Origin of the sequence: Burkholderia sp. IT-111MI5, assembly GCF_949752865.1 — a bacterium.
In the GTDB taxonomy this organism is placed as follows: domain Bacteria; phylum Pseudomonadota; class Gammaproteobacteria; order Burkholderiales; family Burkholderiaceae; genus Burkholderia; species Burkholderia pyrrocinia_C.
In genome coordinates, this window is the sequence record NZ_CATKIF010000055.1 from 390,575 (window position 1) to 443,964 (window position 53,390).

Here is a 53,390-nt window from a genome sequence, read left to right on the forward strand (position 1 = left end):
AACACGACCGTGCTGGTCTGCCTGAATCTCGGCGCCACGAGCCCGCGCGCGATGACGAACGGGGCCAACCAGATGCAGTACGACCTGTACCAGGACAACGGCTATACGCAGGTCTGGGGCGCGGTCGCCAGCGGCACGACGCCGATGTCGGTCACGCTGGCGAAACCGGGGATCGGCACGAGCGCGAACGCGACCCTGACCGTTTACGGCCGCATCGCGCCGAACCAGCCGACCGTGCCGAGCGTGAACAACAGCAGCACGCTCTATTCGCAGACGTTCGCCGGGAACCAGGCGTCGTACAGCTACAACTTCGCACTGCTCGGCATCCAGCTGGTGCCATGCACGTCGCAGGCGTCGGCGGGCACGTTCGCGTATTCGACGAACGCGACCATCGTGAACAATTGCTTCATCAGTGCGACGAATGTTGCGTTTCCCGCAACGGGCGTGCTCGCGTCGGCGCTGACGGCGAGCGGCTCGATCAGCGCGCAATGCACGAACGGCGATGCGTTCCAGATCGCGCTGAACGGCGGCAGCAGCGGCAACGTCGCGGCCCGCACGATGCAGCGCTCGGGCGGCGGCGGCTCGGTAGGCTATCAGCTCTACCAGGACAGCGGCTTGACGACGCCATGGGGCGACGGCACCGGCGGCACGTCGATGGCGACCGGCACCGGCAGCGGGTTCGCGCAGGCGCTCACCGTCTACGGTCGCGTGCCCGCGCAGGCGACGCCCGCGCCGGGCAACTACAGCGACACGATCACCGCGACGATCAGTTTTTGAGCCGGCTCAGTCGCGCACCAGTACGACCAGCTTCAGGTCCTCGCGGTGCGCGGGCTTCAGCGTGATCTGCTGGTACACGAGGCGGCCGTCGGCCGGATGGTCGAATTCGCGCAGGCCGCCTTCGCGCTCGAACACGTCCTGCGACGCCCAGTACTGCGCGAACGCGTCGCTGCCGGCAGTCAGCGCGTCGATCAGCGCGCGGGTCGGCGCGTCGGCCAGGTGGCGGATCGAATCGGCGCGGAATTCGGCCGCGAGCCGCCGCGCGCGGGTTTCCCAGTCGACGATCAGCGTGCGCGCGGCCGGCGACATGAACGTGAAGCGCAGCAGGTTGCGGTCGTGCTCGCCGTCGAGCCAGCCGGAAAACAGCGCGGCGGCCGGCGCGTTCCACGCGAGCGCGTTCCATTGCCGGTCGAGCACGTACGCGGGTGTCGCGATCGCCGCGACGGTCGCGGCGAGCGTCGGCGGCAGGTCGCCGCCAGCGACGTCGGGCTCGGCCGGATCGCGCTGCGCGGCCAGTTCGAACAGGTACGCGCGCTCGGCCTTCGACAGCTGCAGCGCGACGGCGATCCGCGCGAGCGCGTCGGCCGACGCCGACACCGGGCGACCCTGTTCGATCCACGTGTACCAGGTCGGGCTGACGCCGCACAGTTGCGCAACTTCCTCGCGCCGCAGCCCCGGCGTGCGGCGGCGCGGGCCGGGCGGCAGGCCGACGGCCTGCGGAGACAGCCGCTCGCGGTGGGCGCGGATGAATTCGCCGAGCGCGCGGGCGGGCGTGGCGTCGAGCGGCGGGACAGGGGCAGAGGACGGCTGGTTCATGCGGAAACGGCGAAGTGGAAGCGAGGATGCGGCAACGATCAGACAGGTGTATCGAATACCAGAATAACTGCTTAACTTGTACTGGTACAAACGCAAGCCTATTGTAGCGGCTCGCGCGCTGGCAGGCAGCGGGCGTCCCACAAAACGCGTTGCAGGGGCCGGATGCGAAGCATGGGGCTGGAGTAAGTGCTGAAGCACTTACTCCAGCCGACACAAGTGCCGAAGCGCCCACTCCGGTCGACAGCACAGAGGAGCGAACGATGAAACACCACGACCAGGTCGCCGACGCATTCGGCACGACGGCCGCCGCCTATCTGACCAGCACGGTCCACGCGACGGGCGCCGATCTGCAGACGCTCGCCGACGCGGTGCGCGCGACGCCCGATGCCGCCGTGCTCGATCTCGGCTGCGGTGCCGGCCACGCGAGCTTCGCGGTCGCGCCGCACGTGCGCGACGTGGTCGCATACGATCTCGCCGCGCCGATGCTCGCGACCGTCGATGCGGCCGCGCGCGAGCGCGGGCTCGCGAACATCCGCACGCAGCAGGGCCCGGCGGAACGGCTGCCGTTCGACACGGCGACGTTCGACTGGGTCGTGAGCCGGATGAGCGCGCACCACTGGCACGACATGCGCGCGGCGCTCGCCGAGGTGCGCCGCGTGCTGAAACCGGGCGGCCGCGTGCTGATGATCGACATTGCGGGCAACGACCATCCGCTGCTCGACACGTACCTGCAGGCCGCCGAAGTGCTGCGCGACGCGTCGCACGTGCGCGACTACCGCGCGGACGAATGGCTCGCGATGTTCCGCGATGCCGGTTTCGACGCGCACGTGCATAGCCGCTGGCGGCTGCCGATCGATTTCGACACGTGGGTCGCGCGCATCCGTACGCCGGCCGACAGCGTCGCCGGCATTCGCGCGCTGTGGGCACATGCACCCGACGAGGTGCGCGGCTATTACGCGGTGCGGCCCGACGGTTCGTTCGAACACGACGCGCTGCTGATCGACGCGCATTGACCGGGCCGGCCGGCGCGGCACGCCGGTGCCGTGCGGCCTCCCGATGAAAAAAGCCGCGCTACGCACCGTGGGTACGGTGGCGTAGCGCGGCTTTTGCGATGCCGGCCGGCGCGGAACGGGCCCGCGCCGCATGCGGATCAGCCCGTGTTGCGCAGGCCGGCCGCGATCCCGTTGATCGTCAGGTGAATCCCGCGGCGCAGCCGCGCGTTCGTGTCGCCCGCGCGGTGACGCTTGATCAGCTCGACCTGCAGGTGGTTCAGCGGATCGAGATACGGGAAGCGGTTCTTGATCGAGCGCGCGAGCAGCGGGTTGGTCGCGAGGCGGCCTTCTTGCCCGGTGATTTCCGCCAGCGCGTTCGACGTGCGTTCCCATTCCGCGACGATCCGCTCGAACACGTGCTTGCGCAGCTTGCGGTCGGAGACGAGCTGCGCGTAGCGCGACGCGACCGCGAGGTCGGTCTTCGCCAGCACCATGTCCATGTTCGACATCAGGTTCGAGAAGAACGGCCAGGTCTTGTTCATCTTCTTCAGCAGTGCGACGCGCTTCGTGCGCTCGGCTTCATCCTGCGCGCCGTCGAGATACGCGCTCACCGCGCTGCCGAAGCCGTACCAGCCCGTCAGCAGCAGCCGGCACTGGCCCCACGAGAAGCCCCACGGAATCGCGCGCAGATCCTCGATCTTGCGCTGCTTCGGATCCTGCAGCTTGCGCGAAGCCGGGCGGCTGCCGATGTTCAGCTCGGCGATCTCGGTGATCGGCGTCGACGAGAAGAAGTAGTCGGTGAAGCCCGGCGTTTCATAGACGAGCGCGCGGTACGCGGCCATCGCCGAGTCGGACAGCGTCTGCATCGCAGCCTCGAACGCGGGCAGTTGCGCAGGGGCGTTCGACTGCGGCAGCAGCGACGCCTCGAGCGTCGCGGCGACGACCGTCTCGAGGTTGCGCCGGCCGATCTCGGGGTTCGCGAACTTGCTCGCGATCACCTCGCCCTGTTCGGTCAGGCGGATCTGGCCGTTCACGGTGCCCGGCGGCTGCGACAGGATCGCCTGGTAGGTCGGGCCGCCGCCGCGGCCGACCGTGCCGCCGCGGCCGTGGAACAGCCGCAGCGTGATCTTGCGGTCGCGGAACAGGTCGACGAGCGCGAGTTCCGCGCGATACAGCTCCCAGTTCGACGTGAGGAAGCCGCCGTCCTTGTTGCTGTCCGAGTAGCCGAGCATCACTTCCTGCTCGGCGCCCTGGTGCGCGATCAGCGCGTCGACGCCCGGCAGTGCGAAGTATTCGCGCATGATGCGCGACGCGTCGCGCAGGTCGGGGATCGTCTCGAACAGCGGAATCACCATCAGGCTGTTCCTCGCATGGCCGCCGGGCACGCCGAGCGCGCCTTCGAGCAGCCCCGTCTCCTTCTGCAGCAGCAGCACCTCGACGAGGTCGCTGACGGTTTCCGTATGCGAAATGATGTAGTTGCGCACCGCGCGCGCGCCGAATTGCGCGCGCACCTCGCGCGCCTTCTCGAACACGCCGAGCTCGCTCTGCGCGAGCGCCGAGTATTCGAAGTACGGCGAGCGCAGCGGGCGCGGATCGGCGAGCGCGGCGAGCAGCACGCGGAGTTTGTCTTCCTCGGCGAGCGCCGCGTAGTCGGCCTCGACGCCCGCGCGCGCGAACAGCTCGGCGACCACCGCTTCATGGATGTCGGAGCTCTGGCGCAGGTCGATGCTCGCGAGATGGAAGCCGAACACTTCGGCCGCGCGCACGAGCGGCGCGAGGCGCGGCGCGGCGAGCGACGTGCCGTGGTGTTCGTCGAGCGACGCGGTCAGCACCTTCAGGTCGGCGACGAACGCTTCGGAATCCTCATACGGGATCGCGCGCACGGGCGGCGCGCCGCGGCCCGCGCTGCGCACGGGCACCGTGCCTTCGCCCAGGCGCACGCGTGCGCTCGCGGCAAGGCGCGTGTAGATGCCGATCAGCGCGCGGCGATACGGTTCGTCGACGCGGTGCGGCGACTGGTCGGGCGAGGCGGCCGCGAGCGCCTTCACGCCATCGCTCGCGCCGACCAGCAGGTTCGACACCGACAGCTCGGCGCCGAGCTTGTGCACCTGTTCCAGATAGTGCTCGAGGATCACCGCGGCCTGGCGGTTGATCGCCTCGTCGAGCGTCGGCGCCGTCACGTTCGGGTTGCCGTCGCGATCGCCGCCGATCCAGCTGCCCATCTGGAAGAACGCGGGCACGCGCGCGGACAGGCCGTGCTCGGCGAGCGCGGCCTCGATGTCGCCGTACAGCGCGGGCAGCTCGTCGAGGAAGGTCGCGCGGTAGTACGACAGCGCGTTCTCGATCTCGTCGCCCACCGTCAGGCGCGCGTCGCGCAGCATGCGCGTCTGCCACAGCGCGGTCACGCGCGCACGCAGCATCGATTCGTTGTGCTGGCGCTCGCGCGCGGTCAGCTCCTGGTCGCGCTCGGCGAGCAGGCGCGCGATGTCGTGCTGCGCGTCGAGGATGCTCTTGCGCTGCACCTCGGTCGGGTGCGCGGTCAGCACCGGCACGATCAGCGCATCGTCGAAGAAGCGCTGCAGCAGGCGCTTCGACGCGTTGCCGGTCGTCTTCAGCTGATCGAGCGCGTACGCGACCGTGCCGGGCTGCGGCGCGGAGCCGGCCAGCGCGTGGATGCGGCGGCGGCGGTTGTGATGGCGGTCTTCCGCGATGTTCGCGAGATGCGAGAAATAGCTGAACGCGCGCACGACGCTCACCGTCTGCTCCGGCGTCAGCTTGCGCAGCTTCTTCTCGAGCGTCTGCGCGGCTTCGCTGTCGTCCTCGCGGCGGAACTTGACCGCGGTCTGGCGGATCGTCTCGACGACGTCGAACACGGTGTCGCCTTCCTGCTCGCGCACGACGTCGCCGAGCAGGCGGCCGAGGAATCGGATGTCCTCGAACAGCGGGCCGTCCTTGTCCTCGCGCGTGCGCGTGCCGGACTTCGGCGCGCCGGCCTTGCGGGCAGCGGGGCCGGCGGCTTTCGTCGTGCGTTTTGTCTGACGTATCGGGTCTTTCGGTTTCGTTGCCGTTTTCGCACGGCCGTTCGCGGCGGTGGCGACGGTGTCCGTCGGGGCGTCGGAGGAGGACAGGGCAGCATTGCGGCGCGCCGTACGCGCCGATCCGGAAGACTTCACGATGGGTTTCCTTGGGAAAGCTCGAGTCAAAAGGAACTGCGAAACTGCGGGAACTGCGGTCAAGCAACCAGCTACGTGCGGCACATCCGCGCATCGGCGCCGCGACCCGCTCGGCGGCCGGCCGGGCGCAGGCTCCGGGCCCGGGCGGGCCGGGGCGTGCGTGCTACCATTGTTCGGTCTTCAATCCCGTCCTTCGATGTTCCAGCAATGAATTCCGAGACCCTTGCGGCCGGGCCGCAACAGGCACAGCCGCCCGCGACGTTGACGATTGCTTCGCGCGAGAGCCGCCTGGCGATGTGGCAAGCCGAACATGTGCGTGATGCGCTGCGCAAATTATATCCAGCTTGTGACGTGAAAATCCTCGGGATGACGACTCGCGGCGACCAGATTCTCGATCGCACGCTGTCGAAGGTCGGCGGCAAGGGCCTGTTCGTGAAGGAACTGGAGAGCGCGCTGGCCGACGGCCGCGCCGATCTCGCCGTGCATTCGCTGAAGGACGTGCCGATGGCGCTGCCCGACGGCTTCTCGCTTGCCGCGATCATGGAGCGCGAGGACCCGCGCGACGCGTTCGTGTCGAACGACTACGCGTCGCTCGACGCGCTGCCGGCCGGCGCGGTCGTCGGCACGTCGAGCCTGCGCCGCGAAGCGATGCTGCGCGCGCGCTATCCGCACCTCGACGTGCTGCCGCTGCGCGGCAATCTCGATACGCGCCTCGCGAAGCTCGACCGCGGCGACTACGCGGCGATCATTCTCGCGGCCGCCGGCCTGAAGCGCCTCGGCCTCGAAGCGCGGATCCGCACACTGCTCGACGTCGAGACCAGCCCGCCCGCGGCCGGGCAGGGTGCGCTCGGCATCGAGATCGCCGCGCACCGCGACGACGTCGCCGCATGGCTCGCGCCGCTGCACGACCCGCGGACCGCGCTCGCGGTCGAGGCCGAGCGGATGGTGTCGCGCGCGCTCGGCGGCAGCTGTGAGGTGCCGCTTGCCGCGCACGCGGTGTGGCGCGCGGGCGAACTGTATCTGACGGGCCGCGTGTCGACGACCGACGGCAAGCGTGTGCTGACGGCCGAGGAGTGCGGAGCCGTCATGACCGTCGCCGATGCGCTCGCGCTCGGCCGCGCGGTGTCCGACGAGCTCGAGGCGCAAGGCGCGCTCGACATCGTCAAGGCGCTGCTCGCCGGCTCGCAGGCCGGCAAGGGCGACGCCTGATGGCGGGCGGCGCGCGCGCGTTCACCGCTGTCCTGACGCGCCCGGACGGCCAGTCGGACGCGCTTGCGTCGCAACTGGCCGATGCCGGCTGCGACGTGCTCGAATTCCCGCTGATCGACATCGCGCCGGTCGACGATCCGGCGCCGCTCGACGCCGCGTTCGCGGCGCTTGCCGACTACGCGCTCGTGATTTTCGTGTCGCCGAACGCGATCGACCGCGCGCTCGCGCAGTACGGCGCGATCTGGCCGAACGCGCTGCCGGTCGGCGTGGTCGGGCCCGGCAGCGTCGCGGCGCTGGAGCGGCACGGCATCGCCGCGCCCGCGCATCGCGTGATCGCGCCGCACGCGCCGGCCGACGGCGGCGTGCCCCGTTACGATTCGGAAAGCCTGTTCGCGTGCATCGAGGCCGCGTTCGGCGGCGCGCAGGCGCTGGCGGGCAAGCGCGTGCTGATCGTGCGCGGCGACGGCGGGCGCGAATGGCTTGCAGACCGGCTGCGCGAGGCCGGCGCGGACGTCACGCTCGTCGCCGCGTACCGGCGCGTCGTGCCCGAGCCGCGCGTCGGCGCATGGGAGCGCGTGCATGCGCTGCTCGACGGCGCACCGCATGCGTGGCTCGTCACGAGCTCGGAAGGCGTGCGCAACCTGCACGAACTCGCGCGGGCGCACCTGAACGATGCCGAAATCGACGCGCTGAAGCATGCGCCGCTCGTGACGCCGCACCCGCGGATCGAGCAGACCGCGCGCGCATTGGGTTTTGATAGGATTACGCTGACCGGCGCGGGCGATGAGCGCATCGTCCGCGCGTTTCGAACGATGGCCGACGAGGCCGTCCAACCGGCGACAGCCGCACCGGTGACTAAACGCATGACAGATACCAACGATTCCAAAAGCGTCGCTTCCCAGCCGGCCGCTGCATCCGCACCGCCGTCCAGTCCTCCTTATCTTGCGCCCGAGCCGCGCGCGCGCCGCGGCGGCAGTGCGCTGCTGTGGTTCGTCGTCGTCGTGGTCGGCTGCGCGGCGGGCGTCGGCGGCTATGCGCTGAACCGCAAGATCGACCGGCTCGACGGCACGTTCGTCGCGCGCCAGAAGGCGCTCGACGCGCAGACGGCCGAGACGCGCATGAAGACCGAGCAGGCGCTCGCGAGCACGCACCAGGTGGACACGCAGCTCGCGCAGCTCGACGGCAAGCTCGCCGACGCGCAGAGCGCGCAGCAGGCATTGCAGCAGCAATATCAGGACCTGTCGCGCAACCGCGATGCGTGGATGCTCGAGGAAGTCGACCAGATGCTGTCGAGCGCGAGCCAGCAGCTTCAGCTGACGGGCAACACGCAGCTCGCGCTGATCGCGCTGCAGAACGCCGACGCGCGTCTCGCGACGTCGCAGAGCGCGCAGGCCGTCACGGTGCGCAAGGCGCTCGCGCTGGACATCGAGAAGCTGAAGGCCGCGCCGGCGGCCGATCTCACGGGCCTCGCGATCAAGCTCGACGACGCGATCGCCAAGATCGACGCGCTGCCGCTGTCCGGCGAGGCGATCGTGCCGCATGCGGCGCCGAAGGCCGCGCCGGCCGACGCCGCATCGACGGCCGTGGCCGGCGCGCCGCGCTGGAAGGTCTGGTGGCACGACTTCTCGGCCGGCCTCGGTCAGCAGTTGAAGGGCCTCGTGCAGGTGCGCCGGATCGACAACGCGGACGCGATGCTCGCGTCGCCCGACCAGGGCTACTTCGTGCGCGAGAACGTGAAGCTGCGCCTGCTCACCGCACGGCTGTCGCTGCTCGCGCGCAACGACAGTGCGATGAAGGCCGACCTGCACGCCGCGCAGGCGTCGCTCGGGAAGTATTTCGATCAGGCGTCGAAGGACACGCAGACCGTCGAGGATCTGCTCAAGCAGGTTGACGGCGCATCGCTGACGGTCGCGGTGCCGAACCTGAACACCAGCCTGAACGCCGTTCAGCAGTTCAAGAGCCGGGGGTAACGATGACGCTTCGAGGAATCGTCTGGCTCGCGGTCCTGTTCGCGATCGCCGCGGCGCTCGCCACCTTCGGCCGTTTCGACGCGGGGCAGGTGCTGCTCGTCTATCCGCCGTACCGGATCGACGTGTCGCTGAACCTGTTCGTGATCGCCATCGTCGTGCTTTTCATCGTCGTGTATGCGCTGCTGCGCATCGTGCGCAACATCTGGCGCATGCCGCAGCGGGTCGCCGCGTATCGTGCGCGTTCGCGCAACGAGAAGGCACAGGCGTCGCTGCGCGATGCCATCTCGAACCTGTACGCGGGCCGGTTCTCGCGCGCGGAGAAGGCCGCGCGCGACGCGCTGTCGGTCGACGCGAACCTGGGTGCCGCGAGTCTCGTCGCGGCCACTGCCGCGCACCGGATGCACGAGTACACGCGCCGCGACGACTGGCTGTCGAAGGTCGACGCGCCCGAATGGCAGGACGCACGGCTGCTCGCCGCGGCCGACATGCGCGCGGACGCGCGCGATGCCGACGGCGCGCTTGCCGCGCTGGCCGACATGCAGGCGGGCGGCAAGCGCATCCATGCGCAGCAGGTTGCGCTGCGCGCGCAGCAGCAGTTGAAGAACTGGGCCGAGGTGCTGAAGCTCGCGAAGGCGCTCGAGAAGCGCGAGGCGCTGCATCCGGCCGCGGCCGTGCGGCTGCGCCAGCAGGCCGCGGAAAACCTGCTGCGCGAACGCCGGCACGATCCGGACGCGCTGCTCGAGGTGTGGCAGTCGCTGTCGCCGGTCGAGCGCCAGTCGCCGCGTCTTGCCGATCTCGCGGCCGACCTGCTCGTGCCGCTCGAGCGTCGCAACGAAGCGCGCCGCATCGTCGAGGAAGCGCTCGCGCACAACTGGGATGCACGTCTGCTGCGCCGTTACCCGGACACGGCCGGCGCCGATGCGCTGCCGCTGATCCAGAAGGCGGAAGGGTGGAAGAAGGATCACCCGGAGGATGCCGACCTGCTGTTCGCGCTCGGCCGTCTCTGCCAGCAGCAGCAACTGTGGGGCAAGGCGCAAGCGTTCCTCGAAGCGGCGCTGAAGCTGGCCGACAACGAGGCGCTGAAGGTGCGTGCGCATCGCGCGCTCGCGCGTCTGTTCGAGCAGCTCGGCGAAACCGACAAGGCCGCGAAGCACTACCGCGAAAGCGCGCTCGCGATTACCGTGGTCTGACGCAAGCCGCGGCCGCCTGCTGCCGGCGGCCCGCTGCGCTGCGCAACATGCCCCGAACGCCGGATGGCCTTCGGGGCATTTTCTTGTCCGCTGCGCGCCGGCGCCGGACGCGTTATCCGCTACGCGCCGAACCTGCGCAGCAGGTCGTCCTCGTTCGCGACGAACCACACCGATTTCCCGCGATTGGACTCGCGAACGAGCGCGCGTAGCGCTTCGCTGCGCGCGAGCCAGCGGTCGATGTCGCCGACCACGCCGAGCCGCACGCCGTAGTTGACGAGTTTCTGCAGCACCGCGCCGGCCAGTCCGCTGTCGAGCCGGTAGAAGTCGTCGTGCAGTGCGTCGGCGGGGACTGCGACCCAGTCGGCTTCATGCTCGTGCGCGAGCGCGACGAGGTCGAGCGCATCGCTTTCCCGCTGCACGAGGCCGGCGGCAGGATCCAGGACCAGTACGCGGCTGTCGGCCGCCTGAACGATGCGGTGGGGCATGAGGGTTGGCTCCGTCGACATGATCGTCATGCCCCGCGCATCACTTGTCGACCAGCCGCTTCGGCACCGACAGTGCGAGCAGCCCGCCGAGCACGAGGAACCCCGCAAGCATGTACATGCCCGCGTCGTTGGCGCCCGTCGCCTGCTTGAGCCAGCCCATCAGGTAGGGGCTCAGGAAGCCTGCGAGATTGCCGATCGAGTTGATCATCGCGATGCCGGCCGCGGCGGCCGCACCGCCGAGGAACGCGGTCGGCAGGCTCCAGAACAGCGGCAGCGTCGTCAGGATGCCGATCGTCGCGAGCGTGAGGCCGAGCATCGCGAGCGCGGTCTGGTGCGCCCAGATCACCGACAGCACGAGCCCCAGCGCGCCGATCGCGGCCGGAATCGCGAGGTGCCAGCGGCGTTCGCGGTGCTTGTCCGCGCTGCGCGCGATCAGGATCATCGCGACCACCGCGGCCGCATACGGAATCGCCGACAGCAGGCCGATCGCGAACGTGTCGGTGACGCCCGTCGCCTTGATGATCGTCGGCAGCCAGAAGCCGACGCCGTAGAGCCCCATCACGAACGAGAAGTAGATGAGCGCCATCAGCAACACGCGCGGGCTTGCCAGCACGGCGCCGAGCGGTGGATCTTCCTTGGTCGCTTCCTCCGCGTCGACGTTGCGCGTGAGCAGCGCCTTTTCGTCGTCGGTCAGCCAGTTCGCCTTCGCGATCCGGTCGTCGAGCTTGAAGAACACGAGCACGCCGACCAGCACCGACGGGATGCCTTCGAGCAGGAACAGCCATTGCCAGCCGTGCCACCCGCTGATGCCGTCGAACGCCTTCAGGATGAAGCCCGAGAGCGGCCCGCCGATCACGCCGGACAAGGCGACTGCCGTCATGAAGAACGTTGTCATCCGGCCGCGCCGGTGCGCGGGATACCAGTAGGTGAGGTAGAGGATCACGCCGGGGAAGAAGCCCGCTTCGGCGACGCCGAGCAGGAAGCGCATCACGTAGAACATCGCGGGCGTCGTGACGAACATCGTCAGGATCGAGATCACGCCCCAGGTCGCCATGATGCGTGCGATCCACACGCGCGCGCCGACCTTGTGCAGGATGATGTTGCTCGGCACCTCGAACAGGAAATAGCCGAAGAAGAAGATCCCGGCGCCGAGCCCGTAGACGGTGTCGCTCAGGTTCAGGTCGCTCGCCATCTGCAGCTTCGCGAACCCGACGTTCACGCGGTCGAGATACGCGACCACGTAGCACAGCAGCAGGAGCGGCGTGAGCCGCCACGACACCTTGCGGTAGGTTGCTTCCTCGAATGCGCCGGACGAACCCGGCAGCGACTGCGTCGATGTTGCCATTTTGTCTCCTGTCGACCCAAGTTGGCGCTTTAGCGCTTACTTGGGTCCCATGCTATGCGGTCGACCCAAGTCGGCGCTTCAGCGCCTGCCTGGATCCCGTGCTTTGCGGTTTTTATGGTTGACCGGAGCCGATACATCGGCACCCGATCCGGTGTCGTGCGAAGCAATACATGAATGCCGTGCCGGCCGGTGAATCCCGACGCGGCACGCGAACAGCCAGGTGCGGCTAGATGCAGCGTCCGCCGTCGACTTCGAGACAGACGCCCGTGATGAATTCGGCCTCGTCGGACGCGAGGTAAAGCGCCGCGTTCGCGATGTCCTGCGGTGTCGAGAAGCGGCCGAGCGGGATCGTCGCGAGGAAGCGGCTGCGGTTGTCGGGCGTGTCCTCGCAGCCCATGAATTCGGTCATCAGGGCCGTCTCGCCGAGCACGGGATTGATGCAGTTCACGCGGATGCGGTCGGCGCCGAGTTCGGCCGCGAGCGACTTGCTCGCGGTGATCATCGCGCCCTTCGTGCTGTTGTACCAGACGAGGCCCGGGCGCGGCCGCACGCCGGCCGTCGACGCGACGTTCACGAACACGCCGCCGCCCCGTTCGCGGAAGTACGGAACGAAGGTCTGCACGCACCAGAACAGGCTCTTCATGTTGACCGCGTACACGCGGTCGAACTCGGCTTCCGTCACGTCGAGCACCGGCTTGTTGCGGTGCGTGGTGCCTGCGTTGTTCACGACGATCTGCACCGAATGGAAATCGTCGAGCGCGGCCTGCAGCAGCGCGTGCCAGTCGTCCTGCTTCGACACGTCGCCCGCCACCGCGATCGCCTTGCCGCCCGCGAGCGCGATCTCGCTCGCGACGCGCTCGGCCGCCGCGCCGTTCAGGTCGTTGACGACGACGTTCGCGCCTTCGCGCGCATACGTCTTCGCGATGCCTTCGCCGAACCCCGAGCCGCCGCCCGTGACGATGGCCGTCTTGCCGCTCAACCGCATGGTGTGTCTCCTGTGCTGGTTATGAGAGTCGTCTTGCTGCGCAATGCGGCCGGCCGCTGCCGGCCGCGTTTCGCGTGCCGCGCGTTCAGCCGTGCCGGATCGCGATCGTCTTCAGTGCGGTAAAGCCGTACAGCGCCTCGAAGCCTTTTTCGCGGCCGTGACCCGAGTGGCCGACGCCGCCGAACGGCAGTTCGACGCCGCCGCCCGCGCCATAGTTGTTGATGAACACCTGGCCCGCACGCAGGCGCCGCGCGACGCGCATCTGGCGCGCGCCGTCGCGCGTCCAGATGCCCGCGACGAGGCCGTACGGCGTGCCGTTCGCGAGCGCGACGGCTTCGTCTTCGTCGACGAAGCGCATCGCGGCGAGCACGGGGCCGAACACTTCCTCCTGCGCAAGCCGGTGCGACGGCGGCACGTCGCGCAACAGCGCGGGTGCCTGGTAGAAGCCGCTTTCGGGCGCGTCGGCGACGACCTGCCCGTGCGCGGCCATCGGAATGCCGTCGTGCTGCGCGTCGGACAGGAAATCCCACACGCGCTGCTGCTGCTTCGCGTTGATCAGCGGGCCGCAGTCGAGGTCGGCGCGGCTCGGGCCGACGCGCAGCCCGTTGAACGCGGTAGCGAGGCGCTCGAGGAGCGGCTCGTAGACCGCGCGCTCGATCAGCACGCGGCTGCCGGCCGAGCAGGTCTGGCCGCCGTTCTGCACGATCGCCGACACGAGCACGGGCAGCGCCGCTTCGAGATCGGCATCGGCGAACACGATCTGCGGCGACTTGCCGCCGAGTTCGAGCGTGACCGGCACGTGGTTCTCGGCCGCCATCTGCGTGACCAGCTTGCCGGTGGCCGGCGAACCCGTAAACGAGATGTGGTCGATGCCCGGATGGCGCGCGAGCGCGGCGCCGGCTTCATGGCCGTAGCCGGTGACGATGTTGAGCGCACCGGCCGGCAGCCCGGCCTCGGCGGCCAGTTCGGCGACGCGCAGCACCGACAGGCACGCATCCTCGGCCGGCTTGACGACGCACGCGTTGCCGGCCGCGAGCGCCGCGCCGACGCTGCGCCCGAAGATCTGCATCGGGTAGTTCCACGGCACGATGTGGCCCGTGACGCCGTGCGGTTCGCGCACCGTCAGCACCGTATAGCCGGCCTGATAGGGGAGGGTTTCGCCGTGCAGCTTGTCGGCGGCGCCTGCATAGAACTCGAAGTAGCGCGCGAGCGCGGCCGCATCGGCGCGCGCCTGCTTCAGCGGCTTGCCGGTGTCGCGCGCCTCGATCGCCGCGAGTTCCTCGATGGAATCGGCCACGCGCGCCGACAGCCGCATCAGCACGCGGCCGCGCTCGGCGGCGCTCGCGGCGCCCCATGCGCCTGCGAACGCATCGCGGGCCGCGGCGACCGCGCGCTCGATGTCGGGCGCGGTGCCGCGCGCGATCGTCGCGAACGGCTGGCCGTCGGATGGGTCGATGACCGCGATCGTTTCCAGTTGCGCGGGCAACGTCCATTCACCCGCGATGAAGTGCTTCGCCTCTTCCATGCCTGCTCCTGTCGAACAGCGTTAGCGCTTCAGCGCTTACTCTGGTCCCATGCTTCGCGGTCGACCGGCGCCGGCGCTTCAGCGCCGACGTCGATCCCGTCCAACGCCGCTTGTGGTTCGACGGCCGGACATCCGGAACGATTATCGCGCCGATCGTCATCCGGACGCCACCGGTCGATTGGCTATAATGGCGCATTCCGTTGAGGGACGCCTGCGGCGGTGCATCGGCCGCGGCGCCCTGTCCCGAATTCCCATCGACCTACAGAGAGCGCTCATGAGCTTCAATCATGTTCCGGCCGGCAAGGACCTGCCGCAAGATTTCAACGTGATCATCGAGATTCCCGCGCAAAGCGATCCGGTGAAGTACGAGGCGGACAAGGAGCTGGGCCTCCTCGTCGTCGACCGCTTCATCGGCACGGGCATGCGCTATCCGGTGAACTACGGCTACATCCCGCAGACGCTGTCGGGCGACGGCGATCCGGTCGACGTGCTGGTGATCACGCCGTTCCCGCTGCTGGCCGGCTCGATCGTGCGTTCGCGCGTGCTCGGCATGCTGCAGATGACCGACGAGTCGGGCGTCGACGCGAAGCTGGTCGCGGTGCCGCACGACAAGATCTGCCCGATGACGGCGAACCTGAAGTCGATCGACGACGTGCCCGAGTACCTGAAGGACCAGATCAAGCACTTCTTCGAGCAATACAAGGCGCTCGAGAAGGGCAAGTGGGTGAAGGTCGAAGGCTGGGCCGGCATCGAAGCCGCGCACAAGGAAATCACCGACGGCGCCGCGAACTACAAGAAGTAAGCGGCGCGCCGGCCGACGGCCGGTTCGTGTGAAACGCAAAACCGCGCGTGTCTCCTCAGGAGGCCGCGCGGTTTTGTTTTGCGCGCGCGGTTTTCTTGCGTGCGGAAGGCGATGCGGGCGCGGGCGGGGTGGTGGTATTCGGTGTGTCCTTCGCGCGTTTGGTGCGGCGACGGACAACGGAGATTTCGGTGGCTTCGGCGGATTTCGTGGCCGACGGACGGCGGCGAACCGGTGCGGGGCCGGTGGTGTCGCGTCCGTTCGTGACGGGCTTGCCGTTGGTTGCCGGAGCTTTTCTTTTCGACGATGAGGACGCGGCCTGTTGGCCTTTTTTCGACGGCGTGCCGCGCGACGAGGTCTTTTTCACGACCGCATCGCCGTCGGTCTTCGCGTTCTTCGCGACCGGCGCGGCTTTTGCCGCCTTTGGAGCATTGGCGGCTTGTCGGGTCTTCGCGGTTTTCGCAGACTTGATGGCTTTCTCGGCTTTCTCGGCTTTCTCGGCTTTCTCGGCTTTTCCGTTTTTTCCGGTCTTCGCGGCAGGCCGCTCAATTTCAGCCGTCTTCGTCGCGCTATCGACGGTCTCCGCTTTTGCCTTCACCTTCTTCCGCCCGCGCGCACCCGCCTTCAACCCGGCAGCCTCACCATTTCCGTCGACCGTCACACCAACCGGCAGCACCGATTCCAGCGTCCGCAACCCGGCCGCCAGCTCGCGCTTCTGCGTGGGCGTGAGCCGCTTCACCCAGTATTCGGCGCGCGACGCGCTCGACCGGTCGGGCAGCGGAAACGACGCGAGCACCGCGCGCGGCTTGCGCGAGCGCGTGTAGCGCGCGCCCTTGCCGGCGGCATGCTCGTCGAAGCGCGCGGCGACGTCGGTCGTGATGCCCGTGTAGACGCTGTCGTCGGCGCATTCGATCAGATACAGAAACCAGGACATGGCGGGGCGGCGGGATGCGAAGCCGCCAGTGTCTCAGAAAAGTTGCGCGTCATCGCAGTCCGTCGCCGTGCCCGTCGCGAAAGCGGCTCGGCGCCGCGCCGAGTTCGCGCGTGAAGAAGCGCGTGAACGCGCTCGTCGAACGGAAGCCGACGCGCACGCCGATCTCGCCGATCGGCAATTGCGTATTCAGCAGCAGGTCGCGCGCCTCGCCGAGCCGTGCCTGCGCGACGAGCGCGTGGAAGCCGACGGCTTCGCGATGCAGCCGCCGGCGCAGCGTCCAGCGCGACATCGCGAAGCGCGTGCACACGTGCTGCATCAGCGTGTCGGCCGGCACGTCGGCGTCGTCGGAGGTACGCAGCCAGTCGCGCACGCATTGCTCGACGGACGAGCCGAACGTCGAGCGCACGCGAACCCGGTCGCGCGCGGCGTCGGCCGCATGACGCTGGATGCCGGCGAGCGGCGCATTGTAGCGCTCGAACGGCGTGTCGAAGTGCGCAGAGCGCAGCACGATGCGGTTGTGCGCAGCGTCGAACGACACCGGCGCGCCGAGCATGTCGCGCAGCGCGGCCGCGGGCGCGAACGCACGGCCGGCGAATTCCGCGTCGTCGACGCGCACGTGCGGATCGTACAGGCGCGCGAGCGCCGCGAGGATCGCGAGGTTCGCGAGCGCGCTGCCCGCGTGCCGGCCGTCTCCTTCGTTCACGTATTCGAGCGCGATCGCATCGCCGTTCTCGTGCGCGAAGACCCAGTCGACGTTGCCGATCAGCTCGCGATAGTGCAGGTAACCGTGCAGCGCGTCGCGCAGCGTCGCCGCGTTGCACGTGACGCCCGCGAGCTCCGGGAACGGCACGAGCCACGGCACGGCCTGAGGCGGCGAGCGGTGCCAGGACAGCGGCCATCCGCTCGTCAGCCGCATCGCGGCGACGTGCCGGTCGCCCGCGATGCGGCGCGTGTCGTCGGCGAGCTCGGCCGGCCCGATGCCGAGCGCCTCGTAAAGCGGAGCAACGTCGATGCCGTTCGCGCGCGCGTCTTCGCACAGCCAGCGGTAGATCCGGATGGATACCGATTTCTGTCGCAACTCCATGTCTGTCTCCCTGTCGTCATGCCGTTCGGGTTTGTCCCCGCTGCGAGAGGTCAACGCATGCTCCTGCCGGTCAAGCGTGGTGACCGGTCGATTTTTAGACTCGGACGCTGGAGTGTGGCGACAAGTACAACAGATCGATTCAGGAGGATCAATGAAAACTTCGCTGTTCCGGTGTTCGACGATCGCGTCCGCGTGCGCGCTCACGGTGCTGCTCGCGTCGTGCGGCGGCGACGACATTCAGCCGGGCCCCGTCGCGCCGGCCGACCCCGATGCCGCTGCCGACCAGCGCGCGGCCTCGCTCGTCGCGCAACTGACGACCGACGAGAAGCTGCAGCTCGTGCACGGCACGGGCCTGCCCGCACTCGACCTGGGCGGGCCGTTTCCGACCGATGCGCTGAACGGCGCGAGCTACATCCCGGGCGTGCCGCGGCTCGGCATCCCGGGCGTCAGCAGCGCCGATTCGGCGGGCGGCGTGAACGTGAAGAATGCGCGCGTGACCGCGCTGCCCGCGCCGGTCGCGCTCGCGGCGACATGGGATCCGGCGCTCGCGGGCACCTACGGCACGCGCATCGCGCTCGAACTGCGCGCGCTCGGTTTCGCGGAAGGGCTCGGCGGCGGCGTGAACCTCGCGCGCGAGCCGCGCAACGGCCGCACGTTCGAATACATGGGCGAGGATCCGGTGCTCGCGGGCACGCTGAGCGCCGCGCGCACGAACGCGACGCAGGCGCAGAAGGTGATCGCGACGATCAAGCACTTCGCGTTCAACGACCAGGAAACCAACCGGATGACGATCGATTCGGTCGTCGACGAGCGGACCATGCGCGAGGCCGAGCTGCTCGCGTTCGAGATCGGCGTGAAGGACGGCCAGCCGGGCAACGTCATGTGCTCGTACAACAAGCTGAACGGCGTCTATGCGTGCGAGAACCCGTATCTGCTGACGACGGTGCTGAAGAACGAGTGGGGCTTCAAGGGCGTCGTACAGTCGGACTGGGGCGCGACGCATTCGACGGTCGCGGCCGTACAGGCGGGGCTCGACGAGGAACAGCCGGGCGCGGCCGACGACAACAACGCGCCGCTCGGCTCGTTCTTCAACACGAAGCTGCGTGCGGCGCTGCAGGCCGGCAGCGTATCGGTCGCGCGCCTGAACGACATGGTGCAGCGCAAGCTGCGCACGCTGATCCGCATCGGCGTGATGGACGCGCCGCCGAAGCCGGGCGGTGCGATCGACGAAGCCGCCGGCAACGCCGATGCGCTCGCGATCGCGCGACAGTCCGCGGTGCTGCTGAAGAACGCGGCCGTGCCCGGCGATGCGCAGCCCGTGCTGCCGCTGGCGGCCGGCGTGCTCAAGTCGGTCGTCGTGATCGGCGGCCATGCGGACGCGGGCGTGCTGTCGGGCGGCGGCTCGGGCGCGGTGCCGGCGATCGACGGCAATGCGGTGACGACCTGCCAGCAGCCGGCCGACACGCTGTTCGGAGGCTGTGCGACCTGGTACAAGTCCGCGCCGCTCGCGGCGATCCGCGCGAAGGCGCCGAACGCGTCGGTCAGCTATCTCGACGGGACCGATGCGAACGCCGCCGCGAACGCGGCCGCGCAGGCCGATGTCGCGATCGTGTTCGCGACGCAATGGCAGACGGAAGGGCTCGACCTGGCGAGCCTGTCGCTGCCCGATGCGAAGGCCGATCCGTACAACCAGCAGTACGACCAGAACGCGCTGATCGCCGCGGTCGCGGCGAAGGCGAAGCGCACGATCGTCGTGCTCGAGAACGGCAGCCCCGTGCTGATGCCGTGGCTCGCGAACGTACACGGCGTGCTCGACGCATGGTATCCGGGCGTGCAGGGCGGCCAGGCGATCGCGGACCTGCTGTTCGGCGATGCGAACCCGTCGGGCCGGCTGCCGCTGACGTTCCCGAAGCAGGAGGCCGACCTGCCTCAGCCGACGATCGACCCGTCGGGCCGGCAATCGGTCTATGCGGAAGGGCTCGCGTACGGCTACCGCTGGTTCGACGCGAAGGCGATCGAGCCGCTGTTCCCGTTCGGCTATGGGCTGTCGTACACGACGTATGCCCTTGCCGGGATGACCGCGCAGGCCGATGCATCGGGCAACGTGACGGTTGGCGTGACGGTGACGAACACGGGCGCGCGGGCCGGTACGCAAACGGTGCAGATCTACGCGGCGTTGCCCGCATCGCTCGGCGAACCGCCGAAGCGGCTCGTCGGCTGGACCAAGGTCGCGCTGCAGCCGGGCGAGTCGCGCGCGCTCAGCATTGCGGTTCCGTCGCAGCGTTTCGCGACCTGGGACGTGAACACGCATGCATGGCGGGTAAGCGCGGGCAGCTATACGCTCACGGCCGCCGCGTCGTCGCGCGATCCGCAGGCGCTGTCGCAGGCGGTGTCGCTCGCGGCGCGCTGACCGGCCGCGTCATGCGCGGGGCAGACCCGGAGCATCGCTCCGGCCGGCCCCGCGCCGAATGTGCCCGATGCAGACCGGCGGCGCACGCGCCGACTCGCGCTACTCGGCGCCGCGCCGGAACGGATCGTGCTCGCGCAGCTCGTCGACGTACGCGTGAATCTGCTCGGTCTCGCGTTCGAGAAAGCGCGCGACCGCATCCGAGAACGCCGGGTGCGCGAGCCAGTGCGCGGAGTGCGTGACGGTCGGCAGGAAACCGCGCGCGAGCTTGTGCTCGCCTTGCGCACCGCCTTCGAACGTATCGAGCCCGGCCTCGATGCAGAATTCGAGCAGCTGGTAGTAGGCCGTTTCGAAATGTAGGCAGGGCACGTGCTCGAGCGCGCCCCAGTAGCGGCCGTACAGCGTGCCGCCGCCGTGCTCGCCGCGCCGGTAGATGGCGAGCGCGCTCGCGATCGGCTGGCCGTCGGCTTCCGCGATCACGAGCAGCAGGTTCTCGGGCATCGTCGCGCCGATCGTGCGGAAGAAGTCGAGGTTCAGGTACGGGCTCGAATAGTGTTCGCGGTAGGTCTGCCGGTAGCAGCGCGAGAAGAAGCGCCAGTCGGCATCGCTGATCCGGTCGCCGGTGAGCCGCCGGAACGTCACGCCCGCATCGTGCACCTTGCGCCGTTCCGCGCGGATGTTCTTGCGCTTCTTCTGCTCGAGCGTGGCGAGGAAATCGTCGAAGTGGCGGTAGCCGTCGTTGATCCAGTGGAACTGCACGCCTTCGCGCAGCATCATCCCCATCGATTCGAGGAGCCGCGCTTCGTCGCCGGTCGGGAACAGCACGTGCAGCGACGACACGTCGCTCTGCTCGGCGAATGCGAGCAGCGTGGCCGCGAGCCGGCGGCGCGCATCGTCGTCGGCTGCGAGCAGGCGCGTGCCCTGCACCGGCGTGAACGGCACCGCGCACAGCAGTTTCGGGTAGTAGGGCAGGTCGTTGCGCTGGTACGCGTCGGCCCACGCCCAGTCGAACACGTATTCGCCGTACGAATGCTGCTTCGCGTAGACGGGCGCGGCAGCAACGAGGCGGCCGGTGCCCGCATCGGTCAGCGTGACGAAGTGCGGCGACCAGCCGGTATCGTCGACCGCGCAGCGCGCGACGTGCAGCGCGTCGAGGAATTCGTGGCGCAGGAACGGCGTCGGCTGCGCGTCGCGCGCGAGCAGCGCGTTCCACTCTTCGGCCGGCACCTCCGCGGGGGACGACAGGATGCCCGTGCGATAATCGATGCGTTCGTGTTTCAAGCGTGAATCCGTACCGTTGGATGTTGCCGGATGCGTGCCGTCGTGGCCCGCATCCGGGACGATTTCGTCAGCCGTTCAGGGCGCGCCGCCGGGCTGCGCCGATCCCGTCATGAAGACCCGACTCGCTCTCGCCCAGATCAACGTCACCGTCGGCGATTTCGCCGGCAACGTCGCGCGCATCGTCGCAGCCGCGCGCGCCGCGCACAACGATGGTGCGCACCTGATGGTCGCGCCCGAACTCGCGCTGTCCGGCTATCCGCCGGAAGACCTGCTGCTGCGGCCCGCGTTCTACGCGGCGGCCGCCGCCGCGCTCGACTCGCTCGCCGACGCGCTGAAGCCGTTCGACGGGCTTGCGGTGCTGGTCGGCCATCCGATGCGCGGCGTGGGCGGCGATCCGATCGCGCCAGCCGTCGATGGTAATGCAAACCGCCCGATCGAGCGCGGCGTGCCGCCTACCGACACCTTCAACGCGGCGTCGCTGATCGTCGGCGGCGAGATCGTCGGCACCTACCGCAAGCAGGATCTGCCCAACGCCGAGGTGTTCGACGAGAAGCGCTATTTCGCGACGGACGCCGAGCCGCTCGTGTTCGAGCTGAACGGCGTGAAATACGGCGTGATCATCTGCGAGGACGCGTGGCACGCGTCGGCCGCGCAGATCGCGAAGGCGGCCGGCGCGCAGGTGCTGCTGATCCCGAACGGCTCGCCGTACCACATGAACAAGGAAGCGGTGCGCATCGAGATCCTGCGCGCGCGGATTCGCGAGACCGGGCTGCCGATGGTGTACGTGAACCTCGTCGGCGGCCAGGACGAGCTCGTGTTCGACGGCGGCTCGTTCGTGCTCGACGCGCAAGGCGTGCTGGTCGCGAAGATGCCGCAGTTCGACGAAGGGCACGCGATCGTCGAATTCGACGGCGCGCAGCCGCTGCCCGGCGCGATCGCGCCCGAGCTATCGACGGATGCGCAGGTGTACCGCGCGCTCGTGACCGGCGTGCGCGACTACATCGGCAAGAACGGGTTTCCCGGCGTGCTCGTCGGGCTGTCGGGCGGCGTCGATTCCGCGCTGGTGCTGGCCGTCGCATGCGATGCGCTCGGTCCCGAGCGCGTGCGCGCGGTGATGATGCCGTCGCGTTTCACGGCCGACATCTCGACCACCGATGCGGCGGAGATGGCGCGGCGCGTCGGCGTGCGCTACGACGAGATCGCGATCGCGCCGATGTTCGACGCATTCCGCGCGTCGCTCGCGGGCGAGTTCGCGGGCCTCGCGGAAGATGCGACCGAGGAGAACATCCAGGCGCGCATTCGCGGCACGCTGCTGATGGCGCTGTCGAACAAGTTCGGCTCGATCGTGCTGACGACCGGCAACAAGAGCGAGATGGCGGTCGGCTACTGCACGCTGTACGGCGACATGGCCGGCGGTTTCGCGGTGATCAAGGATATCGCGAAGACGCTCGTGTACCGGCTCTGCCGCTATCGCAACGAGACGGCCGACTACGTGCTGCGCAACGTGATCCCCGAGCGGATCCTGACGCGCGCGCCGTCGGCCGAGCTGCGCGAGAACCAGACCGACCAGGACAGCCTGCCGCCGTACGACGTGCTCGACGCGATCATGCGGATGTACATGGAAGAGGACCGGCCGCTCGCCGAGATCGTCGCGGCCGGTTATGCGCAGGCCGACGTCGAACGCGTGACGCGGCTCATCAAGATCAACGAATACAAGCGCCGCCAGGCGCCGATCGGCATCCGCGTCACGCATCGCGCATTCGGGCGCGACTGGCGCTACCCGATCACGTCACGCTTTACCGAGCGTCTCGACTGACCCGTGCGCGGCTTACCGCACGGCTTACAATCGGGATCGCGCTTTTTCATCCAAACGAGCATTGAGGGACAACCATCATGAAACGCATTACAGCCATCATCAAGCCGTTCAAGCTGGACGAAGTCCGCGAAGCGCTCGCCGAAGTGGGTCTCACGGGCCTGACCGTGACGGAAGTGAAGGGCTTTGGCCGCCAGAAGGGGCATACCGAGCTGTATCGCGGCGCCGAATATGTGGTCGACTTCCTGCCGAAGATGAAGATCGAGGTGGTCGTCGCGGAAGCGCAGGTCGACCAGGTGATCGACGCGGTGATCGGCGCGGCGCGCACCGGCAAGATCGGCGACGGCAAGATCTTCGTGTCGGACGTCGAACGCGTGATCCGCATCCGTACCGGCGAAGAGAACGAAGCGGCCGTCTGAGCGCCGCATTCGTCAGTGGTCAGTGGGCCGTGCGAAACCGGCCCGCCAATAAAAAACGGTGCGATACCCGGTTGGGTACCGCACCGATACGCGCCTCTCGCAGCAGCGTGGAAAGTGTTGTCGAATCGTTCTTTGGACGGCGCCTGATCAGAACAGGTGCTGGATGCCGGCGTAGACGCCGGTCTGGCTGCCGCCCGGATGCGGGTTGCCGGTCGACACGGCCGTGCCCGCGCCGTTCGCGTTCAGGCCGAAGTTGGCCGTCGAGCTGTTGCGCACCGTCGCGACCTGGACGTCGAACAGCGTGCGCTTCGAGATGTTGTACGAACCGCCGACCGTGTAGATGTTCGCGTTGCCGCCGCCGTGGTTCGCGTTCACGTGATACACGGCCGCGATCAGCGCCGCTGCCGGCGTGGCCTGCCACGTCACGCCGCCCCAGACCTGCTGGGTGCCGGTGATACCGTTGTTGACGGCCGGGCCGCCGCTGCCGTCCGCGTGCGACGACTGGTAGGCGGCCTGCAGCTTGAACTGGCCGAGGAACACGTTCGCGCCCGCGAAGTATTCACGCGAGTAGTTGAACACGTCCGAGAAGCGGCCGTTGCTGTCGCGCGTTTCGTCGTAGATGCCGCGCAACTGGAACAGCGAGTTCGTGTAGGTGATCTGCGCGCCGGCTGCACGGCCCGGCTGGCCGGCCGTCGTGTTGCCGTTGAAGCTGGTCGAGTTCGAGAACGCGAACTGGCCGTAGAAGTCGAAGCCGTAGAACTGCGGCGACTGGTACGACACGTTGTTGCTGGTCTTGTTCCAGTTGCGGCCGCGCACGAGCGATGCCGACGACCAGCTCGACTGGCCCAGCGGATCGAAGTCCCACACGCCGTTCGCGATCGCGAGTTCACGACCGAACAGCAGCGTACCGTAGCGGTCGTTCGAGATGCCGACCGTCGCGAAACGATCCCAGATCGAGCCGGACGTGCCGAGGCCGCCGTTCATCGTGTTGAACGCGCCTTCGAGGTGGAACAGGACCTTGTTGCCGCCGCCGATGTCCTCGCTACCCTTCAAGCCCCACAGGCTCGTGCCCCAGTCGCCGCTTTCCGCGCGCACTTGGTGGCCGTTTTGCAGGCCGTTCAAGTACTCGATGCCGGCATCCAGACGGCCATACAGCGTGACGCTGCTCTGCGCGTGCGCCGTCACCACCCCAGCAGCCATCAGCGCGGCCGCGACCAAAGCTTTCTTCATCATCTCCTCCATACCCTGTCAAAAAGTCAACCCAGACTGCACGAGATGCCCGGAGCGCGAGCGCCGGGCAAAAGCGGGATAACCAGGGAGACCTCGTGCAGGGCCGGTAAGCACGGCACGCGGGCAAGCAGACGGAAAACCGTTGAGCGGTCCCGCGCAGCCGGGTCGGCCTGCGGGGTCTCCTTGTATTGTCGTGAAGCTAAACTACATTTCACGAACTTCGTTTTGCTACTTTGGTTACTAATTTAGCAAAAATACAATTTTGTGGCGATGGAAATCGTTGTTTGACTAACACCTGTCGCCAATTTGCCATGCAACACAGTGCGCAACAGGTGCCATAAGGGTTCGCAATTACCGGAAAACCCTTGTCCCGCAAGGGAGACATGAATTCCGCGTACATGGGTCAAGGATTGCCACTATTGACGTTGCAGGGGCGCGGGCGTAAGCGCGAAAGACGTGAAATTGGTAAGTATTTCGTAATGAATCGGCGGCCGCCGGATGCCGCTGTCCCATGCCTGCAACGCCCGCCGCATAAGGCGTGCGGCTGCGGCGTATCGAGTTCAGCCGGGGCCCGGCCGTGCGTCGAGCAGCTGCGCGCGAATCCAGCGGTGCGCATCGGTGCGCGCATGCTTCGCGTGCGAGTAGACCTTCACCGTGTAGCGCGGGATCTCGAACGGCGCGGGGAAGATGCGGATCGGCGCCGCGTGCCGCAGCGCCTGCGCGGCGCGGTTCGGCACGGTCATCAGGAGTGCGGATTCCGCGATCACGAACGGCGCGGCGAGCACGGTCGGCAACTGCACGGCGACCTGCCGCGCGAGGCCGAGCCGGTCGAGCACGTAGTCGACGACGCCGCGCGCTTCGTTCCATGGCGTGACGACCACGTGGCGGGCCGCCAGGTACTGGTCGAGCGTCAGCCGCCGGCGGATGTCCGGATGCGCGGCGCTTGCGATCACGACGTAGTCGTCGGAGAACCAGTCGAAATCCTCGATGCCCGGCGCGTCGGCCGTCGATTCCTCGTGGTAGCCGAGCGCGAAATCGATGCGGCCGGCCGCCAGCTCGTCGACGGAAATCTTCCGGTCGGAATGCACGACGCGGATCCGCAGCCGCGGCGCGACGTGCTGGATGCGCGCGAGGAACGCCGGCAGCACCGCGAACGCCGTGTAGTCGGTCGCGGCGAACACGAACGTGCGGTCGCTTTGCGCGGGATCGAAGCGGCGCGCGCGGGCGAGCCCCTTCGACATCGCGTCGAGCGCGTCGCCGGCCCACGTGGCGATGTCGTCGGCGCGCACGGTCGGCTGCATCTCGTTGCCGAGTCGCACGAACAGCGCGTCGCCGATCGCGTCGCGCAACCGCGCGAGCGCGTGGCTCAGCGCGGACGGGCTCATTGCAAGCTCGTGCGCGGCCGCGGCGACCGATCGGTGGCGGTACAGCGCGTCGAACGCGAGCAGCAGGTTCAGGTCGAGACGACGCAGGTCGGGATGCATCATGTTCAGGTCCGGATGAAGAAACTGCACTTCCTGCCGGCACGGCGCGAACGTAGCATGACGGTCTGATCGGCGCCAGCGCGCTTGCGCGGCGTCGCTTTCCGTTTCAAGTCCGGGCCGGAGGAGGGCTCAACCCGTGCAAATCGACATCCGTACCGCCACCGTCGCCGACGTGCCGCTGATCCTGCGCTTCATTACCGAGCTGGCCGTCTACGAGAAGGCGGAGCACGAAGTGATCGCGACGCCCGCGTCGCTCGAGCGCAGCCTGTTCGGCGAAGGATCGCCGGCGCGCGCGCTGATGTGCGAGGTCGACGGCGAGCCGGTCGGCTTCGCCGTGTATTTCTTCTCGTATTCGACCTGGCTTGCCCGGCAGGGGCTGTATCTCGAGGATCTGTACGTGTCGCCGCGTTTTCGCGGCGCGGGCGCCGGGTTGCGCCTGCTGAAGGCGCTCGCGCGGATCGCAGTCGAATCGGGCTGCGGGCGGTTCGAATGGAGCGTGCTCGACTGGAACGAGCCGGCGATCCGTTTCTACGAGAGCGTCGGCGCCGCGCCGCAGAGCGAATGGGTGCGTTACCGGCTCGCGGGCGACGAACTGCGCGCGTTCGCCGACGGCGCGCCGGTGAGCGCCGCGTAAACGCAAAACGGGCGCCCCGCGAGGCGCCCGTTCGCACGTCGTGCGTTGCGTACGTTACGTGCGTTACTTGAGGCTGCCCGACAGGAACCCGCGCAGGCGTTCGCTCTTCGGGTTGGCAAACACCTCGGCCGGCACGCCTTCTTCCTCGACGCGGCCCTGGTGCAGGAACATCACGTGGTTCGACACGTTGCGCGCAAAGCCCATCTCGTGCGTGACGACGATCATCGTGCGGCCTTCCTCGGCGAGCTTCTGCATCACCTTCAGCACTTCGCCCACCAGCTCCGGGTCGAGCGCCGACGTCGGCTCGTCGAACAGCATCACGTCCGGATGCATCGCCAGCGCGCGCGCGATCGCGACGCGCTGCTGCTGGCCGCCCGACAGGTGCGACGGATACTGCTTCTCGACGCGCGGCGCGAGGCCGACCTTCTCGAGATACGCGCGCGCACGATCCTCGGCTTCCTTCTTCGGGATGCCGAGCACGTTCACGGGCGCTTCCATCACGTTCTCGAGCACGTTCATGTGCGACCAGAGATTGAAGTGCTGGAACACCATCGACAGCTTGGTACGCACGCGCTGCAACTGCTTCGGATCGGCCGCGCGCAGCGCGCCGGCCTTGTCGAGGGCGGTGCGCACTTCCTCGCCGTCGACGAAGATGCGGCCGGCGTTCGGCTGTTCGAGGAAGTTGATGCAGCGGAGCATCGTGCTCTTGCCGGAGCCGGACGAGCCGATCACGCTGATCACGTCGCCGGCGTTCGCCTTCAGCGACACGCCCTTGAGCACCTCGTTGCTGCCGTAGCGTTTGTGGAGATCGTCGACGAAAAGCTTCTGGGTCTGGGAATTCATCAATAGTCCTGCGGAAACTTACTTGCCTTGCGGGCGCAGATATGCGAGCCAGCGGCGCTCGGCCTGGCGGAACAGCCACACGAGCGCGAACGAGATCACGAGGTAGAGCAGGGCGGCGATGCCGAACGCGTGGAACGACATGTAGGTAGCCGAGTTCACGTCGCGGGCGATCTTCAGGATGTCCGGCACGGTCGCGGTGAACGCCACCGTCGTCGCGTGCAGCATCAGGATCACTTCGTTGCTGTACAGCGGCAGCGCGCGGCGCAGCGCCGACGGCAGGATCACGCGGCGATACATCGTGAACGGCGTCATCCCGTACGCGCGCGCGGCTTCGATCTCGCCGTACGACGTCGCCTTGATCGCGCCCGCGAAGATCTCGGTGGTGTACGCACAGGTGTTCAGCGTGAACGCGAGCAGCGTGCAGTGCATCCCGTCGCGGAAGAACGCGTCGAGCATCGGTGTGCCGCGCACGGCCTGCAGGCTGTAGAGGCCCGTGTAGCAGAGCAGCAGCTGCACGTAGAGCGGCGTGCCGCGGAACACGTACGTGTAGAGCCACACGGCGCTCGACAGCCACTTCCTCTTCGACACGCGCGCGACCGCGAGCGGCACCGACAGGCAGAAGCCGAGGCCGATCGACACGACCAGCAGCCACAGCGTGATCGCGACGCCGGTGATGCGATAGCCGTCGGTGTACAGATAGTTGCGCCAGTATTCTTGGATGAGTTCGATCATAGGTCAGCCTTGCGGACACCGGTCGAGTAGCGCTTTTCGAGCCACATCAGCACGAAGTTCGAGATCGTCGTGATGGCGAGGTAGACCGCTCCCGCGATCAGCGTGAAGAAGAAGAACCGCAGCGTGCCCTTGCCGGCGTCCTGCGACGCCTTCACGACGTCGGCCAGGCCGATGATCGACACGAGCGCGGTCGACTTCACGAGCACCTGCCAGTTGTTGCCGATGCCCGGCAGCGCGAAGCGCATCATCTGCGGGAACATGATCCGCGTGAACACCTGCCAGTTCGTCATCCCGTACGCGCTGCCGGCCTCGAGCTGGCCGCGCGGCACCGACAGGAACGCGCCGCGGAACGTCTCGGTGAAGTACGCGCCGTAGATGAAGCCGAGCACGAGCACGCCGGCGAGGAACGGGTCGATGTCGATCTGGTCCCAGCCGAGCGCGTCGGTCGCGATGTTCAGCCAGATCTGCAGGCTGTAGAACAGCAGCAGCATCAGCACGAGGTCGGGCACGCCGCGGATCAGCGTCGTGTAGACGGTGCCGATGCCGTGCGTCACGCGGTTGCGCGACAGCTTCGCGCCCGCGCCGAGCAGACCCAGCAGGAACGACAGCGCAAGCGAAAGCACCGCCAGTTTGACGGTTTGCCAGGTGCCTGCGAGGATCAGCGGGCCGTAACCTTGTAGAAACATATGTGGTCCCTGGTGTGGTCCCTGAGGGCGCACGCGGTGCGCCGCGAAAGACGCGCCCGCCAAGCTGCGCGGAACGCCCCGTGCGTATCATGACCGTCCGCCCCGGCAACGGTGCCGGGCCAGCCCGTCGCGCGAGCGGCGGGCAAGGGGGCGGGCGGCGCGTGGTTGACTGCCTGTACTGCCCGGATGCAGGGCCGCCCCCGCATCCGTTGCTTCTTTTTGTCCGCGCTCAGCGTGCCGAAGCCGAATAGACGCTGAACGAGAAGTACTTGTGCGACAGCCGGTCGTACGTGCCGTCCTTGTGCATGTCGGCCAGCGCGGTGTTGATCTTGAGCTTCAGGTCCGTATCTTCCTTGCGCAGGCCGATCGCGGTGCCGTCGCCGATCGTTTTCGGATCCTTCACTTCCGGTCCGGCGAATGCGAAGCCCTTGCCGCGCGGCGTGCGCAGGAAGCCGTAGTCGGCCTGCAGTTCGTCCTGCAGCGTCGCGTCGAGGCGGCCCGAGCCGAGATCGGTATAGACCTGGTCCTGATTCTGGTAAGGAATGACCGTCACGCCCTGCGGTTCCCAGTACGCCTTCGCGTAGGTTTCCTGCGTCGAGCCCTGCTCGACGCCGACGCGCTTGCCTTTCAGCGACGCGACCGTCGGCAGCAGCGGCGAGCCGGTCTTTGCGATCATCCGCGCCGGTGCGTCGTACACCTTGTCGGAGAAGTCGATCTGTTCGCGGCGCTTGTCCGTGACGGTCAGCGACGACACGATGACGTCGTACTTCTTCGCCTTCAGCGCCGGGATGATCCCGTCGAGGTCCTGCGCCACCCACACGCATTTCACGTTGATCCGCTTGCAGATCTCCTTGGTGAGATCGACGTCGAAACCGACGATCTCGCCGCTCGGAGCGGTCGACTCGAACGGCGGGTAGCTGGCATCGACGCCGATCCGCACGGTCTTCCACTCCTTCGCGAAGGCGCTGCCCGCCACGAGGGCGAGGGCGGCGCACAGGGCGGCCTTCTTCATTTCCATCCTTCTGTTGCTGACTTTCCGGGGCGCTCGCGGCCGGTCGGACCGGGCGCCGCGGCGTATTCTAGACGGCCAAAATTCGCCGATCGGCGTTCTGGCGATGGCGGCCGCCGGACGGGCGAACGCCAAAAGGGCGGTATTTTACCCGAACGCGATACCCGGAAAACGGCAATCCGGCGCGATAGATCGATTCTTCGATTCTGCGATTCGGCTGTTGCGGCAATCGCGGTATTCGCAACGAATATTTCGGCAATTGAATGTGCGGGTGCAACGATGCGGTGCGCGGGCGGCGGATTGTGGCGCCATCGGCGCGCCCCTACAGTGGAGGTAAACCCGCAAAGAGACCCCGCCTTCCGGAGTGCCCGCCCCATGTTCGAGATCCGTCGCGCCGCCGATCGCGACCAGCGCAGCCACGGCTGGCACGAATCCCATCACAGCTTTCCCGACGCCGCCGGTCGTGGCGCCGCGCCGGCGTTCGGCGCGCTGCGCGAACTGAGCGAGGAGTGCATCGCGCCGACCCGCGGCTTCGGCATGCGTCCGTACCGCGATACGGAAATCGTCACCTACGTGCTCGACGGCGCGCTCGCGTACCGCGACAGCATGGGCAGCGGCGCGATCGTCCGCGCGGGCGGCGTGCAGCGCACGAGCGCCGGCACGGGCATCCTGCTGAGCGAAACCAATGCGTCGCGCGACCAGCCGCTGCGCCTGCTGCGGATCCGGCTCGCGCCAGCCGGGCCGGGCGGCCGGCCCGGCTATGCGCACGCGCGCTTCGCCGACAGCGAGAAACGCGGCCGGCTGCGGCTCGTCGCGTCGCCGGACGGCGACGACGGCTCGCTGCCGGTGCGCGCGGATGCGCGAATCTTCGCGGGATGGATCGACGGGGACGAGCGGGCGGCGTTCGACGTGCCGGCCGGCCGCCGCGTTTATGCGCATGTGGCGCGCGGCGAGGTGGAGATCAACGGTCGCGCGCTGGCGGCGGGCGATGGCGCGGGCATCGGCGGCGTGGACGCGGTCACGGTCGCGCGCGGCCGGGCGGCCGAGGTGCTGCTGTTCGACGTTGCGTGAAACAAAAAAGGGGACGCGGGCCGGTGCCCGCGTCCCCTTCGGCGCCGCTCCGCGGAGCGGCTTGCCGGCTTACTGCGCCGGCGCCGATGCGCCCTTGGCCGCACGATGCTGTTCCCAGCGCTCCTTCATCTTCTCGTGGCGCTGCTGCATCTGCGCGTACTGCTGCTTGAGCGCCGTGCTGACCGTGGTCTTCTGCTGGTCGTTCAGCCCGTTGTAGAACGCGAGCCACGCGGCGGACGTCTGTTCGCGCAGTTGCGCGTTCTGCTGTTCGGCCTGCTGGCGCGCGGCGTGCATCGCGTTCAGGTCGAGGATCGGCTGGTTCTGCTGCGCCTTGAACTGCTCGCGCATCTGCTCGTGGCTCTTGCGCATCGCATCACGGTTCTGCTTCATCGTGTTGACGGCCGTCTGCCATTGCTGTTCCTGCGACGCGTTGAGCTTCAGCTGGTCGTGCAGTTTCATGATCGCGCCGAACGGGCCGCCGTCGTGCCCGTGCATCTGGTGCATGCCGGGGCCGCCCGGCGGCGGCATGTCGGTGGGCGGCGCGGCATGCGCGGTGCCGAATGCGAGGGCGAGCACGGTGGCGGCCGCGATGGCCACGCGGGAAGTCTTCTTATACATTTCAGAAACTCCTTGTATCCAGAGGGTCCGGCGATGCGATACGGGGAAAGCCGCGTAACGCATCCGGTAAGACGCAGGTTAGCGATGCCGGCCCCGGCCGGTGTTACGTGGGGCGGCGGCCCGGTTACCGCGCATTACAGTTCCCTTGCGCCGTAACCCGCAGTAACCCTTTCATCCCTTTGTTTCGTTCTTCGACTCCGCCCTCGCGCGGTAAACTTCGAGCCATGACTACCCAGATCCTCATCGTCGACGACGACCAAGAACTCCGAGACCTGCTGCGCGACTATCTCGTGCGCCAGGGGATGGAAGTGTCCGTGCTGCACGACGCGGCGACGCTCGAGAAGCGTCTCGAGCGCGAGCGGCCCGACCTGATCGTGCTGGACCTGATGATGCCGGGCGTGGACGGCCTGACCGCGCTGCGCCAGTTGCGCGCGGCCGGCGACGACATTCCCGTGATCATGCTGACCGCGCGTGCGGACGACGTCGACCGCATCGTCGGGCTCGAACTCGGCGCCGACGACTACCTCGGCAAGCCGTTCAACCCGCGCGAGCTGCTCGCGCGCGTGCAGGCCGTGCTGCGCCGCCGTCGCGCGACGCCGTCGGCGGCCGCGCCCGAACAGCGCGAACCGTTCGCGTTCGGCCGCTTCGTGCTCGACTTCCAGGCGCGCACGCTGTCGGTCGACGGCAAGCCGGCGACGCTGTCGAGCAGTGAATTCGCGCTGCTGAAGATCTTCGTGAACCATGCGCTGCGCACGCTCACGCGCGAGCGGCTGCTCGAGCTGCTGCACGGGCCCGAGTACGACGGCACCGACCGCGGCATCGACGTCCAGGTGTGGCGCCTGCGCCGCATCCTCGAAACGGATCCGTCGACGCCGCGCTTCATCCAGACGGTCCGCGGGCGCGGCTACGTGTTCGTGCCCGACGGCGAGGCCCATGCGCAAACCCATTGATTCGCTGTTCGGGCGGCTCGCGCTGCTCGTCGTTGGCGTCCTGCTCCTGTCGCACTTCGCGTGGTTTTTCGCGATGCGGCTCGAGCGCAACCAGATGCAGACGCGCTACGCGGTCGAGGAGGCCGCGTTCCTGGTCGACGCGGTGCGCCAGCACGTCGAGCGCACGCCCGACCAGCCGTTGCCGTCGCGCGTGCGGCTCGTGACGCCGGACAGCGCCGACGTGCCGAACGGCGATCTGTCGAACCTGCCGGCGGCGCTCAAGCGCTTCCGCGACGATGTCAGCGAGCGGATGCCGCCCGGTACGCGCGTCGAGATCGGCGCGCCGGGCCATCCGCCGGTGCTGTGGGTCAAGGAGCCGACCGACCGCAACTGGATCGTGGTGCCCGTGCAGCCGCTGCGTCCGCCGCGCTCGCTGGACCGGATGCTGCTATGGCTCGGCACGATCTTCTCGGCCGGCGTGATCGCCGCGCTGTTCGCGGCCTGGCAGCTGCAGCAGCCGCTGCGCTCGCTCGCGCGCGCGGTCGCGCGCTTCGGTCGCGGGCAGCCGGTGCCGCCGCTGCGCGAGCGCGGCCCGCGCGAGCTGCGCCAGCTCACGCATGGCTTCAACCAGATGGTGGAACAGGTGTCGCAGGCCGACAACGACCGCGCGGTGATGCTGGCGGGCGTCGCGCACGACCTGCGCACGCCGCTTGCGCGGATGCGCCTGCGCGCGGAAATGATGGACGACGCGCGCTTGCGCGACGGCGTCGTGCGCGACGTCGACTCGATGTCGCACATCGTCGACCAGTTTCTGGTGTTTGCGCACGGCGGGTCCGATCGCAGCGAGCCGGTGCCGGTCGACCAGGCGTGCGAGCGGATCGCACGCAGCTATCGCGCGGTCGCGCCGAACGCGCCGACGGTCCAGACGCGGCTCGACGCCGATCCGGGCTTCCGGCTGCCGACGGCGACGCTCGACCGGATCCTGTCGAACCTGCTGGACAACGCGCATGCGTACGGCGCACCGCCCGTATTCGTCGAGACGGCGCGCACGCCGACCGGCTACGTGCTGGCGGTCAGCGACAGCGGCGGCGGGATTGCGCCGCGCGACCTCGCGGTCGCGACGCGGCCGTTCGTGCGGCTCGACCCCGCGCGCGGCGGCAACGGCCACAGCGGGCTCGGGCTCGCGATCGTCGAGCGGCTCGTGCTCAGGCTGGGCGGGGCGTGCGACATCGGCAACCGCCCCGAAGGCGGCCTGCGCGTCGCGATGACGTTCCCGTTCGAGGTCGTGCCGAAGGACGAACCCCACGCACAGGCCGCGTAAGCGGCTGCGGCGCCTGCCCGGGCCGGCAAGCGCCGCGCGGCATCATTCGCCGAACAGCGTGCCGAGCGTCTCGGCCGCGTTGCTGTCGATCGTGTTGTAGGTCACGGTGGTGGCCTCGAAGATGTAGACGGTCGTATAGCGGCCGAGGCGCTCCAGGATTTCCTCCTGCAGCGATTCCGGCACGACGTTCATGTTCAGGTACCACGCCGTCGACGACAGCCGCGTCTGGAACGACCCATACTCCTGCATCAGTTCGTAGAACGCGTCGGCATCCTGATCGCGGCAGACGATCACCAAGTTTCCTGCCATTCCCTTCCTCCCGCTCGTCGATCGATCCCCGGGGTCTGTTTACCTGTGGAGCGCGCATGCGTTGCCACGAGAACGGCCGCAACAGACCCCGGGGGCTAGCCCCGATCATACCCGCTTCGGCTCGTCCGGCTGTTGATGCCCGGCACGGTTTGCACCCGCGTGCCGCTGGCGGGTTCACGGCCGGCCCGGATCACGGCATAATTCGGGCCTGCATGCCGGCCGAAGGACTGCGGCCGGGCTGCTCCGTACCGTGCACCCGCCGTCCGCCCGCGCGCCGGGCACGATCCGTGCGCCGCCTGCGCGGCGGGCGCCGTCGCGCCGTCCCCGGACGGTTGTACCTGAAATACAGGTTGGTGTAGTGTCGTGCCGTCGCGGGCCGACTCGACCGCGACCGCGCGGGGCGCAGCTTGCACGCACGGCGCATTGCGCCCGCGCGAGATCGTCAGTCAATCGAATTACCGCGCCCGTGCGCTTTGCCATGAATCAACATCGACTGCCGGCTTCGTTCGGCCTTACCGGGGAGGGCGCCTGATGGACGTCGGATTCTTCAATCCGAACCGGACCGCCAACGCGTCCGCGTGGCGCGTTCTGCCGAACCGGTGGGACTTCATCGCGTTTCCGCTGATCATCTGCCTGATCGCGATGGCGGTCGTCGGCTTCCACGAAACGATGGCGCCGATCGGCGTGCTGCAGACGCAGAAGATCTCGCTCGATCCGTCGAACCTGCCCGAATACGCGTTGCGCACCACGCTGCGGATGCTGGCCGCGATGGTCGCGGCGCTCGTGTTTACGCTCGTCTACGGCACGCTCGCGGCCAAGAGCCGCCGCGCGGGCATGGTGCTGATCCCGATCCTCGACATCCTGCAGTCGGTGCCGGTGCTCGGGTTCATCTCGTTTACGGTCACGTTCTTCCTCGCGCTGTTCCCGAGCCGGGTGCTCGGCGCGGAGCTTGCGGCGATCTTCGCGATCTTCACGAGCCAGGCGTGGAACATGACGTTCAGCTTCTACCAGTCGCTGCGCACGGTGCCGCGCGATCTCGACGAAGTGTCGCGGGGCTTCCACCTGACTTCCTGGCAGCGCTTCTGGAAGCTCGAGGTGCCGTTCTCGATGCCGGGCCTGATCTGGAACATGATGATGTCGATGTCGGGCGGCTGGTTCTTCGTCGTCGCGTCGGAGGCGATCACCGTCGGCAACCAGACGATCACGCTGCCGGGGATCGGTGCGTATCTCGCGCAGGCCATCTCGGACAAGAACTTCGGCGCGATCGGCTGGGTGATCCTCACGATGACGGTCGTGATCCTCGCCTATGACCAGTTCCTGTTCCGCCCGCTCGTCGCGTGGGCCGACAAGTTCCGGATGGAGAACACGAGCTCGGGCAATGCGCCGGAGTCCTGGCTGCTCGACCTCGTGCGCCGCACGCGCCTGATCCATCAACTGCTCGTGCCGGCCGGCTGGTTCTTCGCCAAGGCGGCGCGGATTCCGCTGCGCCTGCCGCTGTCGGGCGCGATGCGCTTCACGCTGCCGCGCGTCGAGAAGAAGGCGTCGCGCACGGTCGACATCGCATGGGCGACCCTCGTGCTGATCGGCACGGCCTATATCGTGTGGCGGGTCGTCAGTTTCGTTTCGACCGGCGTGACGATGGCCGAGGTCGGTCACGTGCTCATGCTCGGGCTCATCACGCTGCTGCGCGTGGTCGTGCTGATCGCGGTCGCGTCCGTGATCTGGGTGCCGATCGGCGTGTGGGTCGGGCTGCGCCCGAGGCTGGCCGAGAAGCTGCAGCCGCTCGCGCAGTTCCTTGCCGCGTTCCCGGCCAACCTGCTGTTCCCGGTGTTCGTGATCGTGATCGCGCGCTTCCACCTGAACCCCGACATCTGGCTGTCGCCGCTGATCGTGCTCGGCACGCAGTGGTATATCCTGTTCAACGTGATCGCCGGCGCAACGTCCTACCCGAACGACTATCGCGAAGCGGCGACGAACTTCCGCATCCGCGGCTGGCAGTGGTGGCGGCAGGCGATTCTGCCCGGCATCTTCCCGTACTACGTGACCGGCGCGATCACCGCATCGGGCGGCGCGTGGAACGCGAGCATCGTGTCGGAAGCCGTGCAGTGGGGCAACACCAAGATCGAGGCGCACGGCCTCGGCGCGTACATCGCGCAAACGACCGCCGCCGGCGACTTTCCGAAGATCATCCTGGGCATCGCCGTGATGTCCCTGTTCGTCACCCTGTTCAACCGTCTGCTGTGGCGTCCGCTGTATGCCTTCGCCGAAGCGAAGCTGCGGCTCGACTGAGACCGATTGAGAGCGAAACGCGATGCACAATCCGAATGCTGTAAACGCCCCCGTCCAGACGTCCCAGCCGCCGCGCCTCGGCGAGGAAATCCTGCGCGTCGATCACGTCTGCCGCGGTTTCAACAAGACGCAGGGCGAGCTGCTCGTGCTCGACGACGCGAACCTGTCGCTGCGCGAAGGCGAGATCGTCGGGCTGCTCGGCCGTTCGGGCTCGGGCAAGTCGACGCTGCTGCGAATCATCGCCGGGCTGATCGAGCCGACCGGCGGTGAAGTGACCTACCTCGGCCAGCCGCTGCGCGGCCCGGCCGAAGGCGTCGCGATGGTGTTCCAGACCTTCGCGCTGTTTCCGTGGCTGACCGTGCTGCAGAACGTGGAGGCCGGCCTCGAAGCGCTTGGCGTCGGCGCGCGTGAGCGGCGCGAGCGCGCGCTCGCCGCGATCGACCTGATCGGTCTCGACGGTTTCGAGAACGCGTATCCGCGCGAGCTGTCGGGCGGCATGCGCCAGCGCGTCGGTTTTGCGCGCGCGCTCGTCGTCGATCCGACGATCCTGCTGATGGACGAACCGTTCTCGGCGCTCGACGTGCTGACCGCCGAAACGCTGCGTACCGACCTGCTCGACCTGTGGACGCAGGGCCGGATGCCGATCAAGTCGGTGCTGATCGTCACGCACAACATCGAGGAAGCCGTGTTCATGTGCGACCGGATTCTCGTGCTGTCGTCGAATCCGGGCCGCGTGATCGCCGAGATCAAGGTGCCGTTCAAGCACCCGCGCAACCGGCTCGATCCGGCGTTCCGCAAGCTCGTCGACGATATCTACGCGAAGATGACGGCCCGCCAGACCGGCGAGGCGACGAAGAAGGGGCTCGAGCTCGGCAGCTGGCTGCCGCAGGTGTCGACCAACCTGATGGCCGGCCTGATCGAAACGCTCGCGATGGCGCCGTACCACGGCCGCGCGGACATGCCGGAAATCGCGCGCACGCTGCATCTGGAAGTCGACGATCTGTTTCCGATCGCCGAAGTGCTGCAGTACCTCGGTTTCGCGGACGTGCGGGAAGGCGACGTGTTCCTGACGCCGCCGGGGCGCGTGTTCGCGGAATTCGGCACGCAGGAGCGCAAGCTGATGTTCGCGGATCACCTGCTGAAGCACGTGCCGCTGGCCGCACGGATCAAGAAGGTGCTGAACGAGCGCCCGGGCCATCGTGCGCCGCGTGTGCGCTTCGAGCAGGAGCTCGAGGATTCCCTGTCGGACGGCGCGGCCGAGGAAACGCTCGACGCGGTGATCGACTGGGGCCGTTACGGCGAGATCTTCTCGTACAACGATCAGACCGAGATCTTCAGCCTCGAGGACGTCGAGTCCTGATCGATCGTGCCGGGCCGTGCGGCCCGGCAGCCGCGTGCGCCGCGCCGCATGCATCACGCGCGGCGCATCGCCCAGTTACTGCAAATTGCCCCAGCGGTCGACGGCCGGTTCGGCCGACGCCCACTTCCAGTGCGTGCCTTGCTGGCACGCATTCGCGAAATACCAGTCGGCCTTGTCGCCGTCCTTCACCGAGAACGCGAATTCCTTGCACAGCGCGAGCGCCGACGAGTACGCGCGCGTGACGCGCACTTCGCCTTCGCCGTTTTCCAGCGGCAGCGTGTTCTTCACCTTCCACGGTTTCACTTCGCCGACGGCCAGGCTGCCGGCCGCCTTCGCGATCGCGTCCTGCTGGTTCTGATGGAGCTGCTTCATCGTGCGGTTGACGGCCTCGTCGGTCGCGGCCTGCACGGCAATCCCGACGCCGACGCCGACCGCCGGGTTCGCGGTGACGAGGCCCGTTGCCGCGCCGGCGAGCGCGCCGCTCGCCGCGCCGACCGACCCGCAGCCCGACAGCGTGGCCGCCGCCGCGCAAAGCGCGCCGATCGCCGCGATACGGATCGCGACGCTCATTGCAGCGCGCCCCAGCGTTCGGTTGCCGGTTCGGCCGACGCCCATTTCCACACGGGGCCGTCGCGGCAGATGGTGGCGACATAGAACGCCGATTGCGCAGCCTTGTCGGCCTTCGCGGGCGTGTCGACCGCGAACACGATTTCCTTGCAGTCGAGCGGACCGACGCTGATCGTCCGGCTGACCGTCACGCGGCCCTGCTCGTCGTCCTCGATCGGGAACGAGTGGTGCGTCGACCACGGCGCGACGCCGCCCACGTCGAGCGGGCCGGCCGCCTTCGCGATCTGTTCCTGCGTATAGCGGTGCGCGACGCGCTGCGAGTACTGGACACCCGCACGCGCGCCGGCCACGGCGCCGAGGCCGATGCCCGTCGCGACGGCGGCGTTGTTGGTGACCTTGGAAGCGATCGCGGCGCCCGCGATACCGGCACCGGCTGTCGCGCCTTCGCTGTACAGCGAGTTGCAGCCGGACAGCAGTGCAGCCGTGGCGAGTGCGGCCAGCACGACGCGCGCCGGCATGGCCCGGCGCGACAATTCGAAACGAGTGTTCATCCCTGAATGCAAGTCCTGTCTGGGTGAGCGGCGACGCATGCGCGCCCCATGCCGCGTCATTGTTTCGCAATTGTCATAGGAAAAATGCAAAGCTTTGACAAATCGCCGGACGGCATGCCGCGCGTGCGCGCGGCGCTATTTTCGGACAGGTGGCTGACGAGGGGTCGAAACGTTACAAATTGAAGGTAATTGTTACCTTGGCGCGCAAGGAACCGACCTAGACTGTTTTGTTATGGAATGTTTCTACGACGGCTTCGAGCCGCACCGCATATGAGACACCCAGCCATGCGCCGTTCGAAACGGTTTTCGCACCGGCCACCCGACGCGGGAGCAGACCAACCGCGTCCGCACACCGACGCACCATCCGCACCGCCTGCCGGCGCGCCCGGCGAGACGCCGTCCGACGGCGATCACAACCAGGGCGGCGCCCGCCCGGAAGGGCTCGACTATCAACGCGACCTCGGCCAGGAGCAGGACGCTTGATCCCGTCGTCGCATTCCGCTGCCGCATTTCATTGCATTTCTCGGAACTGAATCGCCGCGCGGCCGCCGTCGGGCAGCCGCGTCCGCCTTGGCGCGCGCGCCGCGCCAGCCAATCGAATCGAGGAGGGGAAGCCGCATGGGCAGATTGATCGTGGTATCGAACCGTGTCGCCGCCGGCGAGGACACGCGCCCGAGCGCGGGCGGCCTCGCCGTCGGCGTGATGGACGCGCTGAAGGAAACGGGCGGCGTCTGGTTCGGCTGGAACGGCGAGATCGTCGGTGCACCGGACGCCGAGCCCGCGATCCAGCGGGACGGCAACGTGACCTACGCGACGGTCGGGCTGACCCGGCGTGACTACGACCAGTACTACCGCGGCTTCTCGAACGCGACGCTGTGGCCGGTGTTCCATTACCGCGGCGATCTTGCGCGCTTCGACCGGCAGGAGTACGCAGGGTATCTGCGCGTGAACGCGATGCTCGCGAAGCAGCTCGCCGCGCTGCTGCGGCCCGACGACCTGATCTGGGTACACGACTACCATCTGCTGCCGTTCGCGCATTTCCTGCGCGAGCTCGGCGTGAAGAACCCGATCGGCTTCTTCCTGCACATCCCGTTTCCGTCGCCCGACATGCTGCGCCTCGTGCCGCCGCACGAGGAACTCGTGAAGTTCATGTGCGCGTACGACGTCGCGGGCTTCCAGACCGATGCCGACAAGCAGGCGTTCACCGACTACGTCGAGCGGCGCGGCATAGGCGCGGCGAGCGACGACGGGATGCTGCACGCGCACGGCCGCGTCGTGAAGGTCGCCGCCTATCCGATCGGCGTGCATCCGGACGCGATTGCGCAGGCGGCCGTCCAGTACGGCGCGCGCAAGCCGGTGAAGATGCTGCGCGAGGCGCTCGACGGCCGCAAGCTCGTGATGAGCGTCGACCGCCTCGATTATTCGAAGGGGCTCGTCGAGCGCTTCCAGTCGTTCGAGCGGATGCTCGCGAACGCGCCGGGCTGGCAGGGGCGCGTGTCGCTCGTGCAGATCGCTCCACCGACGCGTTCCGACGTGCAGACCTACCAGGACATCCGCGAAACGCTCGAAGGCGAAGCCGGACGCATCAACGGCCGTTTTTCGCAGCTCGACTGGACGCCGATCCAGTACCTGAACCGCAAGTACGAGCGCAACCTGCTGATGGCGTTCTTCCGGATGTCGCAGGTCGGCTACGTGACGCCGCTGCGCGACGGGATGAATCTCGTCGCGAAGGAGTACGTCGCGTCGCAGGATCCGGCCGATCCGGGCGTGCTCGTGCTGTCGGAGTTCGCGGGCGCGGCGGCCGAGCTGACCGGCGCGCTTCTCGTCAATCCGTACGACCTGTCGCAGATGGCCGAGGCGCTCGAGCGCGCGCTGTCGATGCCGCTCGCGGAGCGCCAGGCGCGTCACGAGGAGAACCTCGCGCGGCTGCGGGAGAACGACCTGTCGGTCTGGCGCGATACGTTCGTCGCCGACTTGCGCAGTGTCGCGGCGGCCGTATCGGTCACGCAGCGCGCGGGCCGGCGGGTCGCGCATGCGTGAGTTCGCGCAGGGAGCCGGGGCCGAGCGCGAAGACGCTACCGACGACGCCACCGGCCGTTTCTTCGTTGTGACGGGCGGCCCGGGCTCGGGCAAGAGCACGTTGCTCGACGCGCTCGAGCGCGCCGGTTTCGCGCGCTCGCAGGAGGCCGGGCGAGGCGTGATCCGCGACCAGGTGGCCGTCGACGGCCACGCGCTGCCGTGGCGCGACCCGGCCGCGTTCGCCGAGCTGATGCTGAGCTGGGAGATGCGCTCGTACCATCTCGCGCGGCATGCGCGCGGGCCCGTGTTCTTCGACCGCGGCGTGCCGGACGTGGTCGGCTATTTGCGGCTGACGGGGCTGGCCGTGCCCGCGCACGCGGAAGCCGCGGCGCGCCGTTTCCGTTATCACCGGCGCGTGTTCATCGCGCCGCCCTGGCCGGACATCTATGCGCAGGACACCGAGCGCCGGCAGGATTTCGCGGAAGCCGTGCGCACCTACGACGCGATGGTCGATTGCTATACGTCGTACGGGTACCGGCTGATCGAGTTGCCGCGCGTGAGCGTGAAGGCGCGCGTGCGCTTCGTGATGGACGCGCTCGACGCCGCCTGACGCGCGGGGGCGCCGGTGGGGGCGGCGCGCGTTGGTGTCAGGCCGCCGCGTCCGGCCGCGGCGACGCGATGCGCAGCATGCTCACGACCGCGGCCACCGCCGCGAAGGCCGTGGCGACATAAAGCGCGACCGTCGGCCCGCGATCGGGCGCGAGCCCGAAAATCAGCGCGACGAGCGCGGCGCCGAGCGTCTGGCCCGTCAGTCGCGCGGTGCTCAGCATGCCGCCGGCGCCGCCGCTGCGCTCGCGCGGCGCCGACGACAGCATCGCGCGGTTGTTCGGCGACTGGAACAGCCCGAAGCCTGCGCCGCACAGCGCCATCCGCCACACGATGTCGACGGTGCCCGGGTGCGCGCCGATCGTCGCGAGCGACAGCAGCCCGGCCGCGAACAGCGCGAGCCCGATCCCGCCGAGGATGCCGGCCGAATAGCGGTCCGACAGCACGCCCGCGAGCGGCGCGGCGAACACGATCACGAGCGGCCACGGCGTCATGTACAGGCCGGTCTCGACCTGCGAGAAGCCGAGCGAATTCTGCAGCCAGAACGGCAGCGCGACGAACGCGAGCATCTGCGACGTGAACGACGCCGTCGACGTATAGACCGACAGTGCGAACATCGGGATGCGCATCAGGTCGACGGGCAAAAGCGGCGCCGGCTGCGACAGTTGGCGTTTCACGAAGAAGTAGCCGACGACGAACGCGACGATCAGCTCGGCCGCGACGTACACATGACGTTCGCCGTGGCCGAGCCCGTCGACGGCCGTGATCAGCAGGCCGAACACGCACGCGTTCATCAGCGCGCTCGGGAAATCGTACGGCGCGTCGTGCAGCGGGTTGGCCGGCAGCGCGCGCAGGCTGCCGAGTACCGCGGCGATGCCGATCGGCACGTTGACCGCGAACAGCCACGGCCACGACGCGAACGACAGGATCGCGGACGCGACCGTCGGCCCGATCGCCGACGACAGCGCGACCACCATCGCATTGATCGACAACCCGCGCCCGAGCATCGACGACGGGTAGATCATCCGCACGAGCGCCGCGTTGACGCTCATGATGCCGGCCGCGCCGAAGCCCTGGATCACGCGCATCACGGCCAGCGTCGGCAGCGAGCCGGCGAGCGCGCAGCCGAGCGACGCCGCGGTGAACAGCGCGAGCCCGGCGATGTAGATGCGGCGATAGCCGATGCGCTCGCCGAGCGACGCGAGCGGCAGCAGCGTGATCGTGACCGCGAGCTGGTACGCGTTGACGATCCAGATCGACGCGGCGTCGGATGCGTGCAGGTCGCGCGCGATGGTCGGCAGTGCGACGTTCGCGATCGCGCCGTCGAGCACGGCGAGCGTGATGCCCAGTGCGACGCAGACGATCGCCCAGTAGCGTTGCGGAAGCGGCAGGCCGGTATCGGCGTTCATGGCTGGAGCGAAAGCGTGGTTGTCCGCGCGCCCGGTTGCCGGTTGCGTGCGCAACCATGCGAAAGGGCGGAGGCGGCGATGAACGGCCCGGCCCGCGCGGCTGCGCCGGACCGGGGCCGGTCGAGTGTATCACCGGGCCGCATTGCGCGACGCCGGCGCGCGCGGCTGCCGGCCGGCGCGGGCACTCAGCCTTCGAAGTCGAGGCCGCCGAGCCGCATGAGCGGGTCGGCCTGCGTGCGCGACGCGAGATCGATGTCGCGCGCGCCCTGCCACGCGCCCAGCTTTTTCGGCAGCGCGGCAAGGTAGTGCTCGAAGCGCTGCGGGCCGTCCGGCTCCATCAGCCGCTCGATTTCATCGGTGTCCCAGGTCAGCTCGAGATTCAGCGGATGCACGAAGCCGCTCACATGCTCGTGCGGCGCGCTGCGGATCTGTACGCGCGTCGGGTGCCCGTGCCCGCCGTACGGGACGACGTCGGTCAGCACGTGATCGGTGAAGAAGGCGGCGATTGCCTGCGCGATGCGCGGCGCGAATTCGGTATCGAAACGGCGGGCGGTTTCGGGCTGCATGAAGGCGTCTCCTGTGTGCCGAAAATCGTAGCACGGCGGCGATGCGATTCGGTGTGCGTGATACGCGTAATGGCGCGTTACCACTTGCTGCATCTATTACGGCCGCGTGCCGCCACAATGCATCGCATCCAGTACCACTTCGCGTGGGAGTCCATCATGAAAAAGATTGCCGCAGTGTGTGTCCTCGCCGGTTCGCTCGCCGTGGCGGGCCCGGCGTCAGCGCATGGCCGCGACGGCGGCGCCGTCATCGGCGCGTTGATCGGCGGCGCGGTGCTGGGCGCGATCGTGACGTCCGCGATGAATCCGCCCGTCGCGTACCAGGCGCCCGTCTACCAGGCACCGGCCTATCAGCCGCCGACGTACTATCAGGCGCCTGCGTACCAGCAGCCTGCCTATCCGACCTACCAGCAGGCGGAGTATCAGGACGACGGCCCGAACTATTGCTACGACCGCTACCAGCGCGCGTATGTGTGCGGTGCGCCGGTGTCGCGCGGCTATGCGCAGCCGGCCGGGTGGTAAGCGGGCACGCATGTGGCGTGTGGGCAGGGCGGCGCGGGATTGCTGATATCGCCTGACTTCCGGTACGCCTGACGACAAAAGGCCCTCGCGGTGATGCGAGGGCCTTGTTTTTTTTACGGCCGTCTATCGGCTTGTAGCAACCACGGGCGGGCCGTGCGTGGATACAAACGGTTGCAATTGCGTCAGTGGCGATGACCGCCGCCGTTGCCCTGGCCGCGCCCGCCGCCGCCGTCGTTCCAGTCGGCGCGGCGTCCGTCGCCGCGGCCCCAGCCGCCGTGACGGGCGCGCTCGCCGCGGTCGCGATCCCAGCCGCCGCGGTCGTGATCCCAGCCTCGGCGGTCGCGATCCCAGTCGCGCCCGCCGCCACCGCCCCAGATGTTGACCGTGCCGTACACGGGCGACGGCGCGTAGGCCGGGCCGTACGCGTAGCCCGGATCGGAATAGTAGGTCGATCCGTAGCCGTATCCGGCGTCCGGCCCGACGACGCAGCCGGCCAGCAGGGCGGTGACGCCGGCGGCAGCAATGAGCTTCAGCATGATGATCTCCGTTGGTTTCCGTATAAGTACCGCGCACGGGGATTGCCGGCTGTTTGCAATTGTGTCGTGAAATTACAGCGCCGTAAGGTCTTGCGACGAAAGTGTTAGCATCCGGAGCTCATTTGTTTTTCAGGAGCACATCGATGAAATTCGCGATCCGGGCCGCGCTGGCCGCTTTCTGCGTCACGACTGCCGCCGCGTGCGTGGCTGGCCCCGCATCGACGGCCGCCGTGCCGGCCGAGTCGATCAAGATGTTTCCGCAAGCAGCGGCCGGCCAGCAGCGCGCCGTGATCGCGCTGCCCGCGCTCGAGAACGAGGGCGATGCGCGCGTCGAGCTGATGATCGGCAAGACGCTGCAGACCGACTGCAACCAGCAGTGGTTCGGCGGCGAGCTGACCGCCGAGGACGTGAAGGGCTGGGGTTATACGTACTACCGGCTCACCGACGTGAAGGGGCCGGCGTCGACGCTGATGGCGTGCCCGGGCCAGGCGCCGCAGCAACGGTTCGTGCAGGTGCGCGGCGACGGCCAACTGCTGCGCTACAACAGCCGCCTGCCGCTCGTCGTGTATGTGCCGGACGGCTTCGAGGTGCGCTATCGCGTGTGGCATGCGTCGAAGGATGTGCAGCACGCGGCGAAGCAGTAACGTAGCGGCTCGCGCGGCTTCGGCGTCCTGCGGCTAGACGCCGCTCGCGCCGACGAGCGCCGGCCACGCGGCCAGCGCGGCCTGCGCGATCGCTTCCAGATCGCGACGGCTCGCGCCGTCGCGCGCCTGGATCGACATCCCCTGTTGAACCGTCACGTAGTACCGAGCGATTGCATCGAGGTTCGCGTGTGCCGCGATCTCGCCGGTCGCGACACCTTGCCTGAGGCGCTCGCGCAACGCATCGACCGTGCTTTCGCGCATCGCGATCAGCGTTTGCCGGACGGTGTCGGAACGCTCGGCCGGGTGCAGCGCCGACAGCACGATCAGGCAGCCGGCCGGCTTCGAGCGCCGCGTGAACACGCGCGCGGTATCCATCAGGTAGTTCCGCATGGCGTCGTGCGCGCTGCCGGCCTGTTCGACGCCGTCCCAGATTTCCCGTCCCTCCGTTGCGCGGTAGTGCTCGAGCGCCTGCCGGAACAACGCTTCCTTGCTGCCGAACGCCGCATACAGGCTCGGTGACGCAATGCCCATCGCGGCCGTCAGGTCCGCCATCGACGCACCCTCGTAGCCGAGCCGCCAGAACACCTCCATTGCGCGATCCAGCGCCGCTTCCTTGTCGAAGCTTCTCGGTCGGCCCCGTTCAGCCATTGCATCCATCCCTTCGTCGATATCTGTATCGATCGATAAAATAATTCAATTGACAGCGCCGCGCAACGTGCCACATTCTGTGTCGACCGTTACATAAATAAGGAAAGGAACGAACATGAATCGACTTCAGGGCAAGCGTGCACTGATCACGGGCGGCAGCCGCGGCATTGGTGCGGCCATCGCTAAACGGCTGGCGGCCGATGGCGCGGACGTCGCGATCACTTACGAAAAATCGGCTGAGCGGGCGCAGGCCGTCGTCGCCGGTATCGAGGCGCTGGGTCGGCGCGCCGTCGCGATCCAGGCCGACAGTGCCGATCCGGTGGCGGTGCGCAACGCGGTCGATCGTGCCGCGGAGGCGTTCGGCGGTCTCGACATCCTCGTGAACAACGCGGGGATCTTCCGCGCAGGCGCGCTGGACGACCTCACGCTCGACGATATCGACGCGACGCTGAACGTGAACGTGCGCGCGGTGATCGTCGCGTCGCAGGCGGCGGCGCGGCATCTCGGGGAGGGTGGGCGCATCGTGTCGACCGGCAGTTGCCTCGCGACGCGCGTGCCCGATGCGGGGATGAGCCTCTATGCGGCGAGCAAGGCCGCGCTGATCGGCTGGACGCAGGGGCTCGCGCGCGATCTCGGGCCGCGCGGCATCACGGTCAACATCGTGCATCCGGGGTCGACGGATACCGACATGAATCCGGCCGACGGCGAACATGCCGGTGCGCAGCGTTCGCGGATGGCGATTCCGCAGTACGGCAAGGCCGATGACGTGGCGGCGCTCGTTGCGTTCGTCGTCGGGCCGGAAGGGCGGTCGATCAACGGGACCGGGTTGACGATCGATGGTGGCGCGAACGCGTAAATGGCGATGCCCGGCGTGATTTGGCCGGGCGGCGTTGCGTTCGTTATCGGCAGCCGAGCCGTTGATGCTCGGTTTCCAGGTCGGCCCGCTTGTCGTAAGCGCGCAGTTCGTTGCGCGGCTTGCCGTCCGGGCCGATTCCGCGCACGATTTTCTGGCCGCGGTCGGGTGCATGCGTTACAGCGTCGATGCCGGCGGCCAGTTCCCGGCAGCGTGCGTCCGGGGACGCGCTTTCCGGGCGCGGCGCTGCCGCGCCGGTGACGTTGGCGATGCCCGGGCTGACATAGCGCTGCTTCGCGTGCGCGGTGCCGGATGCGGTGCCGGTATCGGCGGCGTTCGCCGTGCCGGTCAGGGTCGAAAGCGCGGCCAGTGCCGCGATCGTTCGAATCATGGTCGGGTCCTTGGGTCCGTTGTACATGCAAAGGTTCGGGATTCTACGCAATGCCCGATGCGTGTCCGGGGCGATCGGGCAAAGTGCGATCGCATGTCGCATGTCATCGAAATGAATTGGAGAGGATCGCCGACGGTTTGTGCGTGAGGCGCACAGCGCGGCGGGGCGGGCGAAGGAGTTCATTTACAAAAACGCCGGGCGTACTTACGATGAGGCCACCTCGGGCTCGCAAGAAATCGTATGCGTACAGTCGATCGAGTGATGCTTGCCGCGCTTTGTCTTGGCGTCACTGCGTGCGGCGGCGACAATGCTGCGCCGGCAACGCAGACGGTTGCGAGTACACCTACATCCGCCGCTGAGCCTGCCAGTGCGGCATCCGGCACGACGCCTTCATCGACGAATCCCACCAGCCCGGCGCCGACGGCCAGTCCGGCCGGCGCGACGCTTTCGCCCACCCCTGGCGCAAATCCTGTTCTCGTCGCCGACGTGACGGTCTTTCCGGCCGCCGACGGCAGCGATCAGGCCGACGCGCTGCAAAAGGCATTCGACAGCCTGAAGGCGGGCCAGCGCCTGGTCATCGCGCCGGGCCGCTACGTCGTCGGGCATTCGCTCGCGGTGACCGTGCCCCGGGTGGTGGTTTCCGGATACGGCGCGACGCTGGCCGCCACGAATCCGGCCGACCAGACGATCGTGATGAGCGGCGCCGGCTCGACGCTCGTGGGCGTGACGCTGGCCGGCACCGGCACGACGCGGCTCACGACGCCGGCTTCGACCAAGGTCGAGGTGACGGGGGCGGGCGTCCAGGTGCTTCGCGTGACGATCGACGGCGGCGCCAGTGGCGGAATCTTCGTGTTCGGCGGCAGCGGCGTTGCGATCGTCGGCAATACGGTTCGTGCGACGCTGGCCGACGGCATCCACACGACCTACGGTTCGACCAACGTGCTCTTGCAGAACAATACGGTGACGGGCACCGGCGACGACCTGATCGCCGTCGTCAGCTATGTCGGCGACGGCCGCGTCAACAGCAATGTGCTGATCGACCATAACGCGGTGTCCGGCAACGCATGGGGGCGCGGCATTTCGGTGGTCGGCGGCCAGGCCGTGACGATCTCGAACAATACGGTCGACGGCGTGCAGAAGGCGGCCGGCATCCTGGTTGCACAGGAGGACAGTTGGAAGACCTACGGCGTGTCGAACGTCGTGATCACCGGCAATGTCGTGGCCAACATCCAGAATTCGAATGTGAACAACGGGTTGCAGCCGACGCAGCAGGCGGCGATCGAGCTCGACACGTGGACGGGAACGGTCACGGACGTCGCGGTGACCGGCAACCGTGTATCGGGGGCCGGTTATGCGGGTTTCCGGGCGTATGGAAACGTGTGCTCGTTCAGCGTGACGGGTAACACATTCTCGTCGATCGCCGGCTCACCGGTGTCGCTGCTGTCGAGTGGTTGTGCGGCGAGCCAGATCGTCGTCGATGCGAACCGGCTGGGCGACGGCAGCGTGCTGGCAAGGCCGTCAGGGGCGTCGGCGACGGGGGCGCTTACCGTAACGGGGGCGGATGCGAGTCTTATGCCGCAGGTGCGGACGGGGGTGATGTGAGGAGCGGGGGACTGGGTGCGGTCGCCTGACGGCGTTCTGCGTGCGCGGTTCCGGCAGGTCGAGTCCGACGGCAAGTCGTAAACAGGGGCGCGTGCGGGAAATTTTCTGGTCCCCGACAGAATTCATGTTTGCTTTTCAGTAAATGGTTTGCGCGCTATACAACGGATTTGTGCCCCCAAAAGTGCCCCTGAAAGGAGCTGCTGAAGAAACGGGGGTGAATCGTGGCACCGATTCGGTGCCCTCGCGTGTAGCTCGTTCGGGCAATACGCGAAGCACATGCAAGTCGCCATCCCTTGCGCCCAAGTGCTGGAACATGAGGCAGTGGTGGTGGGGCTTCATCCAGCAAAGGAATGGCTCGGATGGAAGCTAAATCACCTAATGTGTAACAACGCTTGGTTGCAATCTCAAGCTGAGATACTGTCGCTTCATGCGAGTCATCTCCAACAAAGCCTTGACCGACTTCGCCGCCAAGCATCCGGACGCTGGCGTGCCGCTCCAGATATGGAGGAAGACGATCGAGGCTGGAACATTCGGCAGCTTTGCGGACCTGAAGAAAGCCTTCAATGCGACAGACAAGGTTGGGGCGTTCTACGTGTTTGATATCGGCGGCAATAAGTTCCGGATCATTGCTGCAGTGCACTTTAATGTGCAGACGTTATATGTGCGTCATGTATTCACGCACAAGGAGTACAGCAAATGGAAGCCTTGAATCTTACGCGGAATGACATCGAGGAGCTGGCCGCGCACTTCGAGGCTATCTCCCAAAAGGTGCCGCTTCATCCGATCAACTCGGATATTGAGTACGACTTCGCTGTGCGAGCGTTGAATGCGCTGCTTGACGCAGGCGCAGCTGACGAAGGGCATAGACTCGCGCCACTCGCCGCCACGCTGGGCGACTTTATCAGTGAATATGATGAAGGACATCACCAACTGCCAGATGCATCTCCCGCTGATGTCCTCAAATATCTGATGCTGGAGAATGATGTCCGACAGGCTGATCTTCCCGAGATTGGGAGTCAGGGGGTTGTTTCGGAAATCCTCAGTGGGAAGCGGGAGTTGAATGTACGACAGATCGCGGCATTGGGCCGTCGATTCAATGTGAACCCAGTGGTATTCCTGCCGATCTGATTGATTCGACCGTCCACGGCGCGAGCCGTCCTAAGTCCGCCGCAGCCATGCTGCGACAGCCTCCCGAGCCCGGGCGTATCACATCAAGCCCCGCCCCGAGCGGGGCTTTGTTCTCTTGGGCCGACCTTGTGCTCGTCCTCCGGCGATGAATGGTTTCGCGCATCCAGGCAGGCGCTCGTCAAGTATGGGGTAGGCGCAAAACCAGCGGAAGCCGCCAGTTTCATGTCCGATCGATTTCCGATTCGGCGATTTGGAAGCCACCGTCGAAGGCTTCATCCATCTGGTCAGCAATGAATTGGCCGACTACCTTGTGCCCGTCGATATATACGTGGAACGGCCATTTGTCGGAGCGGATTTCGTAGCCGGTCACGACCTCGATCGTTCGACCTTTGTAAGTGTCGGTTTGGACGTTGCGGACGCCGGTTTCGGTTTGGATTCGCGCCACGGCAGTGCTCCACGAACTCGATGGTGCATGCTAGCACGATGCTGCGGTTGTTCCCCAGCCGAGGACACGTCGGCCGAGTCATATCAAGATACTTCGCCCGACAAGACGGCTTCGTGACGGAGGGTGTGCCGCCAGGATTCTGCTCGGATTTGGAGTTTCCATGGAATGCATCTGCTTCTAGCACGTATTGGTACTGAACCTGAAAGTCTGGGGATTGCCGCTACAGCGACCGGAGCTCTGTTCCGGTCCGGCATCATACTTAGTAGTACTTCTGACCTAGCAATCTGTGCGATATTTCTTGACATTAGACCCTAGGGGTCTAATATTGTGTTCATGTGGTAGTGCACTTTGCGCAGCCCTCATCCCGAAAGGAAAGACCATGAAATTCCTGTTTCACGCTCGCCCATTCGAGGCATACCGCAATGCTGTACACCCCCCCGACGACGAAGAACCTTGCCGATCTCAAGCACGAGCTGGGATATACCGGTAAACAGCTTGCAGAACTATTCGGCCTAGCTGGCGATCACCAGTGGCGCAAATATACGGGCGGAAACACACCGCGCCCAATGGGGCCGCAGATGCTGTTCTTTGCGGCGGCTCGGCTTGAGTTGGATGAAAAGACGCTCAATCGCGTACTTAAACGTATGCAGGACATCGGCGCGACCATCGATCTCAACGCCGAAGTGCTGGACTCCACCCACGAGGAATAACTGCGGTAGCGACAGCTTCGCTGCGTCGCCGTTGTCACGAGGGCCGCCTTGCTATGGGGAGGCGAATACGATATTCGGCGTCAACGTGCAGAATCATTTCGACACATCTAGCAACGAAGAGCGGCGACCAAGGTGTTGGCGCACCAAGGCCGCCTGACCACAACCAAGCCGTAAGGAGCTTGAATCATGGCTGACATCTATTTTACCGAGCAGGAGCGCCCATCGCGCAAAACCACCGGCACTGACTCGCCCGTGACCGACTTAGAAATTGCGACGCGACGCGACTTGTCGTTTACAGCGACCGACGACAGCCCTGGTATTAGGTCCAATTGGAACGTCTCGCACGATATGAACGGGTATTGGCACGATGGCGTCCGAGTCGGGCGACGATATTTCGCCGAGATTGCAGAGCTGGCCGCCAAGGACGAAGAAGAAGCCTTCGATGCCGTCCTGTACGCCATCATGGCCCGCGAATGGAACCACACTCGAGACGGCGCTGGATGGGGTATCGAGCACGGATTTTCCGAACGCTTGGCCGCCGCCACGATACTTGGGCTGCGTGCAATGAGAAATGGCACCGCCCCTTACGACCCCGAAAGCTCGGTGGCGTGCGACGAAGAGGTGAGCCATGACTAACGCCAATCCCGCGCTGTCGGCACTGCCGGCCCGTATTCCGGGCATATCGATGCTGTACGACGAGGACAGCAACTTCAGATATGCGCTCTTGCTTGACCTTTCCAAATTCGAACCCGCGAAGTACGACCGAGATGCGCTTTTCGAGAGATTTAGCAACCGGCTGATGAGCGAGTACGAGCGCCTTGAGTCGCATATCGAAGCCGCACGAGCAGTCGGGGATCTACCCATTTCCGGTGGTTGTGATGGCGATGCGGTGTCGCTGAGCATGCCGATCGACGAAGTGATGATGATCGAAGTAATTCCGACGGCGATCGATCGGGAAGCGTTCGCGCGTTGCTTACCGGCCAAGGTGGGCGACTTCATGGATTGGCTGCTGTGCGGTGACCCGGACGATTAATCGCAAGAACAATTACCCCTGCGGTTGCTCGTGAGGGTGGCCGCTCTTCCATAGGAGCCGGTTATGAGGCTCGAACAATACGAAGTTCGCGACCGCGCATACGGTGCGTGGCATCGTGCGCCGTCGATTCGCCGATATTTGCAGGCGACTCAAGCCGAATCACTGACGATGGTTGACCTCGATTCGGTGCTGTTCACGGAATACGACAACGGCGCCAAGATTCCCTTGGCTCTCGTTGAAGTGGCCCGCGACATCGGCCAAGAGAAGCCGGCTGGCGTGATACAGCATCTGGCTCAGATCGCCGATGTGCCGGCCTATGTCGCCCTATACACGCCATCCGATGCGGCGAATCCAGCCAACCCCAATTGGTCGGACATCATGGCATTCCGCGTAAAGCGCCTGTGGCCGTGCCCCGAATCCGGCTGGCGCGTCCTCTCCCCGGCGCAATGGGCGAGAGCGCTGGTGCAGATCCGCGGGTGGCAGATGCGGCGTTTCGAGGTGAGAGCGGCCGCGAATGACGACCGGTTCTAACGGCTGTCAGTTAACCGAAGCGGACGAAATCGATGAAAGGAATTTGGGTCATGGGCGGCGTATATATTGGCGCAGCGTTGTGTCTGCATGTGTTATCGGCCAGCGCTCAGCAACTGTATGATCAGCCAACAGACGACGATCTGCGTGCTGCATATTGCTTGAGCATTTCGGAGGCGATGCTTTCGGATCTTCAGGCAACGCGCAAACAGTTGTTGGACGCTGGCGCGGCGGGGACCAAGCTCGACAACATAACAGCTAGCTCCATCGTCGCTCTCACCGACCGAGCGAACCGGCTGCGCGCATATGTTCTCCCCAAGGCACTTGCGAACGATAACGCGGCGGTTGGTCTTTCCGCCGCCGAGCAGCGTGGTAGACAGGACCTGGCAACGTTAGGTTCTGACGAAGGAATCAAAGCTTGCGCGAGAGTCTGTACCTCGATTCCTGAACCTCGTACTCCGGACAATGACCAAGGCGGGATGCAGTGCGCCCAGAAATGTGCGCCGCAGATATCCGAGCGCATTCGCAAGTGTGCCGACCTGTCTTGGCTGCCGTATTAGTTTCCTCTGCTTGATACATATGAAAACGAAGTTCAAAGGTTCACTTGGCAAGCCGATATTCGTGAAGCCACCATCGCTGTTCGAATTCGTCGATTCTGAGGAAGCTGCGCGTCGGAAGTACAGCGAGTCGATTTCTGTCGCAAGGACAGAGAAGTTGCCACTTCTGTTCAAGCATTACGGGGTTCAACAAGGAGATTTTGTGGCGCTTGCCATGTCTATGGCGGTAGACCTGATCCCCGGTTTCCAGGTCGAAACCGAAGTCAAGCGCGCTGGACCGAAGACGAAGTGGGATGATGTCGCCAGGGGTTACCTCGCAGTGGAGCTAGAGCGACAGCGACAGAGGAATCCGCGGCAGA

55 protein-coding genes (2 of these 55 running past the window's edge) are annotated in these 53,390 nt (G+C 67.2%); 30 read left to right on the forward strand and 25 right to left on the reverse strand.

The window, feature by feature from the left end; translation table 11 throughout:
• A protein-coding gene (locus tag ACM6JT_RS29020; protein ID WP_105392940.1) for a spore coat protein U domain-containing protein crosses the window boundary here: on the forward strand, positions 1-777 show its 3' portion. The gene continues 222 nt to the left of window position 1, outside the view; 777 of the gene's 999 nt are visible here — the last part of the coding sequence; its start codon lies beyond the left edge, outside the window; its stop codon occupies positions 775-777.
• 6 nt (positions 778-783) lie between these two features.
• On the opposite strand, the gene ACM6JT_RS29025 is transcribed toward ACM6JT_RS29020, so the two are convergent.
• Positions 784-1,593 (reverse strand): helix-turn-helix transcriptional regulator, encoded by an 810-nt coding sequence (locus tag ACM6JT_RS29025; protein WP_034178744.1) that lies wholly within the window; start codon positions 1,591-1,593, stop codon positions 784-786.
• A gap of 260 nt (positions 1,594-1,853) precedes the next feature.
• Between ACM6JT_RS29025 and ACM6JT_RS29030 the strand changes: the two genes are divergently transcribed.
• Positions 1,854-2,606, forward strand: a complete 753-nt coding sequence (locus ACM6JT_RS29030; protein WP_105392938.1) for a class I SAM-dependent methyltransferase — start codon at positions 1,854-1,856, stop codon at positions 2,604-2,606.
• Between the two features lie 137 nt (positions 2,607-2,743).
• On the opposite strand, the gene ppc is transcribed toward ACM6JT_RS29030, so the two are convergent.
• The gene (gene ppc, locus ACM6JT_RS29035; RefSeq protein ID WP_034178742.1) at positions 2,744-5,758 is read right to left on the reverse strand and encodes a phosphoenolpyruvate carboxylase; all 3,015 of its coding nucleotides are present in this window, start codon (positions 5,756-5,758) and stop codon (positions 2,744-2,746) included.
• 207 nt (positions 5,759-5,965) lie between these two features.
• Between ppc and hemC the strand changes: the two genes are divergently transcribed.
• From hemC to ACM6JT_RS29050, 3 genes are read left to right on the forward strand one after another with little or no spacing between them, the layout of a single operon-like run.
• The gene (hemC, locus tag ACM6JT_RS29040; RefSeq protein WP_034178741.1) at positions 5,966-6,967 is read left to right on the forward strand and encodes a hydroxymethylbilane synthase; all 1,002 of its coding nucleotides are present in this window, start codon (positions 5,966-5,968) and stop codon (positions 6,965-6,967) included.
• Positions 6,967-8,937, forward strand: coding sequence for a fused uroporphyrinogen-III synthase HemD/membrane protein HemX (gene hemDX, locus ACM6JT_RS29045; protein ID WP_034178740.1), 1,971 nt, complete (start codon positions 6,967-6,969; stop codon positions 8,935-8,937). Before hemC ends, hemDX begins: the two co-directional genes overlap by 1 nt.
• A gap of 2 nt (positions 8,938-8,939) precedes the next feature.
• A complete protein-coding gene (locus tag ACM6JT_RS29050) occupies positions 8,940-10,127 on the forward strand; it encodes a heme biosynthesis protein HemY (protein WP_034178739.1) in 1,188 nt (395 codons plus the stop codon).
• Between the two features lie 119 nt (positions 10,128-10,246).
• Here ACM6JT_RS29050 and ACM6JT_RS29055 read toward each other — a convergent pair whose 3' ends face one another.
• From ACM6JT_RS29055 to ACM6JT_RS29070, 4 genes are all read right to left on the reverse strand, one after another.
• Positions 10,247-10,612: a DUF4180 domain-containing protein gene (locus tag ACM6JT_RS29055; protein WP_105392936.1), complete on the reverse strand. Its 366-nt coding sequence runs from the start codon at positions 10,610-10,612 to the stop codon at positions 10,247-10,249.
• A 40-nt stretch (positions 10,613-10,652) separates the two neighbouring features.
• Positions 10,653-11,957, reverse strand: coding sequence for an MFS transporter (locus tag ACM6JT_RS29060; protein WP_407970778.1), 1,305 nt, complete (start codon positions 11,955-11,957; stop codon positions 10,653-10,655).
• A gap of 226 nt (positions 11,958-12,183) precedes the next feature.
• Positions 12,184-12,942, reverse strand: coding sequence for an SDR family oxidoreductase (locus ACM6JT_RS29065; protein ID WP_034178736.1), 759 nt, complete (start codon positions 12,940-12,942; stop codon positions 12,184-12,186).
• 85 nt (positions 12,943-13,027) lie between these two features.
• A complete protein-coding gene (locus tag ACM6JT_RS29070) occupies positions 13,028-14,467 on the reverse strand; it encodes an aldehyde dehydrogenase family protein (RefSeq protein WP_105392933.1) in 1,440 nt (479 codons plus the stop codon).
• 274 nt (positions 14,468-14,741) lie between these two features.
• On the opposite strand from ACM6JT_RS29070, the gene ppa reads away from it, so the two are divergent.
• Positions 14,742-15,269 (forward strand): inorganic diphosphatase, encoded by a 528-nt coding sequence (gene ppa / locus ACM6JT_RS29075; RefSeq protein ID WP_034178734.1) that lies wholly within the window; start codon positions 14,742-14,744, stop codon positions 15,267-15,269.
• 55 nt (positions 15,270-15,324) lie between these two features.
• Here ppa and ACM6JT_RS29080 read toward each other — a convergent pair whose 3' ends face one another.
• Both ACM6JT_RS29080 and ACM6JT_RS29085 read right to left on the reverse strand, forming a co-directional pair.
• Entirely contained in the window at positions 15,325-16,200 is an 876-nt protein-coding gene (locus ACM6JT_RS29080) for a GIY-YIG nuclease family protein (protein WP_414857751.1), read from the reverse strand.
• A gap of 49 nt (positions 16,201-16,249) precedes the next feature.
• Entirely contained in the window at positions 16,250-17,284 is a 1,035-nt protein-coding gene (locus tag ACM6JT_RS29085) for a helix-turn-helix transcriptional regulator (protein WP_034184760.1), read from the reverse strand.
• Positions 17,285-17,435: 151 nt separating this feature from the next.
• Here ACM6JT_RS29085 and ACM6JT_RS29090 point away from each other — a divergent pair, with 151 nt between their 5' ends.
• Positions 17,436-19,694, forward strand: a complete 2,259-nt coding sequence (locus ACM6JT_RS29090; RefSeq protein WP_414857752.1) for a glycoside hydrolase family 3 C-terminal domain-containing protein — start codon at positions 17,436-17,438, stop codon at positions 19,692-19,694.
• A 99-nt stretch (positions 19,695-19,793) separates the two neighbouring features.
• Here ACM6JT_RS29090 and ACM6JT_RS29095 read toward each other — a convergent pair whose 3' ends face one another.
• Positions 19,794-20,972 carry a GNAT family N-acetyltransferase gene (locus tag ACM6JT_RS29095; protein WP_034184762.1) on the reverse strand — a complete coding sequence of 393 codons (1,179 nt, stop codon included), beginning with the start codon at positions 20,970-20,972 and terminating at the stop codon, positions 19,794-19,796.
• Between the two features lie 109 nt (positions 20,973-21,081).
• Between ACM6JT_RS29095 and ACM6JT_RS29100 the strand changes: the two genes are divergently transcribed.
• Both ACM6JT_RS29100 and ACM6JT_RS29105 read left to right on the forward strand, forming a co-directional pair.
• The gene (locus ACM6JT_RS29100; protein WP_414857753.1) at positions 21,082-22,788 is read left to right on the forward strand and encodes an NAD+ synthase; all 1,707 of its coding nucleotides are present in this window, start codon (positions 21,082-21,084) and stop codon (positions 22,786-22,788) included.
• A 77-nt stretch (positions 22,789-22,865) separates the two neighbouring features.
• Positions 22,866-23,204: a P-II family nitrogen regulator gene (locus tag ACM6JT_RS29105; RefSeq protein ID WP_006398637.1), complete on the forward strand. Its 339-nt coding sequence runs from the start codon at positions 22,866-22,868 to the stop codon at positions 23,202-23,204.
• A 147-nt stretch (positions 23,205-23,351) separates the two neighbouring features.
• Here ACM6JT_RS29105 and ACM6JT_RS29110 read toward each other — a convergent pair whose 3' ends face one another.
• Together ACM6JT_RS29110 and ACM6JT_RS29115 are read right to left on the reverse strand one after the other, a co-directional pair.
• Positions 23,352-24,437 carry a porin gene (locus ACM6JT_RS29110; protein WP_034184914.1) on the reverse strand — a complete coding sequence of 362 codons (1,086 nt, stop codon included), beginning with the start codon at positions 24,435-24,437 and terminating at the stop codon, positions 23,352-23,354.
• A 557-nt stretch (positions 24,438-24,994) separates the two neighbouring features.
• Positions 24,995-25,921 (reverse strand): LysR family transcriptional regulator, encoded by a 927-nt coding sequence (locus ACM6JT_RS29115; RefSeq protein WP_034184915.1) that lies wholly within the window; start codon positions 25,919-25,921, stop codon positions 24,995-24,997.
• Positions 25,922-26,054: 133 nt separating this feature from the next.
• Here ACM6JT_RS29115 and ACM6JT_RS29120 point away from each other — a divergent pair, with 133 nt between their 5' ends.
• The gene (locus ACM6JT_RS29120) at positions 26,055-26,552 is read left to right on the forward strand and encodes a GNAT family N-acetyltransferase (protein WP_414857754.1); all 498 of its coding nucleotides are present in this window, start codon (positions 26,055-26,057) and stop codon (positions 26,550-26,552) included.
• 63 nt (positions 26,553-26,615) lie between these two features.
• Here ACM6JT_RS29120 and ACM6JT_RS29125 read toward each other — a convergent pair whose 3' ends face one another.
• The 4 genes from ACM6JT_RS29125 to ACM6JT_RS29140 form a co-directional block, all read right to left on the reverse strand.
• Positions 26,616-27,395: an ABC transporter ATP-binding protein gene (locus ACM6JT_RS29125; RefSeq protein ID WP_034184764.1), complete on the reverse strand. Its 780-nt coding sequence runs from the start codon at positions 27,393-27,395 to the stop codon at positions 26,616-26,618.
• An 18-nt stretch (positions 27,396-27,413) separates the two neighbouring features.
• Positions 27,414-28,127 (reverse strand): ABC transporter permease, encoded by a 714-nt coding sequence (locus tag ACM6JT_RS29130; protein ID WP_034184765.1) that lies wholly within the window; start codon positions 28,125-28,127, stop codon positions 27,414-27,416.
• A complete protein-coding gene (locus tag ACM6JT_RS29135) occupies positions 28,124-28,813 on the reverse strand; it encodes an ABC transporter permease (protein WP_034184766.1) in 690 nt (229 codons plus the stop codon). The genes ACM6JT_RS29130 and ACM6JT_RS29135 overlap by 4 nt, the downstream gene beginning before the upstream one ends.
• A gap of 229 nt (positions 28,814-29,042) precedes the next feature.
• Entirely contained in the window at positions 29,043-29,825 is a 783-nt protein-coding gene (locus tag ACM6JT_RS29140) for an ABC transporter substrate-binding protein (protein ID WP_034184916.1), read from the reverse strand.
• A 372-nt stretch (positions 29,826-30,197) separates the two neighbouring features.
• On the opposite strand from ACM6JT_RS29140, the gene ACM6JT_RS29145 reads away from it, so the two are divergent.
• Positions 30,198-30,893 carry a pirin family protein gene (locus tag ACM6JT_RS29145; protein ID WP_414857755.1) on the forward strand — a complete coding sequence of 232 codons (696 nt, stop codon included), beginning with the start codon at positions 30,198-30,200 and terminating at the stop codon, positions 30,891-30,893.
• A 69-nt stretch (positions 30,894-30,962) separates the two neighbouring features.
• Here the strand turns inward: ACM6JT_RS29145 and ACM6JT_RS29150 are convergent, their stop codons facing one another.
• Entirely contained in the window at positions 30,963-31,511 is a 549-nt protein-coding gene (locus tag ACM6JT_RS29150; protein ID WP_034184768.1) for a Spy/CpxP family protein refolding chaperone, read from the reverse strand.
• Between the two features lie 224 nt (positions 31,512-31,735).
• Here ACM6JT_RS29150 and ACM6JT_RS29155 point away from each other — a divergent pair, with 224 nt between their 5' ends.
• Positions 31,736-32,461, forward strand: a complete 726-nt coding sequence (locus tag ACM6JT_RS29155) for a response regulator (protein WP_009693256.1) — start codon at positions 31,736-31,738, stop codon at positions 32,459-32,461.
• The gene (locus ACM6JT_RS29160) at positions 32,445-33,761 is read left to right on the forward strand and encodes an ATP-binding protein (protein WP_105392925.1); all 1,317 of its coding nucleotides are present in this window, start codon (positions 32,445-32,447) and stop codon (positions 33,759-33,761) included. Before ACM6JT_RS29155 ends, ACM6JT_RS29160 begins: the two co-directional genes overlap by 17 nt.
• Before the next feature lie 42 nt (positions 33,762-33,803).
• Here ACM6JT_RS29160 and ACM6JT_RS29165 read toward each other — a convergent pair whose 3' ends face one another.
• A complete protein-coding gene (locus tag ACM6JT_RS29165; RefSeq protein ID WP_011545926.1) occupies positions 33,804-34,070 on the reverse strand; it encodes a hypothetical protein in 267 nt (88 codons plus the stop codon).
• Positions 34,071-34,601: 531 nt separating this feature from the next.
• Here ACM6JT_RS29165 and ACM6JT_RS29170 point away from each other — a divergent pair.
• Both ACM6JT_RS29170 and ACM6JT_RS29175 read left to right on the forward strand, forming a co-directional pair.
• Entirely contained in the window at positions 34,602-36,359 is a 1,758-nt protein-coding gene (locus tag ACM6JT_RS29170) for an ABC transporter permease (RefSeq protein WP_034184770.1), read from the forward strand.
• A 22-nt stretch (positions 36,360-36,381) separates the two neighbouring features.
• Positions 36,382-37,719: an AAA-associated domain-containing protein gene (locus tag ACM6JT_RS29175; protein ID WP_034184771.1), complete on the forward strand. Its 1,338-nt coding sequence runs from the start codon at positions 36,382-36,384 to the stop codon at positions 37,717-37,719.
• Positions 37,720-37,794: 75 nt separating this feature from the next.
• Here the strand turns inward: ACM6JT_RS29175 and ACM6JT_RS29180 are convergent, their stop codons facing one another.
• Entirely contained in the window at positions 37,795-38,289 is a 495-nt protein-coding gene (locus ACM6JT_RS29180; RefSeq protein ID WP_175749798.1) for a hypothetical protein, read from the reverse strand.
• The gene (locus ACM6JT_RS29185; RefSeq protein WP_235212583.1) at positions 38,286-38,876 is read right to left on the reverse strand and encodes a hypothetical protein; all 591 of its coding nucleotides are present in this window, start codon (positions 38,874-38,876) and stop codon (positions 38,286-38,288) included. Before ACM6JT_RS29185 ends, ACM6JT_RS29180 begins: the two co-directional genes overlap by 4 nt.
• Before the next feature lie 246 nt (positions 38,877-39,122).
• On the opposite strand from ACM6JT_RS29185, the gene ACM6JT_RS29190 reads away from it, so the two are divergent.
• The 3 genes from ACM6JT_RS29190 to ACM6JT_RS29200 all read left to right on the forward strand — a co-directional run bounded on the left by ACM6JT_RS29190 (position 39,123) and on the right by ACM6JT_RS29200 (position 41,466).
• Complete coding sequence (locus ACM6JT_RS29190) at positions 39,123-39,320, forward strand: hypothetical protein (protein WP_105393780.1); 198 nt, start codon at positions 39,123-39,125, stop codon at positions 39,318-39,320.
• Positions 39,321-39,455: 135 nt separating this feature from the next.
• Positions 39,456-40,877, forward strand: coding sequence for an alpha,alpha-trehalose-phosphate synthase (UDP-forming) (gene otsA, locus ACM6JT_RS29195; protein WP_414857756.1), 1,422 nt, complete (start codon positions 39,456-39,458; stop codon positions 40,875-40,877).
• On the forward strand, positions 40,870-41,466 hold the full coding sequence (locus ACM6JT_RS29200) for an AAA family ATPase (RefSeq protein WP_034184776.1): 597 nt from the start codon (positions 40,870-40,872) through the stop codon (positions 41,464-41,466). Before otsA ends, ACM6JT_RS29200 begins: the two co-directional genes overlap by 8 nt.
• A gap of 37 nt (positions 41,467-41,503) precedes the next feature.
• Here the strand turns inward: ACM6JT_RS29200 and ACM6JT_RS29205 are convergent, their stop codons facing one another.
• Together ACM6JT_RS29205 and ACM6JT_RS29210 are read right to left on the reverse strand one after the other, a co-directional pair.
• Entirely contained in the window at positions 41,504-42,871 is a 1,368-nt protein-coding gene (locus ACM6JT_RS29205) for an MFS transporter (protein WP_414857757.1), read from the reverse strand.
• Positions 42,872-43,056: 185 nt separating this feature from the next.
• On the reverse strand, positions 43,057-43,437 hold the full coding sequence (locus ACM6JT_RS29210) for a DUF5594 family protein (RefSeq protein WP_414857758.1): 381 nt from the start codon (positions 43,435-43,437) through the stop codon (positions 43,057-43,059).
• A 117-nt stretch (positions 43,438-43,554) separates the two neighbouring features.
• Here ACM6JT_RS29210 and ACM6JT_RS29215 point away from each other — a divergent pair, with 117 nt between their 5' ends.
• Positions 43,555-43,956 carry a hypothetical protein gene (locus ACM6JT_RS29215; protein ID WP_034184779.1) on the forward strand — a complete coding sequence of 134 codons (402 nt, stop codon included), beginning with the start codon at positions 43,555-43,557 and terminating at the stop codon, positions 43,954-43,956.
• A gap of 182 nt (positions 43,957-44,138) precedes the next feature.
• Here the strand turns inward: ACM6JT_RS29215 and ACM6JT_RS29220 are convergent, their stop codons facing one another.
• Positions 44,139-44,492 (reverse strand): hypothetical protein, encoded by a 354-nt coding sequence (locus tag ACM6JT_RS29220; protein WP_414857759.1) that lies wholly within the window; start codon positions 44,490-44,492, stop codon positions 44,139-44,141.
• Positions 44,493-44,635: 143 nt separating this feature from the next.
• Here ACM6JT_RS29220 and eco point away from each other — a divergent pair, with 143 nt between their 5' ends.
• Positions 44,636-45,136: a serine protease inhibitor ecotin gene (eco, locus tag ACM6JT_RS29225; RefSeq protein ID WP_034184781.1), complete on the forward strand. Its 501-nt coding sequence runs from the start codon at positions 44,636-44,638 to the stop codon at positions 45,134-45,136.
• A 33-nt stretch (positions 45,137-45,169) separates the two neighbouring features.
• Here the strand turns inward: eco and ACM6JT_RS29230 are convergent, their stop codons facing one another.
• Positions 45,170-45,784 (reverse strand): TetR/AcrR family transcriptional regulator, encoded by a 615-nt coding sequence (locus tag ACM6JT_RS29230; protein WP_175749795.1) that lies wholly within the window; start codon positions 45,782-45,784, stop codon positions 45,170-45,172.
• A gap of 115 nt (positions 45,785-45,899) precedes the next feature.
• Here ACM6JT_RS29230 and ACM6JT_RS29235 point away from each other — a divergent pair, with 115 nt between their 5' ends.
• Positions 45,900-46,640 carry an SDR family NAD(P)-dependent oxidoreductase gene (locus tag ACM6JT_RS29235; protein WP_034184783.1) on the forward strand — a complete coding sequence of 247 codons (741 nt, stop codon included), beginning with the start codon at positions 45,900-45,902 and terminating at the stop codon, positions 46,638-46,640.
• 43 nt (positions 46,641-46,683) lie between these two features.
• Here the strand turns inward: ACM6JT_RS29235 and ACM6JT_RS29240 are convergent, their stop codons facing one another.
• Positions 46,684-47,211: a hypothetical protein gene (locus tag ACM6JT_RS29240; RefSeq protein WP_414857760.1), complete on the reverse strand. Its 528-nt coding sequence runs from the start codon at positions 47,209-47,211 to the stop codon at positions 46,684-46,686.
• Between the two features lie 78 nt (positions 47,212-47,289).
• Here ACM6JT_RS29240 and ACM6JT_RS29245 point away from each other — a divergent pair, with 78 nt between their 5' ends.
• The 3 genes from ACM6JT_RS29245 to ACM6JT_RS29255 all read left to right on the forward strand — a co-directional run bounded on the left by ACM6JT_RS29245 (position 47,290) and on the right by ACM6JT_RS29255 (position 49,758).
• The gene (locus tag ACM6JT_RS29245; RefSeq protein ID WP_414857774.1) at positions 47,290-48,630 is read left to right on the forward strand and encodes a right-handed parallel beta-helix repeat-containing protein; all 1,341 of its coding nucleotides are present in this window, start codon (positions 47,290-47,292) and stop codon (positions 48,628-48,630) included.
• 427 nt (positions 48,631-49,057) lie between these two features.
• Complete coding sequence (locus tag ACM6JT_RS29250) at positions 49,058-49,339, forward strand: type II toxin-antitoxin system HigB family toxin (protein WP_175003389.1); 282 nt, start codon at positions 49,058-49,060, stop codon at positions 49,337-49,339.
• Positions 49,327-49,758 (forward strand): helix-turn-helix domain-containing protein, encoded by a 432-nt coding sequence (locus tag ACM6JT_RS29255; RefSeq protein ID WP_105132323.1) that lies wholly within the window; start codon positions 49,327-49,329, stop codon positions 49,756-49,758. Before ACM6JT_RS29250 ends, ACM6JT_RS29255 begins: the two co-directional genes overlap by 13 nt.
• 220 nt (positions 49,759-49,978) lie before the next feature.
• Here ACM6JT_RS29255 and ACM6JT_RS29260 read toward each other — a convergent pair whose 3' ends face one another.
• Positions 49,979-50,203 carry a hypothetical protein gene (locus ACM6JT_RS29260; RefSeq protein WP_414857761.1) on the reverse strand — a complete coding sequence of 75 codons (225 nt, stop codon included), beginning with the start codon at positions 50,201-50,203 and terminating at the stop codon, positions 49,979-49,981.
• Between the two features lie 422 nt (positions 50,204-50,625).
• Here ACM6JT_RS29260 and ACM6JT_RS29265 point away from each other — a divergent pair, with 422 nt between their 5' ends.
• The 6 genes from ACM6JT_RS29265 to ACM6JT_RS29290 form a co-directional block, all read left to right on the forward strand.
• Positions 50,626-50,913: an XRE family transcriptional regulator gene (locus tag ACM6JT_RS29265; RefSeq protein ID WP_110422292.1), complete on the forward strand. Its 288-nt coding sequence runs from the start codon at positions 50,626-50,628 to the stop codon at positions 50,911-50,913.
• A 186-nt stretch (positions 50,914-51,099) separates the two neighbouring features.
• Entirely contained in the window at positions 51,100-51,549 is a 450-nt protein-coding gene (locus ACM6JT_RS29270; RefSeq protein ID WP_414857762.1) for a hypothetical protein, read from the forward strand.
• Positions 51,542-51,946, forward strand: a complete 405-nt coding sequence (locus ACM6JT_RS29275) for a hypothetical protein (protein WP_414857763.1) — start codon at positions 51,542-51,544, stop codon at positions 51,944-51,946. The genes ACM6JT_RS29270 and ACM6JT_RS29275 overlap by 8 nt, the downstream gene beginning before the upstream one ends.
• A gap of 63 nt (positions 51,947-52,009) precedes the next feature.
• A complete protein-coding gene (locus ACM6JT_RS29280; protein WP_110422295.1) occupies positions 52,010-52,477 on the forward strand; it encodes a hypothetical protein in 468 nt (155 codons plus the stop codon).
• Between the two features lie 32 nt (positions 52,478-52,509).
• The gene (locus tag ACM6JT_RS29285) at positions 52,510-53,034 is read left to right on the forward strand and encodes a hypothetical protein (protein WP_146230271.1); all 525 of its coding nucleotides are present in this window, start codon (positions 52,510-52,512) and stop codon (positions 53,032-53,034) included.
• Positions 53,035-53,053: 19 nt separating this feature from the next.
• Positions 53,054-53,390, forward strand: the 5' portion of a protein-coding gene (locus ACM6JT_RS29290; RefSeq protein ID WP_414857764.1) for a hypothetical protein. The gene runs 209 nt beyond the window's last position; the window shows 337 of its 546 coding nt (coding positions 1-337); it begins with the start codon at positions 53,054-53,056; the stop codon falls past the right edge of the window.

Excerpts from the sequence above, each read along its gene's own strand:
- ACM6JT_RS29240 (WP_414857760.1), bottom strand. The coding sequence starts at position 47,211 with ATGAACTCCTTCGCCCGCCCCGCCGCGCTGTGCGCCTCACGCACAAAC.
- ACM6JT_RS29230 (WP_175749795.1), bottom strand. The coding sequence starts at position 45,784 with ATGGCTGAACGGGGCCGACCGAGAAGCTTCGACAAGGAAGCGGCGCTG.
- ACM6JT_RS29270 (WP_414857762.1), top strand. The coding sequence starts at position 51,100 with ATGGCTGACATCTATTTTACCGAGCAGGAGCGCCCATCGCGCAAAACC.
- ACM6JT_RS29050 (WP_034178739.1), top strand. The coding sequence starts at position 8,940 with ATGACGCTTCGAGGAATCGTCTGGCTCGCGGTCCTGTTCGCGATCGCC.
- ACM6JT_RS29085 (WP_034184760.1), bottom strand. The coding sequence starts at position 17,284 with ATGGAGTTGCGACAGAAATCGGTATCCATCCGGATCTACCGCTGGCTG.
- ACM6JT_RS29210 (WP_414857758.1), bottom strand. The coding sequence starts at position 43,437 with ATGCAGCCCGAAACCGCCCGCCGTTTCGATACCGAATTCGCGCCGCGC.
- ACM6JT_RS29135 (WP_034184766.1), bottom strand. The coding sequence starts at position 28,813 with ATGTTTCTACAAGGTTACGGCCCGCTGATCCTCGCAGGCACCTGGCAA.
- ACM6JT_RS29205 (WP_414857757.1), bottom strand. The coding sequence starts at position 42,871 with ATGAACGCCGATACCGGCCTGCCGCTTCCGCAACGCTACTGGGCGATC.
- ACM6JT_RS29100 (WP_414857753.1), top strand. The coding sequence starts at position 21,082 with ATGAAGACCCGACTCGCTCTCGCCCAGATCAACGTCACCGTCGGCGAT.
- ACM6JT_RS29255 (WP_105132323.1), top strand. The coding sequence starts at position 49,327 with ATGGAAGCCTTGAATCTTACGCGGAATGACATCGAGGAGCTGGCCGCG.
- ACM6JT_RS29180 (WP_175749798.1), bottom strand. The coding sequence starts at position 38,289 with ATGAGCGTCGCGATCCGTATCGCGGCGATCGGCGCGCTTTGCGCGGCG.
- ACM6JT_RS29025 (WP_034178744.1), bottom strand. The coding sequence starts at position 1,593 with ATGAACCAGCCGTCCTCTGCCCCTGTCCCGCCGCTCGACGCCACGCCC.
- ACM6JT_RS29125 (WP_034184764.1), bottom strand. The coding sequence starts at position 27,395 with ATGAATTCCCAGACCCAGAAGCTTTTCGTCGACGATCTCCACAAACGC.
- ACM6JT_RS29165 (WP_011545926.1), bottom strand. The coding sequence starts at position 34,070 with ATGGCAGGAAACTTGGTGATCGTCTGCCGCGATCAGGATGCCGACGCG.
- ACM6JT_RS29070 (WP_105392933.1), bottom strand. The coding sequence starts at position 14,467 with ATGGAAGAGGCGAAGCACTTCATCGCGGGTGAATGGACGTTGCCCGCG.
- ACM6JT_RS29215 (WP_034184779.1), top strand. The coding sequence starts at position 43,555 with ATGCATCGCATCCAGTACCACTTCGCGTGGGAGTCCATCATGAAAAAG.
- ppa (WP_034178734.1), top strand. The coding sequence starts at position 14,742 with ATGAGCTTCAATCATGTTCCGGCCGGCAAGGACCTGCCGCAAGATTTC.
- hemDX (WP_034178740.1), top strand. The coding sequence starts at position 6,967 with ATGGCGGGCGGCGCGCGCGCGTTCACCGCTGTCCTGACGCGCCCGGAC.
- ACM6JT_RS29220 (WP_414857759.1), bottom strand. The coding sequence starts at position 44,492 with ATGCTGAAGCTCATTGCTGCCGCCGGCGTCACCGCCCTGCTGGCCGGC.
- ACM6JT_RS29145 (WP_414857755.1), top strand. The coding sequence starts at position 30,198 with ATGTTCGAGATCCGTCGCGCCGCCGATCGCGACCAGCGCAGCCACGGC.
- ACM6JT_RS29090 (WP_414857752.1), top strand. The coding sequence starts at position 17,436 with ATGAAAACTTCGCTGTTCCGGTGTTCGACGATCGCGTCCGCGTGCGCG.
- ACM6JT_RS29115 (WP_034184915.1), bottom strand. The coding sequence starts at position 25,921 with ATGATGCATCCCGACCTGCGTCGTCTCGACCTGAACCTGCTGCTCGCG.
- ACM6JT_RS29170 (WP_034184770.1), top strand. The coding sequence starts at position 34,602 with ATGGACGTCGGATTCTTCAATCCGAACCGGACCGCCAACGCGTCCGCG.
- ACM6JT_RS29110 (WP_034184914.1), bottom strand. The coding sequence starts at position 24,437 with ATGATGAAGAAAGCTTTGGTCGCGGCCGCGCTGATGGCTGCTGGGGTG.
- eco (WP_034184781.1), top strand. The coding sequence starts at position 44,636 with ATGAAATTCGCGATCCGGGCCGCGCTGGCCGCTTTCTGCGTCACGACT.
- ACM6JT_RS29245 (WP_414857774.1), top strand. The coding sequence starts at position 47,290 with ATGCTTGCCGCGCTTTGTCTTGGCGTCACTGCGTGCGGCGGCGACAAT.
- ACM6JT_RS29175 (WP_034184771.1), top strand. The coding sequence starts at position 36,382 with ATGCACAATCCGAATGCTGTAAACGCCCCCGTCCAGACGTCCCAGCCG.
- ACM6JT_RS29130 (WP_034184765.1), bottom strand. The coding sequence starts at position 28,127 with ATGATCGAACTCATCCAAGAATACTGGCGCAACTATCTGTACACCGAC.
- hemC (WP_034178741.1), top strand. The coding sequence starts at position 5,966 with ATGAATTCCGAGACCCTTGCGGCCGGGCCGCAACAGGCACAGCCGCCC.
- ACM6JT_RS29105 (WP_006398637.1), top strand. The coding sequence starts at position 22,866 with ATGAAACGCATTACAGCCATCATCAAGCCGTTCAAGCTGGACGAAGTC.
- ACM6JT_RS29265 (WP_110422292.1), top strand. The coding sequence starts at position 50,626 with ATGCTGTACACCCCCCCGACGACGAAGAACCTTGCCGATCTCAAGCAC.
- ACM6JT_RS29060 (WP_407970778.1), bottom strand. The coding sequence starts at position 11,957 with ATGGCAACATCGACGCAGTCGCTGCCGGGTTCGTCCGGCGCATTCGAG.
- ACM6JT_RS29275 (WP_414857763.1), top strand. The coding sequence starts at position 51,542 with ATGACTAACGCCAATCCCGCGCTGTCGGCACTGCCGGCCCGTATTCCG.
- ACM6JT_RS29140 (WP_034184916.1), bottom strand. The coding sequence starts at position 29,825 with ATGAAGAAGGCCGCCCTGTGCGCCGCCCTCGCCCTCGTGGCGGGCAGC.
- ACM6JT_RS29185 (WP_235212583.1), bottom strand. The coding sequence starts at position 38,876 with ATGCGTCGCCGCTCACCCAGACAGGACTTGCATTCAGGGATGAACACT.
- otsA (WP_414857756.1), top strand. The coding sequence starts at position 39,456 with ATGGGCAGATTGATCGTGGTATCGAACCGTGTCGCCGCCGGCGAGGAC.
- ACM6JT_RS29065 (WP_034178736.1), bottom strand. The coding sequence starts at position 12,942 with ATGCGGTTGAGCGGCAAGACGGCCATCGTCACGGGCGGCGGCTCGGGG.
- ACM6JT_RS29055 (WP_105392936.1), bottom strand. The coding sequence starts at position 10,612 with ATGCCCCACCGCATCGTTCAGGCGGCCGACAGCCGCGTACTGGTCCTG.
- ACM6JT_RS29235 (WP_034184783.1), top strand. The coding sequence starts at position 45,900 with ATGAATCGACTTCAGGGCAAGCGTGCACTGATCACGGGCGGCAGCCGC.
- ACM6JT_RS29250 (WP_175003389.1), top strand. The coding sequence starts at position 49,058 with ATGCGAGTCATCTCCAACAAAGCCTTGACCGACTTCGCCGCCAAGCAT.
- ACM6JT_RS29030 (WP_105392938.1), top strand. The coding sequence starts at position 1,854 with ATGAAACACCACGACCAGGTCGCCGACGCATTCGGCACGACGGCCGCC.
- ACM6JT_RS29160 (WP_105392925.1), top strand. The coding sequence starts at position 32,445 with ATGCGCAAACCCATTGATTCGCTGTTCGGGCGGCTCGCGCTGCTCGTC.
- ACM6JT_RS29285 (WP_146230271.1), top strand. The coding sequence starts at position 52,510 with ATGAAAGGAATTTGGGTCATGGGCGGCGTATATATTGGCGCAGCGTTG.
- ACM6JT_RS29200 (WP_034184776.1), top strand. The coding sequence starts at position 40,870 with ATGCGTGAGTTCGCGCAGGGAGCCGGGGCCGAGCGCGAAGACGCTACC.
- ACM6JT_RS29155 (WP_009693256.1), top strand. The coding sequence starts at position 31,736 with ATGACTACCCAGATCCTCATCGTCGACGACGACCAAGAACTCCGAGAC.
- ACM6JT_RS29190 (WP_105393780.1), top strand. The coding sequence starts at position 39,123 with ATGCGCCGTTCGAAACGGTTTTCGCACCGGCCACCCGACGCGGGAGCA.
- ACM6JT_RS29080 (WP_414857751.1), bottom strand. The coding sequence starts at position 16,200 with ATGTCCTGGTTTCTGTATCTGATCGAATGCGCCGACGACAGCGTCTAC.
- ACM6JT_RS29280 (WP_110422295.1), top strand. The coding sequence starts at position 52,010 with ATGAGGCTCGAACAATACGAAGTTCGCGACCGCGCATACGGTGCGTGG.
- ACM6JT_RS29150 (WP_034184768.1), bottom strand. The coding sequence starts at position 31,511 with ATGTATAAGAAGACTTCCCGCGTGGCCATCGCGGCCGCCACCGTGCTC.